The 40,429-nt window shown below is 45.5% G+C and carries 43 protein-coding genes; 17 read left to right on the top strand and 26 right to left on the bottom strand.

All coding sequences use genetic code 11. The annotated features are described in order from the left end of the window. Window positions 1–4 precede the first annotated feature (4 nt). From JWV37_RS09695 to trpB, 7 genes are all read right to left on the bottom strand, one after another. Window positions 5–733 carry a prepilin-type N-terminal cleavage/methylation domain-containing protein gene (locus JWV37_RS09695; protein ID WP_369407675.1) on the bottom strand — a complete coding sequence of 243 codons (729 nt, stop codon included), beginning with the start codon at window positions 731–733 and terminating at the stop codon, window positions 5–7. Next, the gene (locus tag JWV37_RS09690) at window positions 730–1,941 is read right to left on the bottom strand and encodes a glycosyltransferase family 39 protein (protein ID WP_205459599.1); all 1,212 of its coding nucleotides are present in this window, start codon (window positions 1,939–1,941) and stop codon (window positions 730–732) included. Before JWV37_RS09690 ends, JWV37_RS09695 begins: the two co-directional genes overlap by 4 nt. Further along, the gene (locus JWV37_RS09685; protein ID WP_205459598.1) at window positions 1,938–2,507 is read right to left on the bottom strand and encodes an aminodeoxychorismate/anthranilate synthase component II; all 570 of its coding nucleotides are present in this window, start codon (window positions 2,505–2,507) and stop codon (window positions 1,938–1,940) included. Before JWV37_RS09685 ends, JWV37_RS09690 begins: the two co-directional genes overlap by 4 nt. A gap of 140 nt (window positions 2,508–2,647) precedes the next feature. Continuing rightward, a complete protein-coding gene (locus JWV37_RS09680) occupies window positions 2,648–3,100 on the bottom strand; it encodes a phosphoribosyltransferase (protein ID WP_205459597.1) in 453 nt (150 codons plus the stop codon). Window positions 3,101–3,116: 16 nt separating this feature from the next. Then, on the bottom strand, window positions 3,117–4,397 hold the full coding sequence (locus tag JWV37_RS09675; RefSeq protein WP_205459596.1) for an NCS2 family permease: 1,281 nt from the start codon (window positions 4,395–4,397) through the stop codon (window positions 3,117–3,119). A gap of 26 nt (window positions 4,398–4,423) precedes the next feature. Beyond that, window positions 4,424–5,491 carry an aminofutalosine synthase MqnE gene (gene mqnE / locus JWV37_RS09670; RefSeq protein ID WP_205459595.1) on the bottom strand — a complete coding sequence of 356 codons (1,068 nt, stop codon included), beginning with the start codon at window positions 5,489–5,491 and terminating at the stop codon, window positions 4,424–4,426. A 98-nt stretch (window positions 5,492–5,589) separates the two neighbouring features. Further along, window positions 5,590–6,801 (bottom strand): tryptophan synthase subunit beta, encoded by a 1,212-nt coding sequence (gene trpB, locus JWV37_RS09665; protein WP_205459594.1) that lies wholly within the window; start codon window positions 6,799–6,801, stop codon window positions 5,590–5,592. Window positions 6,802–6,902: 101 nt separating this feature from the next. On the opposite strand from trpB, the gene JWV37_RS09660 reads away from it, so the two are divergent. Then, window positions 6,903–9,431: a [protein-PII] uridylyltransferase family protein gene (locus tag JWV37_RS09660; protein ID WP_205459593.1), complete on the top strand. Its 2,529-nt coding sequence runs from the start codon at window positions 6,903–6,905 to the stop codon at window positions 9,429–9,431. Window positions 9,432–9,434: 3 nt separating this feature from the next. Further along, a complete protein-coding gene (glmS, locus tag JWV37_RS09655; RefSeq protein WP_205459592.1) occupies window positions 9,435–11,246 on the top strand; it encodes a glutamine--fructose-6-phosphate transaminase (isomerizing) in 1,812 nt (603 codons plus the stop codon). Here glmS and JWV37_RS09650 read toward each other — a convergent pair. Next, window positions 11,233–11,796: a DJ-1/PfpI family protein gene (locus JWV37_RS09650; protein ID WP_205459591.1), complete on the bottom strand. Its 564-nt coding sequence runs from the start codon at window positions 11,794–11,796 to the stop codon at window positions 11,233–11,235. The genes glmS and JWV37_RS09650 overlap by 14 nt on opposite strands. 1 nt (window position 11,797) lies before the next feature. After that, on the bottom strand, window positions 11,798–12,976 hold the full coding sequence (locus JWV37_RS09645; protein WP_205459590.1) for a murein transglycosylase domain-containing protein: 1,179 nt from the start codon (window positions 12,974–12,976) through the stop codon (window positions 11,798–11,800). 88 nt (window positions 12,977–13,064) lie between these two features. Here JWV37_RS09645 and JWV37_RS09640 point away from each other — a divergent pair, with 88 nt between their 5' ends. After that, complete coding sequence (locus JWV37_RS09640) at window positions 13,065–13,442, top strand: HIT family protein (protein ID WP_205459589.1); 378 nt, start codon at window positions 13,065–13,067, stop codon at window positions 13,440–13,442. Window positions 13,443–13,501: 59 nt separating this feature from the next. Beyond that, window positions 13,502–14,821, top strand: coding sequence for an MFS transporter (locus JWV37_RS09635; RefSeq protein WP_205459588.1), 1,320 nt, complete (start codon window positions 13,502–13,504; stop codon window positions 14,819–14,821). Here the strand turns inward: JWV37_RS09635 and JWV37_RS09630 are convergent. Then, window positions 14,778–16,373, bottom strand: a complete 1,596-nt coding sequence (locus JWV37_RS09630) for an ABC-F family ATP-binding cassette domain-containing protein (RefSeq protein WP_205459587.1) — start codon at window positions 16,371–16,373, stop codon at window positions 14,778–14,780. The two genes, JWV37_RS09635 and JWV37_RS09630, sit on opposite strands and share 44 nt — an antisense overlap. A 176-nt stretch (window positions 16,374–16,549) precedes the next feature. On the opposite strand from JWV37_RS09630, the gene JWV37_RS09625 reads away from it, so the two are divergent. Further along, on the top strand, window positions 16,550–17,740 hold the full coding sequence (locus JWV37_RS09625; protein ID WP_205459586.1) for a GGDEF domain-containing protein: 1,191 nt from the start codon (window positions 16,550–16,552) through the stop codon (window positions 17,738–17,740). 68 nt (window positions 17,741–17,808) lie between these two features. Beyond that, window positions 17,809–18,027 (top strand): hypothetical protein, encoded by a 219-nt coding sequence (locus JWV37_RS09620; RefSeq protein WP_205459585.1) that lies wholly within the window; start codon window positions 17,809–17,811, stop codon window positions 18,025–18,027. Between the two features lie 27 nt (window positions 18,028–18,054). Here the strand turns inward: JWV37_RS09620 and JWV37_RS09615 are convergent, their stop codons facing one another. The 7 genes from JWV37_RS09615 to JWV37_RS09585 all read right to left on the bottom strand — a co-directional run bounded on the left by JWV37_RS09615 (window position 18,055) and on the right by JWV37_RS09585 (window position 23,190). After that, window positions 18,055–19,266 (bottom strand): tetrahydrodipicolinate N-succinyltransferase N-terminal domain-containing protein, encoded by a 1,212-nt coding sequence (locus tag JWV37_RS09615; RefSeq protein WP_205459584.1) that lies wholly within the window; start codon window positions 19,264–19,266, stop codon window positions 18,055–18,057. 119 nt (window positions 19,267–19,385) lie between these two features. Beyond that, window positions 19,386–19,871, bottom strand: a complete 486-nt coding sequence (locus tag JWV37_RS09610; RefSeq protein WP_205459583.1) for a hypothetical protein — start codon at window positions 19,869–19,871, stop codon at window positions 19,386–19,388. 52 nt (window positions 19,872–19,923) lie between these two features. Beyond that, the gene (locus tag JWV37_RS09605; protein WP_205459582.1) at window positions 19,924–20,301 is read right to left on the bottom strand and encodes a hypothetical protein; all 378 of its coding nucleotides are present in this window, start codon (window positions 20,299–20,301) and stop codon (window positions 19,924–19,926) included. 44 nt (window positions 20,302–20,345) lie between these two features. Continuing rightward, the gene (locus tag JWV37_RS09600) at window positions 20,346–21,521 is read right to left on the bottom strand and encodes a PD-(D/E)XK nuclease family protein (RefSeq protein WP_205459581.1); all 1,176 of its coding nucleotides are present in this window, start codon (window positions 21,519–21,521) and stop codon (window positions 20,346–20,348) included. After that, a complete protein-coding gene (locus JWV37_RS09595; RefSeq protein WP_205459580.1) occupies window positions 21,518–22,087 on the bottom strand; it encodes a leucine-rich repeat domain-containing protein in 570 nt (189 codons plus the stop codon). Before JWV37_RS09595 ends, JWV37_RS09600 begins: the two co-directional genes overlap by 4 nt. Then, window positions 22,074–22,547: a hypothetical protein gene (locus JWV37_RS09590; protein ID WP_205459579.1), complete on the bottom strand. Its 474-nt coding sequence runs from the start codon at window positions 22,545–22,547 to the stop codon at window positions 22,074–22,076. Before JWV37_RS09590 ends, JWV37_RS09595 begins: the two co-directional genes overlap by 14 nt. Window positions 22,548–22,572: 25 nt before the next feature. After that, the gene (locus JWV37_RS09585) at window positions 22,573–23,190 is read right to left on the bottom strand and encodes a hypothetical protein (RefSeq protein ID WP_205459578.1); all 618 of its coding nucleotides are present in this window, start codon (window positions 23,188–23,190) and stop codon (window positions 22,573–22,575) included. Between the two features lie 173 nt (window positions 23,191–23,363). On the opposite strand from JWV37_RS09585, the gene JWV37_RS09580 reads away from it, so the two are divergent. Continuing rightward, a complete protein-coding gene (locus JWV37_RS09580; RefSeq protein WP_205459577.1) occupies window positions 23,364–24,860 on the top strand; it encodes a DUF2779 domain-containing protein in 1,497 nt (498 codons plus the stop codon). Continuing rightward, window positions 24,860–25,813 (top strand): helix-turn-helix transcriptional regulator, encoded by a 954-nt coding sequence (locus JWV37_RS09575; protein ID WP_205459576.1) that lies wholly within the window; start codon window positions 24,860–24,862, stop codon window positions 25,811–25,813. The genes JWV37_RS09580 and JWV37_RS09575 overlap by 1 nt, the downstream gene beginning before the upstream one ends. Before the next feature lie 81 nt (window positions 25,814–25,894). Here JWV37_RS09575 and JWV37_RS09570 read toward each other — a convergent pair whose 3' ends face one another. The 3 genes from JWV37_RS09570 to JWV37_RS09560 all read right to left on the bottom strand — a co-directional run bounded on the left by JWV37_RS09570 (window position 25,895) and on the right by JWV37_RS09560 (window position 29,002). Further along, window positions 25,895–27,013: an Mrp/NBP35 family ATP-binding protein gene (locus JWV37_RS09570; RefSeq protein ID WP_205459575.1), complete on the bottom strand. Its 1,119-nt coding sequence runs from the start codon at window positions 27,011–27,013 to the stop codon at window positions 25,895–25,897. Between the two features lie 165 nt (window positions 27,014–27,178). Next, window positions 27,179–27,898: an Aq_1264-related membrane protein gene (locus JWV37_RS09565; RefSeq protein ID WP_205459574.1), complete on the bottom strand. Its 720-nt coding sequence runs from the start codon at window positions 27,896–27,898 to the stop codon at window positions 27,179–27,181. Between the two features lie 60 nt (window positions 27,899–27,958). Next, window positions 27,959–29,002: an ethylbenzene dehydrogenase-related protein gene (locus JWV37_RS09560; protein ID WP_205459573.1), complete on the bottom strand. Its 1,044-nt coding sequence runs from the start codon at window positions 29,000–29,002 to the stop codon at window positions 27,959–27,961. Between the two features lie 116 nt (window positions 29,003–29,118). On the opposite strand from JWV37_RS09560, the gene JWV37_RS09555 reads away from it, so the two are divergent. The 7 genes from JWV37_RS09555 to JWV37_RS09525 all read left to right on the top strand — a co-directional run bounded on the left by JWV37_RS09555 (window position 29,119) and on the right by JWV37_RS09525 (window position 35,606). Then, a complete protein-coding gene (locus JWV37_RS09555; RefSeq protein WP_205459572.1) occupies window positions 29,119–29,790 on the top strand; it encodes a response regulator transcription factor in 672 nt (223 codons plus the stop codon). Between the two features lie 9 nt (window positions 29,791–29,799). Then, window positions 29,800–31,230 carry a sensor histidine kinase gene (locus JWV37_RS09550; protein ID WP_205459571.1) on the top strand — a complete coding sequence of 477 codons (1,431 nt, stop codon included), beginning with the start codon at window positions 29,800–29,802 and terminating at the stop codon, window positions 31,228–31,230. Window positions 31,231–31,297: 67 nt separating this feature from the next. Beyond that, window positions 31,298–32,419, top strand: coding sequence for a bifunctional 2-C-methyl-D-erythritol 4-phosphate cytidylyltransferase/2-C-methyl-D-erythritol 2,4-cyclodiphosphate synthase (locus JWV37_RS09545; RefSeq protein WP_205459600.1), 1,122 nt, complete (start codon window positions 31,298–31,300; stop codon window positions 32,417–32,419). Beyond that, entirely contained in the window at window positions 32,416–33,303 is an 888-nt protein-coding gene (locus tag JWV37_RS09540) for a response regulator (RefSeq protein WP_205459570.1), read from the top strand. The genes JWV37_RS09545 and JWV37_RS09540 overlap by 4 nt, the downstream gene beginning before the upstream one ends. Continuing rightward, window positions 33,281–34,474 carry a sulfate adenylyltransferase gene (locus tag JWV37_RS09535; RefSeq protein ID WP_205459569.1) on the top strand — a complete coding sequence of 398 codons (1,194 nt, stop codon included), beginning with the start codon at window positions 33,281–33,283 and terminating at the stop codon, window positions 34,472–34,474. Before JWV37_RS09540 ends, JWV37_RS09535 begins: the two co-directional genes overlap by 23 nt. Window positions 34,475–34,482: 8 nt before the next feature. Next, window positions 34,483–34,944 (top strand): phosphatidylglycerophosphatase A family protein, encoded by a 462-nt coding sequence (locus tag JWV37_RS09530; protein WP_205459568.1) that lies wholly within the window; start codon window positions 34,483–34,485, stop codon window positions 34,942–34,944. A gap of 83 nt (window positions 34,945–35,027) precedes the next feature. Next, the gene (locus JWV37_RS09525; protein WP_205459567.1) at window positions 35,028–35,606 is read left to right on the top strand and encodes a YceI family protein; all 579 of its coding nucleotides are present in this window, start codon (window positions 35,028–35,030) and stop codon (window positions 35,604–35,606) included. On the opposite strand, the gene JWV37_RS09520 is transcribed toward JWV37_RS09525, so the two are convergent. Beyond that, window positions 35,601–36,188, bottom strand: coding sequence for an IMPACT family protein (locus JWV37_RS09520; RefSeq protein ID WP_205459566.1), 588 nt, complete (start codon window positions 36,186–36,188; stop codon window positions 35,601–35,603). The two genes, JWV37_RS09525 and JWV37_RS09520, sit on opposite strands and share 6 nt — an antisense overlap. A gap of 72 nt (window positions 36,189–36,260) precedes the next feature. Between JWV37_RS09520 and JWV37_RS09515 the strand changes: the two genes are divergently transcribed. Further along, entirely contained in the window at window positions 36,261–36,803 is a 543-nt protein-coding gene (locus tag JWV37_RS09515) for a GNAT family N-acetyltransferase (protein WP_205459565.1), read from the top strand. Window positions 36,804–36,860: 57 nt separating this feature from the next. Further along, the gene (locus JWV37_RS09510) at window positions 36,861–37,061 is read left to right on the top strand and encodes a hypothetical protein (protein WP_205459564.1); all 201 of its coding nucleotides are present in this window, start codon (window positions 36,861–36,863) and stop codon (window positions 37,059–37,061) included. Window positions 37,062–37,076: 15 nt separating this feature from the next. On the opposite strand, the gene JWV37_RS09505 is transcribed toward JWV37_RS09510, so the two are convergent. From JWV37_RS09505 to JWV37_RS09485, 5 genes are all read right to left on the bottom strand, one after another. Next, on the bottom strand, window positions 37,077–37,835 hold the full coding sequence (locus JWV37_RS09505) for a hypothetical protein (protein WP_205459563.1): 759 nt from the start codon (window positions 37,833–37,835) through the stop codon (window positions 37,077–37,079). Window positions 37,836–37,844: 9 nt separating this feature from the next. Further along, window positions 37,845–38,855 carry a helix-turn-helix transcriptional regulator gene (locus tag JWV37_RS09500; RefSeq protein ID WP_205459562.1) on the bottom strand — a complete coding sequence of 337 codons (1,011 nt, stop codon included), beginning with the start codon at window positions 38,853–38,855 and terminating at the stop codon, window positions 37,845–37,847. Then, a complete protein-coding gene (csx20, locus tag JWV37_RS09495) occupies window positions 38,852–39,235 on the bottom strand; it encodes a CRISPR-associated protein Csx20 (protein WP_205459561.1) in 384 nt (127 codons plus the stop codon). Before csx20 ends, JWV37_RS09500 begins: the two co-directional genes overlap by 4 nt. A gap of 36 nt (window positions 39,236–39,271) precedes the next feature. After that, window positions 39,272–40,030 carry a hypothetical protein gene (locus JWV37_RS09490; RefSeq protein ID WP_205459560.1) on the bottom strand — a complete coding sequence of 253 codons (759 nt, stop codon included), beginning with the start codon at window positions 40,028–40,030 and terminating at the stop codon, window positions 39,272–39,274. 123 nt (window positions 40,031–40,153) lie between these two features. Next, window positions 40,154–40,429 (bottom strand): hypothetical protein (locus JWV37_RS09485; RefSeq protein WP_205459559.1); only part of this gene is annotated, 276 nt, incomplete at its 5' end.

Raw genomic sequence — 40,429 nt, 5'->3', positions numbered from 1 at the left:
GAAATCAAAGAATATGAACAAAACCTGTTTCTGGCTCAATGGCAATGGTAATGGAGTCTGTTTCATTACTAAGGATTATTCGGCATTGTTGGGTCAAAAGCTTATGCCAACCTGGCGAAGCAAGCTCATAAGGAAGTGTGTTAGCAAAGGAATTCGAGGGTCTTCCCAAGGAGTCAAAACTAATATATTGAATATTGGATCGACAGCCTCCACTAAAGATTATACTTGTAATACCATACTCTTCGCGAAGTCTGAGTTGAGGCATAGACTGAGCATTCACACCATTATCACTGTTATCAACACACAGGGTGTTATTATACCCACCAGACAAAAATTGGCTTGGATTTTCTGGATTTCTTGCCATTTCGGTCAAATTTGGATTTCTCGTATAACTGGGTTTGTCAGAAAAAATAACGTATGCCCATACGCCCTCAAATTCCTTCTCGTCTTTATCTCTATCCTTAGGACAAGCTGTATTGGTGAAGGAAAGGTTTTCATAAAATCGGATTGTCCAACTCCCTTTAAACCACTCCAGATCACCAGGGTCAAACTTATCGTCTTGCATGGCTAAATGCTGCGTATAGCGGATGTGACTCACCACTTGATCAGCAGCTGTGCGAAGGTTGTTGTCGCTCATCCGCGGAAGAGCGACAACGGAGATGATGCCGATCACAACAATCACAAACACTAACTCTAGCATGGTAAAGGCAGGGGTTCTTGGTAGCTTTTTCACGGGATAGCCCTGTCGGGATTTTTAGGGAAAATGCGATAATGCGCTATTTTTTTTCCAGCATAACTGAGCAAAAAATCATTTTGATTTGTTTTTTCACTATTGGCGACTTCTTGTAGCAGCAGTGTTTTGCTGCTTTGAACACCATAAAACTGAAGCCTGAGTTGAAGTTTTGCATCATTGGCATCAACAGCATCAATACTTTCGTCATGGAGCCATTGTGCCAATTCTTTAGCAACGTGGTAATTGTAAACAAAATGTTTATCTGATTCTTTCACAAGGTGATAGAGTGGCTTATTAAAAATAGTCATAACAAAGTTGATACTCAGCGCAAACATGACAACCATTGCCAAGGAGGCATGCCAGCACCGGTGTCTTGGTAGGCGCACTCTGAAGCTATTGAAAAAAACGCGCACCACTAAAGGCACGGCAATCACAGCAAAGGGAATAAAATCTTCCAACATCAACTGCTGACGCAAGGAGAGCAAAAATGAAAACGCAAAGGCTACAAAAGTAATGTACCAGAGTATCTCTTTTTTCTCTTTAATGGCAATACGGTAAATTGCATACATGTAATACAAAAAAAAGAGCGGTGAAAACGCCGCTGCATAAACCCCAAAGGTGTCTAAAAAGTATCCTTTAGGTTTTCCGCCTGTATCAAAACCGTAAAAAGACATAGAAAGTCCAAATAAAATCAAAGCAATCACAAACAGCGAACGGTCTTTTACTGCTATCCCATAGAAAAAGAGTGCAAGATAAAAAATAGCAAAAGAGTTATCGACCGCCAAAGACAAGCAAAGCACAACCAGTGAAACTATGCGGTAGTTGTTTTGGTGAAGCCAGACAAACAAAAGGGTGAGCAAAATAGTCAAAGATGCCTCATTGACCAACAATGCTGCCGCACTAATGCCAGGGAGCATAAGGTAAATAAGCACGCTAAAAAGTCGGTCGATTTTTCGCTTTAAAAGTGGCTTGGCTATCTTGTAGAGCAAAAGAGTGGAGAGAAGATGAATAAACACAAAAGGGAGCCGCAATGCCCAGTCGTTTTGCCCAAAAAGTGCAGAAGAAAAGCGCACAAGATGGTGCAACACTCCCTCAGTCTGAAAAAAAACCACTGCTTCGTGGTAACTAATAGAGAGTTGACTAATACCATAAAGTAAAAACAGAGTATGTATTCCAAAAAGGAGCCCGAGAGCCCGTGTTTCACTCATTGCTTTAAAAAATTCCTCAGAATATCATAACCATGTTCGCTCAAAATAGACTCGGGGTGAAATTGCACGCCATAGACTGGCATCCCTTTGACTTCAAGCGCCATGATTTCGCCATCATCTGCACTGTATGCCGTTGGCGTGATGCATTCAGGTAAGTTCTCTTGATTAACCACTAAAGAGTGATAGCGTGTAGTAATAAAAGCTTCAGGGATGCCTTCAAACAAACACGTAGGGGCATGTTGCTTTATCCGCGACGTTTTGCCATGCATCATATTTTTGGCGCGAATCACTTCACCGCCAAAGGCTTGTGCGATGGCCTGGTGCCCCAAACAAATCCCAAGAATGGGTACTTTTCCCGCAAAATGTTTAATTACATCCAAACTCACTCCTGCTTCGTTGGGTGTGGCTGGACCGGGAGAGATGATGATTTTTTCAGGATTTAGCGCTTCTATCTCTTGCAACGTTAGCTCATCGTTGCGAATCACTTTCAGTGTTGCACCGAGCTCTAGGCAATACTGCACAATGTTGTAAGTGAAGCTGTCATAGTTATCAATCATTAAAACCATACTTGGTGTTCCTTTGGGTTCAAACTTACTGCATTATACCTTTTTTCACTCCTTGGCGTAGTCTAAAAACAAGCCATTTTAAGCCAAGCGCGCCAAGAGGCAAAACAAGCAGTAATCAACATGTGCAAAGCACCCTATCTTTAGGCTCCGCCGTCGATTTCAAAATCCCAGAAAAACTTAATCCACTGCGTCGCTTCGCGTGCTGCAAAATCAGGTCGAAGCAAAGCTTTTTCCTTGTAAAAAACAGCGGCAACTTTGAGCTCTATATGGGGGTATTTTTCAAGCAAAACCCGCTTAATCTCAATCATCGTCTCACCGCTGTCGATGATATCATCTACCACAAGCACCCGCGTGACCTTGGAAAGATTGGGGACATTGAACACCTCAATGGTGTCAAGTTTTCGGGTCTCTTCATAGTGGATCGAGTTAATCGCGTACAAATCGCGCATCTCCAAAGCTTCAGCCAAAAAATGCCCCAACGTCATCCCACCTCTAGCAATAGCCACAATCGCCTCAGGCGCAAAAGAGGCTTTCACCTCTTTTGCCAACACATTCACATCGACACAAAATTCTTCGTAACTGTAAAATTGCACAAGGGTTCCTTAGTTCTTAATGAAATAAAAAGGCGAGCACACTGATGAGTGCTAACGTGATGATGCCCGGATTAATCACCGAATACTCTCGCTGAATGAGTTTAATAAGCACAAAAGAGATAAACCCGAACGCCAAGCCATTGGTAATAGAAAAAGTCAAAGGCATCATGATGACAATTAAAAAGGTTGCGCACGAGGTGGCAAGGTCTTTAAAGTCGATGTTGGCAAGCTCACTAAACATGAGCACCCCAACCATCACAAGCACGGGGTAAATGGCATTGGGCGGGATAGCTTTAAACAACGGTAGCATAAAGAGAGTAAAAATAAAAAACAGGCCCGTAAACACCGCTGTCAAGCCCGTGCGACCGCCCTCTTCTACTCCACTCGCACTTTCAATAAAGCTCGTCGTCGTAGAAACCCCAAGCAAAGTCCCTACCACCGTAGCACCCGCGTCTGCTTCGAGGGTTTTTTGCAACTCTTTACCATCTTCTTTAAAAATCCCTGCGCGGTACCCCACACCCGCAAGGGTACCAAGGGAATCAAACATATCCGTAATCAAAAAGGTGATAATCACAGGCAAAAGCGCGAGACTAAGGGCTGAGAGGATATCAAGTTCAAACATAATCGGCGCGATGGAAGCGGGCATAGAAAACACCTCTGTAGGATACGCCGCAAGTCCGCTCACCCATGCTACTACGGAAGCAACAAGCACAGCAATGATAAAGGCACCTTTTACTTTCCATGCGTAAAAAGCAAAAATAAGCACGAGGCCCAAGACACCTAAAAGGACATTGGGGTCTTTAAAATCGCCAAGGCCTACAATCACCGCAGGATTTGCAACCACCATACCCATCTGTTTTAAGCCAATAAATGCGATGAACGCGCCAATCCCCGCACTAATAGCGCGGCGCAAGTCTTTAGGCACACTCTCCATAATCCACACCCGAAAGCGCGTCAAAGAAAGGGCGAGAAAAATAATACCTGAGAGAAAGACAACCCCAAGTGCCGTTTGCCACGGGATTTGCATGCCTAACACCAAACCAAAAGTGAAGTACGCATTGAGCCCCATGCCCACACTCATGGCGATGGGTGTATTAGCCCAAACACCATTAAGAATAGTGGCAAAAATAGTGATGAGCGCTGTTGCAGTGATGAGCGCATCCATGGGCATGCCTGCATTACTCATAATGATGGCATTGACTGGGACGATGTAGAGCATCGTCAAAAAAGTGGTAAACCCTGCCATTGCTTCCGTTTTGACGGTAGTGCCATGGCTTTGTAACTTAAAAAAATCCACGCGGACTCCTTGATGTGTTTTGATTTTTACATGTAACGTTTGATTTCATTATAAAGACTGTCGCGCTCAACAGGCACAAACCCGCTGGTATGGATAAGATCCACAAAGTCTTTCAGGCGCATTCCTGAGGCACTTGCGGCTCCAGCGGCGGATTGAATAGACTCTTTTTCGATAGTGCCGTCCAAATCGTCCGCACCGAATTCTTGAGCGACAAGGGCAAGGTTGATAGTAGAAGTGACCCAATAGGCTTTAATGTGCGGCAAATTATCCAACATCAAACGGCTAATGGCCATGGTTTTTAAAATCTCTTGAGAACCTAAAAATTCGGTGACATTGAGGTAGTTGTTGCCTCGCTGGTAGACAAGGGGGATAAATGCGTTAAAACCGCCCGTTTTGTCCTGAAGTTCCCGCAACCGCACCATGTGGTCGATGCGGTGTGCCCTGGTTTCTACGTGTCCAAAAAGCATGGTGGCGTTAGACATGCGGCCCCGTTCGTGCCATTTTTGATGGATTTCTAGCCATCCCTGAGAGCTGACTTTTCCCTTACAAATACGCGCGCGCACCTCTTCGTCAAAGACTTCTGCGCCACCTCCAGGCATGGAATCCACACCATTTTCTAGCATAATATCCAGCAACGCGTCGTAGCTAAGCCCATAGGTTCGCGCCAAATAATCGACTTCTGCGGCGGTCATAGCCTTTACATGTAAAGAAGGAAATGTTTGTTTGATTTTTTTGAAAATATCCATGTACCATGCAAGTCCTGCATCAGGATGGTGCGCAGAGACGATGTGGACTTCTTTGGCGCCATTGGCAACCGAGCCCTCTACGGCACTCAGGATTTCTTCGTGGGTCATGGTGTAAGGGTTGGGGTTTTTGCGGTTCGCGCTAAAGGCACAAAATTTGCACACATCGGCGCAAATGTTGGTGGGGTTGATGTGGCGGTTGATGTTGAAAAAAACCTGATTTCCAAAGCGCGCGCGTCTGGCGCGGTTAGCGTAGTGACCTAAGGTAAAAAGATCCAAATCATACAGCGCTTCGCCCTCGCTTTGGCTTAGCCTACGGCCTGATTCAAGCGCATCCAAAAGGTGTGTCATGGTTATCCCTGTGGTGAAAAAGGATAGTGTACCCAAAAAGAAATTATGCCGCTCTTAGAAAAACAGGGTTAAGCAAAAACACTTAACCCTGCATACCTTTACATGTAAGCTTCTGGCGGGTAGTTTTCGGTGACAAAATCGATGTCTTTATCGCCACGCCCACTCAAGTTTACCAAGATAGACTCAAAGGGTTTTTCTTTGGCTAGCCTCATGGCAAAAGCCACCGCATGGGCACTCTCAAGGGCGGGAATGATGCCCTCAAACCGTGAAAGCATGTAAAAAGCACGAATGGTCTCTTCATCATTAGCCGTGGCAATCTTGGTGCGCCCGATGGAGCTTAGGTAGGCATGTTCTGGCCCCACCGAAGGATAATCCAACCCACTGGCAATCGAATACACCGCCGCAGGCTCACCCGCATCGTCTTTAAGCATGATGGAATTAAACCCGTGCAACACGCCTTCGCTGCCGTAGGTCAAGCTTGCCGCATGTTCGCCCAGCTTCGCGCCTCTTCCCATGGGTTCCACCGCGTAAATCTCACACGGGTCATCGATAAACGCGCTAAAAAGGCCCATGGCGTTACTGCCCCCGCCCACGCACGCAACGAGGTTGTCTGGCAAGTTGCCCGTCATTTCTTGAAACTGCTCCCTAGCCTCAATGCCTACCACGCTTTGAAAATCCCGCACCATACGTGGAAAGGGGTGTGGCCCTACTACTGAACCGATAGCATAGATGCTGTTTTCGGGGTCCTTTAAGTACGCTTCAAAGGCCGAATCCACCGCTTCTTTAAGGGTGCGTTGCCCAAAAGAAACGGGCACAACTTTAGCGCCAAGGGTGCGCATGCGAATGACATTGGGGTGCTCTTTGGCGATGTCCACTTCGCCCATATGAATCTCGCACTCTAGCCCAAAATAGGCCGCCGCAGTCGCTAGCGCCACACCATGCTGTCCTGCACCCGTTTCGGCGATGAGCTTTTTCTTACCCAGATACGACGCTAAAAGTGCCTCGCCCATACAGTGGTTGAGCTTGTGGGCACCTGTGTGGTTTAAGTCTTCACGCTTGAGGTAAATGCGCGCGCCACCCACGTGCTCTGTTAAACGCTTAGCATAATACACCGGCGTGGGGCGTCCTTGAAAATGCTTGCGAATGTCACGAAGTTTCATGATAAAATCATGGGAATTGCCGATGGTTAAGTACGCTTGTTCTATTTTTTCAAATTGTTCAATAAGTTGAGGCGGCAAAAATGCCCCGCCAAATTTGCCAAAATACCCTTTACTATCAGGAAATCGTTGCGTATATGCCTTTTCTCTCATGCCCATCCTTTGAAATTGTAGTGGAGTGATTATAAACTAGCACCCTTAAAGGTAGGTGATTATTGTATCATTCTAAGATGATTTGACCCAAGGAATGTGCTATGGAACTCGAACACCACATCGAAACACTCATTGACCAAGGTGCGAGTGATTTTGAAATCTCTAAACTCATCAAGCACCATATCAAGACCTATCTTGGCTCCTTGGACGCTCTTTTTGAACAAACTCAGGGCAAGGATTTTTTAGTCAAACACACCAAGTCCATTGATGCTTTCATGAAGGTTATCTACAAAGTCACCTTGCGCCAATTTTTTGGCAATTACATGCCCCTGCACAACACCATTCCCATTACTCTTGTGGCCATGGGAAGCTACGGTCGTGAAGAGTTGTGTGTCTATTCGGATATTGATTTGATGATTGTCTACAAGGAGGTCAAGGGCTACAACATCGAACCCATCATCACCGCCATGCTCTACCTTGCATGGGATGCAGGCATGAAACTAGGACACCGCACCCACAAAGCAGAAGAGCTACTAGAGGCTAGCAAGGAAGATTTAACTATCAAAACCGCCATGCTTGAATCACGTTTTTTATGTGGGTCAAAATTTTTGTGGATGGAAACCGAGCGAGAACTTTTTCGCATTCGCCGTCATGAAATGCGCGCCTACATCGAAGAAAAAATCACCGCGTACCGCGCCAGAGGCGAGCAATACCCCCTCACCATGGAACCCAACATCAAACAAGGCGTAGGAGGTCTTCGGGATGCCAACACGCTCTTTTGGATTGCCCAGTGTTTACATGGGGTCACCAAGCTCAAAGATTTAGTGCCACGGTTTTTAAGCGAAGAGGAGTTTAGGGATTTGCGCATGGCCCAAGAGTTTTTGTTTCGGTTACGCTCTGCCTTGCATTTGTGTGCGGGCAAAAAACAAGACACCCTCAACCTTGAACTTATTCCCAACGTCGCCCAAAAACTTGGGTTTGTGGACAAACGGCTCCAAAACGCCCAAATGAGCCTTGCTAAAAAAACCCTAGAAAGCCTGTGGACATTAAAAATCACAACCCAAATCTACATCAAGCGCCTAAGCGCTCCTTTGTTTTGCGATGCTTCCTCTTTTACACCCTTGCGACAAGCACGGTTTAAAAAAGGGCTTTACATGGCAGAGGGGACATTGTATGCTTCTTTTCATAAAAAACCCGATTCTCTTAAAACTGTTTTAGAAACTTTTCTGGCGCTTGAAGATGTACCTTTGCAGTTTGATATTGGCTTCATCCACTACCTACGTCAAACACCGTCAAAGCCTCACAATCCTTCGGTGCTCTATGGGTTATTTAAGCGTCTTTTCTACCGCCAACACCTCAACCAGTTTCTTTATGCCCTCTACAAAGCTAGCCTGCTTCAACACCTCATCAGGCCCATGCGCCATGCCATCAATCTTCCTCAGTTTGATGGCTATCACATCTACCCTGTAGACATTCATTCTTTAAAATGCTTATGGCATCTAGAGCGCATTCAAGACCCTTTTATTCAGGCGTTATTTGATGATTTATGCGGAGATGGAAAGGCCTTATTGCGTCTTGTGGTTTTATTCCACGACCTTGGCAAGGGACGAAAAGGAGACCACAGCGAGATTGGCGCGAAATTATTTAGGCCTTACGCACAAAAACTTGGCTTTAAAGAAGAGAGTATTACCATGGGTGTTTTACTCATTCGCTACCACACACACATGTCCAACGTTGCCAACCGCGAAGATATTTACAGCGAAAAAGTAATCCTCTCTTTTGTTTCCACTTTGGGCGACCCAAAAGCATTACGCCTTCTTTATATTTTAACCTATTGTGACATCAACGGGGTGAGTCCTACGGCCTACTCCACTTTTACAGCAAGGCTTTTGCGTGAACTGTTTGACTTAGCGCTGGAGGCTTTTTCAAAAGATACACTTATTGATGAGGCTTCAAGACGCCGAAAAAGAGAGAAAATTCTTACCAAAACACCTGCTTTTATTGCTTTACCCAAAGCAACACAGCGCAAAATCCTTGGCATTCCTTCTACTTTTTTCTTTCTCAAACACAAATCCCAAGAGATTGTCTCTATCTCTTCTTGGGCACTTGAGACCAAAGATTACGATGCGCACATCTCAAACCACCAGCATCTTAGCCTCTCTTTGGTGCGCTCGCGGCCTTTTAATTTGGGGTATTTTTTAAGTAAAGTCGCCTACCTTGACCTTGCACATATGGAGATTTTTAAACTTTTTGATGGAAAAAAATACTTTAAAATGGAGTTTAACGAAACCGCTCAAGACACAGAATATATTTTCAAACTCATTGATGAATCTTTTGACATGAGTAAAAAAGCAACCCTTAAACGTCCTATTATTCTTAAAAATGAGCTCACGTTTGACTGCGACCACTCCAACACCTATGCCCAACTCTCCCTCAAAGCCAAGGACCAACAAGGACTCATGGCTTACATCATCTCCATCTTTGATGAGTTTGGACTAGACATCTCAAGTGCCAAAATTCAAACCATCAAACATCGCGCGCGCAACCTCTTTTTAATTGAAAAACAGGGCAAGTTGTGCGACAATAAAGAAAAAATACTCGCATTGCTTTGTGCAAAAAAGGAAGGATAATTTATGTGCGGTATCGTTGGCTACATTGGAACTCGCGAAAAAAAATCACTCTTACTAGACGGTCTTAAAGAGCTCGAATACCGAGGTTATGACTCTGCGGGCATCGCCCTTTTAACCCAAGGTAAAATCTCTGCTTACAAAGCCACAGGCAAGCTTGAAAACCTCGCTCTAAAAACTGATTGCGTCACCTCAGAAGGCTTTGGGATTGGCATCGGGCATACCCGCTGGGCCACCCACGGCAAACCCACCGAAATCAATGCCCACCCCCACTGGGGCCAACACGCCTTTGTGGTACACAACGGTATCATTGAAAATTACCGCGAAATCAAAGACGCGTTGCAAAAAGAGGGGATTCATTTCCTAAGCCAAACCGACACAGAAGTCATCGTCCACCTGTTTGAATCCAACATCACCAAGCACGCTGACCTCTTTAGTGCCTTTGAAGCCACCGTCGAGGCGTTGCATGGGGCTTATGCTATTTTACTCATCACCACGTTAGCGCCTGAGACGATTTTTTATGCTAAAAATGCCGTGCCTCTCATCCTTGCCAAAAACCCTAAAGGGGAGCTTTTCTTTGGCTCTTCTGACGCGCCTCTTATTGGCTTGGCCACCGAAGCGGTATATCTTGAAGATGGCGAGTATGGCGCTCTCTCTCCCAAAGAAATCACCCTTTTTAAAAACCGCCAAGCTCGCCCTTTGCAGTTTGTCTCCTTGCCACAAGACAAGGCCTATGCCCAAAAAGAGGGGTATCGCTTCTTTATGGAAAAAGAGATTTACGAGCAAGCCAGAGTCATCAGCGAAACCCTTATGGGGAGAATTTCTGCAGATTCCATCGTGCTAGATGAGCTCTCTCCTGAACTTTTAGAGGGTATCAACACCATCAAAATCTGCGCGTGCGGCACCAGTTACCACTCTGGACTGGTGGCAAGTTACCTTTTTGAACGCCTTGCCAAGGTGCGCGCCAATGTGGAAATCGCCAGTGAATTTCGCTACAAAGAACCTCTGCTCACACCCGACACGCTCTTTGTGGTCATTAGCCAAAGCGGTGAAACCGCCGACACCCTAGAGGCGCTCAAAATCGCCAAAGCCGCAGGGCTTAAAACCCTTGCTATTTGCAACGTAGACAACTCTTCCATCGTTCGCCTAGCCGATGCGACGCTGTTAACGCGCGCAGGGATTGAAAAAGGCGTGGCCAGCACCAAAGCCTTTGCTACACAAGTAGCAACGCTGTGGATGGTGGCTTTACATATAGGGGCGCTTAAAGGAACTATCGACCAGCAAACCCTTGCTTCTGAGATTCACACCCTCTTGCGCACCCCCAATGCTTTACATGTAAAGGATGGCTTGCATGAAAAAATCCATCGCCTTTCCAAGCGCTACTTGCACGGACACGGGTTCTTTTTTATCGGGCGGGATATTTTCTATCCTTTAGCCCTTGAAGGAGCGCTCAAACTCAAAGAGATTAGCTACATGCACGCCGAGGGGTATCCTGCGGGAGAGATGAAGCACGGCCCCATCGCACTGGCGGATAGCGGTCTTTTTACCATTGCCTTGATGCCTCAAACCTTGTTGTATGAAAAAACCAAAAGTAACGTAGAAGAGTTAAGTGCCCGCGATGCGACCATTTTAGCCATCAGTCCTAAGCCTTTTGATTTGGCGGATGATTTTATTCAAACGGGCGACCACGCCCACCCTATGAGTGAGTTTTTCGAGATGATGCTCATCACACAGCTTTTGGCTCTTGAAGTTGCGGTGCGCCTTGGCAACGACGTGGACATGCCGCGCAACCTCGCCAAAAGTGTTACGGTCGAGTAAAGGGGTATTCCATCCCCTTTGCCACGGCTTCGCCAGCTCCTGCGAGCCGTTCGCACAGGTGAAGTCCTAGGTCGATAGACGCACTCACCCCCCTAGAGGTAATCACCTCGCCCGCATCCACTACGCGTTCGTTTTCAACCACTTCTTTGCAATAGGGCGTCAACACATCAAAAGCGTTGCTGTGCGTGGTGGCGCGTTTGTCTTTTAAAAATCCTGCCGCACCCAAAAGCAATGCCCCTGTACACACCCCTGCCTTAAGAGGCGCAAACCGCGCACTTTTTATCCACGCCAAGAAAATCTCATCGCGCATCAATGTGCGCGTCCCGATGCCCCCAGGCACAACAACCACATCGTACCCATCCAGCGAACTTTGCACCGTGTCGGCCTTCAGCGTGAGGCCGTGGATGTCGCGCACCTCATCTTTGAGCGCACACGTGTTACATGTAAGGGTTTCTACAAACCCCAAGGTTTTAAGACGCATGAGCGCGTCATAAGCACCAAAAAAATCCAACATATTCATTCTGTCAAAGGCTACAAACGCAATACGCATCTTACAATCCTACAAATTCTTTTTTATATTCCAATACTTTACGCAAGTATTCGCGGGTCTCTTCAAAAGCCACCTCTTCGCGCAAGACTCTATATACGCCTGAGGGCGCGGTGGCATTGATGCGCGCCTTAGCGCGGTCTCTATCAGTGTGAAAAGCCCTAAGTACCGTTCCTGCTCCGCCATTGTACGCACTAATCACAGTGTATTCATGGGACAAAGGATGGTCAATGCCTGTGAGGTAGCGGGTGCGCAAAATGTGCAGATAAGTCGTGCCCATTTCAATGTTGTTTTTCGCATCGTACAAGTACTCTCGCGTGGGCGCCCACTCTTTACCCGTGAGGTGTTTGTAGGCATCGCGACCTGCGGTTTGAGACATGATTTGCATGAGCCCCACCGCCCCGCTTCGGCTAATGGCATACTGGTTAAAGTTACTCTCTGTGCGGATGATGGCATACACCAAGGCAGGACTTAAGTTGTAGCGACTCGCGTAAGTTTTAACCAAAGGAGCAAATTTACTTACCCGCACCGAAGTGTGGTTTTTCACCATCGGAATGGTCACATAGTTTACATGTAAGCGGGCGTTATTGCGGGTAATGGTGCGGGTTTTAAGCTCACGAGAGAGCAAAATATCGGCATAGCGTTTGGCGCGCCACTCCCAACGGATGGGTTTGCTTTGGTCATCCAGCACTTCGTTATACAAGTAGGGTGTTGCCCCCACTTCGATGGCTCTTGTGTCAAACAAATCTACTTGACGGGGGTCTTCGGGCATCAATAGCGCCATTACAATGGCTTCGCGCAAGTGGGCTTTGGGGTCCTCTTTTGTGACTGTTTCTACCGTCACCTCGCCCTTGTCAAAGTCTACTAGCACCCGGCTTTGGAACTCTTGGAGGTACTTGACGGTTTTGGTTTGCGAACTTTCTTCCACATTGCCCTCGCCCCACTCTTTGGCCACTTGCCCAAAAAGGGCCACGAACAAATCGCGCACATTTAAGTCAAGATTTTTAACATCTCGAACAAGTTGCTCGGGATTGGCGGCATAATGCACGCTTTTGGTGCGCGCCAAGGATTTCACTGCGGTGCTTGGGTCTTTAGAAAGAGCCACTTGGGCGATGTTGACATAATCCCCACGCGAACATCCTGCCAAGACCACTGCTACCACTACCACCCAAAACCGTCTCATCACTGTGCTCCTTTATGAAAAAGTATTCTACACATTAGCGCCTGAAAGGCGAATTTGGTTAGTATTGCATTTATTTTCAAGGACATCCATGTCGCTACTTTTTTCTGCCGAGCACTACTATGTTGAACTCCACGAAAGCGAGATTCCGTGGGTTAAAATCTTTAGCGCGCATCCCTACAAAGAACTCACCGATTGCGACCCCCAAACCAAGGCCGCCTTGTTTACATGTATGGAAACCTGCGAGCGTGTGTTGCGAGCGTATTATGCTCCTGAGAAAATCAACATCGCCATTTTTGGCAACTACCTTCCCCATCTGCACATTCACGTCATGGCACGCTTTAAGGAAGATGCCTATTTTCCCGAACCCATGTGGGGCGTCAAACAGCGCGAAGGCGTCTTGGAATTGCCTCCCATTGAGGGGTTTGTGGTAACTTTAAAAAAAGCGCTAAACAACCTTTACATGTAAAGGTTGATTTTTTCTAAAATTCCTATTACAATCCCCACAATTCATCCAAAAGGCACTTTATGCGCTCTATCGTTTTTCCTATCTCTTCACTGTTTTTTGCCATTGCGCTGATGTGCGTTGGGTACGGGTTGCTCATGAGTCTTGTGGGGATTCGACTCCAAGAGTTTGGCAACTCTGATTTTGTCACAGGGCTTGTGAATGCGAGCTTTTTCTTTGGCGCCATTCTCTCTTCGCTAAGTGCGCTCAAAGTCATTTCAAGTGTAGGGCATATTCGTAGCTTCGGGGTATTTGCCGCACTTCTTACCTTTGCTTCTTTGGGCCACATTCTCACCCAAAACCCACTGATTTGGGCACTTTTTCGTGCACTTGCGGGCTACTCTTTCTACAGCATGTTGCTCATCATTGAAAGCTGGATCAACGAAAAAACAGGTAGCGGGGATCGCAGCAAAGTGCTTTCTATCTACACGGTTGTTTTTTACCTCGCCACCTCAAGCGGGCAACTTATGCTTCAAGTGGAGGATGCGACAGGTTTATTGCTTTTTGTGTTGGCTTCTATGTTTATTGTTCTTTCGCTCATCCCTATTGCCATGACAAAAATTCAAGAGCCACATCTTCACAAAGTCGATCGCATGAGCGTGCCGCAACTTTATGGCATAGCAAAACTCGCACTCGTGGCAAGTTTTGCTGGAGGAATTTTAGTGGGTGGTTTTTTCACTATGGCGCCAGTTTATGCCAAAAACATGGGCCTTTCCAATGCCTCTATTTCGATGTTTATGAGTATTGCGCTGTTGGGTGCTTTGCTATCTCAGTGGCCCATTGGCTGGATTTCTGACCGCCTTGGACGAAAAATAGCCATTTTGGGCGTAGGATTCATGAGCCTAGTGGCTTCGCTTTTATTGTGGATATTTGATGGACAGTTGCTTTTCTTGGGGGCGTTTTTATTGGGTATTTCCATTTTTGCCATTTACCCCCTAAGCCTTGCCCGCGCCAATGACACCACCGACGTGGAAGTAAGTGCCGTAGAAATCAGCCGCACCCTACTAATGACCTATGGCATTGGTTCTTTTTTGGCACCTGTGCTCATTGGTGCGAGTATGAATTTTTTGGGAAATGGGGGCATGTTTTTACTCTTTAGTGGCGTCTCTCTTGCCTTATGCGGCTACACTCTCTTGCGAGACAAAGTTCCCTTTGAAGAGCGCAGTATCTACGTTCCTGTGCCTTCTGCTTCAGGGGACATCTTGCCTGAGTTTGACCCCAGACAAGACGAAGAGTGGGTACAAGAACAAAAAGAACACATCGCCGAGGAGTCTTGGAACTCCCTTGGCAATGAAGAGTCTACTGACCGTGAAACTCCCGATAACTCTCATAATCCCCTCTAAAATCCTCCAACACACCGTGCTCGTCGATGCGTAAAATGCGGTTAGCAAAGGCGTCGATGAGTTCGCGGTCATGGGTCACGCACAGCACGTTTCCATCGAAGCGGTAAAGGGCTTCACCCAGAGCGATGATGGCCTCAAGGTCAAGGTGGTTGTTGGGCTCATCCAACAGCACAAAATTCCCTTTTTGAAGCATGATTTTAGAAAGCATGATGCGGTGTTTTTCTCCACCACTGAGGTTTGAAACGCCTTTTTTTTGCTCTTCGCCAGAAAACAGCATCCGCCCAAGGCATTTGCGGATTTCATCGAGGTCTTGTTTTTTATCAAACTGCTGCAACCACTCAAACAGAGGCAAATCCCCTGTGATAAGCTCGGTGGTATTTTGTGGAAAATAGGTCGGCTCCATCGTCGCACCCCAAAAAATCTCTCCGCCATCGGGCTTAATCTGGTCCATAATAATCTGACACAACGTAGTTTTTCCCGCGCCATTTGGCCCAATAAGGGCGATTTTATCGCCTTTTTCTACTTTGAATTCTAGGTTTTCAAACACTTTATGGTCTCCGTAAACCTTGCCAACCTTGCGCACTTCTAGGATTTCGTTGCCGATGTCGCGGTTGCGCTTGAACAAGATGCTCGGATCGCGTCTGGTGGAAACTTTGAGGTCAGAAACATCAAGCTTTTCTAGTTGTTTCTGGCGGCTTGTGGCCTGTTTTGCCTTGGAGGCGTTAGCAGAGAAGCGGCGGATAAAGTTTTCAAGCTCTTCTTTTTCTTTGAGTTTTTTACTGCGGTCTGCTTCTTGCTGTTTTTGAATCAATGTCGAAGCGATGTACCAATCATCATAGGTGCCTGAAAACTCACGGATTTTACGAAAATCTACGTCTAAGATATGCGTACACACGGCATTTAAAAAGTGGCGGTCGTGCGAGATGACCACCAAAGTTCCCTCGTGGCGCTTAAGTTGTTCTTCAAGCCACGAGATGGCTTCTAGGTCAAGGTTATTGGTAGGCTCGTCCAAAAACAATACATCAGGGCGAGGGAAAAGCACTTGGGCGAGGAGGATTTTGAATTTATCTGCGCCAGTGAGGGTGCTCATTTTCTCTTCGTGAATAGAAGCAGGAAAGCCCAAGGATTCCAAGATTTTTTCAATTTGCACATCGCTCTCATAGGTCGGGTCCTCTTCGGCGCAGACAATCTCAAGCTCTGCTAAGCGGTCGTTGACCTTTTCATCTTCAAAATCACCCGTTTCGTAAAGTTTTTCTTTCTCTTTTTGTGCGTCAAAGAGACGTTTGTTGCCATAAAGCACGGCATCTTTGAGGGAAAACTCTTCGTACGCGTATTGGTTTTGGCTTAGCACGCCCACGCGCAAGCCACTGTCCACGCTCACATGCCCGCTAGAGGGTTCAAGTTGGTGGGCCAAGATTTTCATAAACGTACTTTTGCCTGCGCCATTGGCACCAATGAGCCCGTAACGTTTACCCCCATCAAGGGTGAGCGAAATGTCCTCAAACAAAAGCTGTGCGCCAAAGCGCATGGTGATATTGCGTACATTAACCATATTTGTTTCCTTTGCTCAACTGCTCCGTATACGTCTTGTGTTATTTGTCTTGAAAATACCACAGATGAAAAATCTTTATGAAAAAAAGAAGGCACCAAGCAGTTTAAATTTTTGCGCATTTTAACATAATCTTTCGTCTTCTCTTGCTATAATTTGCCAAAAATCAAAAGGACCCCATGCCTTCCTTGTTGACCTTGCCACTTTTTGCACTCTCATTATGCCTCTTGCTCTTTTTTGGCCAGCCTTTTTTTCTTTGGTTTGATGGACTTTTAGAGGGGCAACTTAGTGTACTGGCCATGCTATTGCCTCTACTTAGCCTCTTTTTTAGCCTTCACTTTGGACGGGCAAAACCTATGCTTTTGTCGTTTTTGCTGTTTTGTGGACAAGGGGCAATCTTGTTCTATGAACCCTTGGGGCTTACCAAAGAAGCAGCCATTCAAACTTTTTTTCTTTTATTGCCTGTGGCGTTTTTGCTTCTTGGGCTCATGAGCGAAAAGGGTGTCTTTGGCAAACCTTCCCTCCCGCGCTATGGCGTCACTTTAGCCTTATGCCTTGTTGGATACTTTCTAGCACGTAGCAACACCCTTGGTATCACCATTGCTACACCCATTTTCAAGACCCCCTTACCCTTTGAGCCTTTGTCACAGATTGCTTTGGTGCTTTATGGGGTTGGGGTTGTTTTTTTACTACTGTATGGCTTGCTCGAATCCAAACAAGCTGAAAAATCCCTTGCGTGGGCCTTGGTGGTGGGTGGGCTTCCCGCCCTTGGTGCCTCGTCGCTTCCTGCGCTGTATTTGGGTGGAGCGAGCCTTATTTTTTTGGTAGCACTCAGCAATGATGCGTACCGCATGGCTTTTATTGACACTCTCACAGGCATTCCTTCGCGCCGGGCTATGGAAGAGTATTTTGAACGGCTTTCGCCTCCTTTTACCATTGCTATGACCGACATTGACCATTTTAAAAATTTTAATGACACCTATGGACACGATGTGGGTGATGACGTATTGCGAAAGGTTGCCACGACACTTAAAGGGGTCAAGGGGGGCGGCAAAGCTTTTCGGTATGGAGGAGAGGAGTTTGCTCTTGTCTTTGCAGGAAAGCAAGTCAAGGAGTGTAAGCTTTATCTGGAAGAAGTGCGTGAAGCTATTGCCAATCAGGGGTTTCAGATTCGTGGTAATGACCGCGCGCCCAAAAAATCTCCCGCCAAATCCGGCACCACTGTTTCGCTAACCATTAGCATCGGTGCTTGTGACCATTCTTGGGGAAAAGACATCCCCGCTATTGTCAAAAAGGCGGACACCCTTTTGTACCAAGCAAAAAAAGCAGGAAGAAACTGCGTCAAACTAGCTTCCACAAAGGCTTCTTGAACATTAAAACGTCACTTTTTTGATGAATAATGCGCTATAATGGAAAATCTTAAATACAAAGGTTTCTTGTGGCTGAAACTCTTAAATGTAGCATCGCTCAATGCAAGCAACGTGCAAGTGAAGTAGAAAAAATGAACTTTGACGAACTTAGGGCCATGAACGCAAAATGTGAAGCCTGCGGCAACTGGCTTTTAAAAGAGACGGAAGTTGCTAACCAAACTTACCACAAAGTCTCTAACCTTTGGGCCGTAAAGTACAATCAAAACCTCATGAAAAAACGAATGTAAGCGGCGTCAAACCGCTTACATGTAAAGCTAGTGAAGTTCGCTGTTTAGCACAACTTCGCGCTGAGAACGAAACACCTTCAAAGCGCCTGTGATGCTGTCTTGACGAAAGTGAAGGCCGTGAAAACCTGCCAAATCTAATCCCTTAAACACATATGTTTCTTCACCCAAAACATACTCAAATTCGGGGTTTACTTCTTTGATTTTTTCCATTTGGGCTGATGAAATGCTCACTTTTGTACCCTCTAAAATCGCGATACCTGCATCCACGATACACCCATCTCCCAGCGGAATACCCGTAACAGAGTTGGCGCCAAGCAAGGTGTTTTTGCCAATACTAACGGGATTACCGTTGGTGCCGCTCAAAACACCCAAAATGCTAGCACCGCCGCCCACGTCGCTTCCCGCACCCACAATCGCCGAAGAGCTAATGCGCCCCTCAACCATCACGGGGCCTGTGGTTCCTGCGTTGAAGTTAATATAGCTTGCTCCTGGCATCACCGTGGTACCTGCGGCCAGTTGCGCGCCCATGCGAACTTTGCTCGCGTCTAAAATCCGCGTGTTGTCTGCAGGAATGACATGTTGTAAAAAGCGCGGGAATTTGTCCACTCCTTCAATCACAGGGAAGGTGCCATCGAGCTTCATTTCAATCTCATTTTCACGCAACCATGCAAGCTCGATGGGCACATTCATGGACCATGCGACGTTTTCAAGTACCCCAAACGCGCCACTTAGGTTCAAAGAACGCAAAGGCGCTTTACCTGTTGAGAGCGCATAGAGCTTGAGGTAGACCGCTTCTACGCTTTTTGGTGCCGCATCTTCAAACAAGAAAACCAAGCGGAAATCTTTTTCAAGACCCTCGTTTTGAGCAATGAAATCAAGGTGCTGAATGACTTGTACGTTTTTATGCGCATCTCCCATGGCTTCTTCTAAAAATGGCTCAAACGCCGCCATGGCATTTTTAACAAACTTCTTTTTTACGTCGCACACGAACTCACTACCTGAAAAATCTACCTCAATACCCGCTTCGTCAAGTGCAGCGACAAATACAGCCGCACTGCCAAAGTTTTCATTCCAGTTGACCACAGGAAAGCTTGCTTGAAGGATTTTTGAAGGGGTAAGTTGTCCGCGATCGACTCTGGCAACTCCAAAACCGATAGGGTCTTTATAGCCAGACTTGGCCTTTGTTTTTTCCACCAATTTGGCGAACGCCTCTTTTGTTTCAATCCCTTTAATGGCCATAGTATGTCCTTTATATGTTGTTCTAAAATGGGGTGATTGTACCTAAAAGTTGATGTTAGGAGGATTAAAAGGAAGGGTTGGATAGTGAGCATAACCATAAAATGTAATCTTTGTTTCTCTTAAATGGTCGCTTTAGTGTCTTTGTTTTCATACTGATAATACACATGTAAATCACCCCAAATACGCCCGATACGCAACAAATCCTCCCACCCTAGGTGCGTGTGGTCGTACAGGTGATGAAACCACCAACAGTGATGCTCTCCACGCATGGGGTGCTTCCAGGCAGAAAACTCATTGTGGTTGCCACTCCACCGCCACGCGCTTTCTACATCCTCATCGGCGATGCCTTTGAGGTATTCGTTGTGAACGACAAGCAGATTGTCACTCTCTTCGTCATAGGCGGAGTCAGACGCTTTGAGATAAAACGCAATATGCGCCTCCATTTCATAATCAACCAGCCAGTCTTTCTCATCTGCTACGCGCTTTTGAAGCTGAGTATCAAGCGCCATGGCTTCTTTGAGGATTTTGTGTTGAAAGAGTGCGATGCGCGCATTGAGTGCGCGCATCGCTTCTAGGTTTTCGGGAGTGAAAAAAGTTTTGTTCATTATGTGTCCTAGCCTAGTCTACCAACAAATGTCCATGTTTGCGGCTTAATCCCTATCTGCACTTATACCAAAGCTTGACGCTTCCCGCAGGGGTTGCACTTTCAATAAAGGCATTTGGCACATCTTCCCCTCCTTCATTAGTAGTGTCAAAGCCCAGCATGTCGGCTCCCTCATGTGTCATATAAAGGTCAAATCCAAAATGATCCGTGTCAAAATACTTTAGTTCAATTTCAACCCCATCAATCACCACTTTCGCCCTAATCTTTCCTACCTGCATGCTTGCCTTAGCTGACTCTCCCATGCTGAGTACCTGACGCTCCGTGAGCGGTATCACCATGCCATGATGTGTGACGTTACATGTAAAGGTTGTGGCCGTGTTGGCAACTGCTATGTTAGCCATCAAGATAAGAATCGTGAAGCTATTTTTCATGGCTTGGTTCCCCTTCTGGTGATGATTTTTATATTAGGGCGTTTTCAAGCGCCCAAGATTTCGTCCACAGTTTTTTCAAACTCTTTGATTTTTCCTCGTATTAATGCAATAACTTTATTTATCTCTTTTTGAAGTTCTTCCTCATCCATGTTGATTACATCTTCTTCGTTAATCTTTAAAATTTCTGTAGCCTTGGCTCTTTTCTTGTTTAAAATATTTTCATTTAGTAGTGCTTTGTAAAGACTGGCAAGCTTTTCGTTGGTAGCTCTTGAATCGCTAGGATGGTAATAGCCAAACCAAAGAGATTTGGGGTGTTTTTCTAGATGAGCATCAACAGCCCAATTTTCTGTACTCCATTTTTTTCCATGAACATGCTGGTAAATCTTGTCGGTTGCGACAGTTTCAATAGCATGATATTCTTCATGATAAAATTTGAACTCTTTTTCAACCATCTCATACAGCTTGTCAAGGTTTGTCGTTCGGTACTCCATTAGAATGTCAAGCGCTTCTGTGTTTTTGGCCCATACTTTTTTACACAACTCTTCTAGTGCCTTATCTTCCATAATTTTTCTCCTTTTTAGTAAATCCACATAGCTCGACAACACAAGTTCAGCTTTTAAGTTGATACTCTGAGTTCCAAGAAGGTGTTCAACTGTTTGCCCAACCATGTCGTGACTTGCGCACATCCACTGCTCATTGCCATTGGATGGCAAAGATGAATCAAGCGTAAGATAGACAAAATAACACGCATAACCACTGTACTTTCGCCTCACAATGTCAGTGTATTTGTTTAATTGTCCTCCATCTTCACCCTGCGTTCTCTCCTTGGCGTATACTTTATTTTCAATGACAACAACAACCTTGTTTGCTTCATCCACAACCAGCAGGTCAATATTATCTTGTTCACAAAGCACGGTAATATTGCGCTTGTTTTCAGGCAAATAGAGGTAATGCTTTAGAGATTCTAGGGTTTCGCCTTCATCGTTTGCATCAACCACTCTTTTAAGGAACCCTTCCAAGATAGCGTAGTCTAAGCCGTGCTCATTGTCCCCAAACATCCACGCTAAAAGCTTGGAGTGTTTGATTTCTTGCGTTCCCATGCCTGTGATTTCCAAGACATTAAAGTCCATCACACACTCAGATATTTGTGCTAAAAGCTCCTGAACTTCGTCGTTAAAGACAAAGTCTTTGAGAACTTGCACCTTGTTTTCTTCACTCACTGTACATCTCCTTCTGATGGGCCAAACACATCGCACCCATTTGTTTTTAGCTCTTCTATCCATTCTTGTTGAGCGGACGAGAGCACGAGCCTTGGATTGCCATCAAGTTCTAAAGTAGAAAGGTTTTTGAGCTTGATGATTTCTTTGGGCAAAGCACGCAAATCATTTCCAAAGAGAAATAGACTTTCCAAACTGGTAAGCTCGCCTATCTCTTTTGGCAAAGCGCTTAGTGCGTTTACATTAAGGTCTAGGTATCTAAGCTTTGTCAGTTGACCGATTTCTGGCGGTATCGAGCTTATCATATTCTTTTTCAAATTCAAGAGTTCTAAATTTTTGCAATTCATGAGTTGGACAGGAATGCAAGTAAGACGGTTGCTGAAAACATTGAATTTCTTTAGATTTGTCAGACAACCAAGAGATGTGGGCAATTCCGTCAAGTTTTTCCTAAAAAGCTTCAAAATGGTTAGGGAGTAAAGCACTTCCATGTCTCTTGGAAGGCACTTGTAAGGGAGTTGGTTTGCGTCTGCCCATGCGCACAGTGCCTGTATCTCGTCATCGCGTTGCATTGAGCTTTTCCTCCTGACATGTTTGCGACAGTGTAGGAAAGATTTTCGACAGCTTTATGTCTGGTTTGGTTCTTGTGCTACTGCCTACAAAGATTGAGAGTGTTGCTTTGTTTGGTTTCATTGCATGGGTCGTATAGGTGCAAAAACAAATAGGCATAGTTTCATCAAGTAGCCCATGGAGACAATTCATAGTTTCTAAAATATTGTCCATGGGCCAGTTTTGGTGGATTTTAAATTTCACAATAATGCCTTGAGCGTGTGGCAGTTTACCGATGTTTTGTAGCATCTTTTTTTGTTTTTTTATGCTTGCATTGTGGATTTTAAAAACAAAGAGGATGCGCGCATTTTTCAGCACCGTGGCAATATCAGCCTTGTCAACACGAATGTCTTTCTTGTGAAGTGTTGACTTTTTCCTGATTTTTGTCAAAGCCACTTTATAGGGCATGGTTTTAATTTTCATCGGCCTTTTCCTTGTTTTTTGATTTTTACAACACCATCTCTAGTGTGTAATTTTTCACCATATAGCGTTTGAGTCTTTCTAGCTCTATATCCAAAAGCTTTTTTATGTTTCTAAGGTGATTTTGTAAAGCAACCCTTGATTTGCCATCTGCAAGGTTTAGCATACTTGGATTTGCCATGTCAAAATTTTGGTTATCGTGAATTTTGGGGTTTAATATAAGTGAGGTGAGCATGAAGTCACAAGGGTCTATATACCCTACATTGTACCGCTCTTTAACGAAAAAATAAAAATACATCATGTTGTATTTTTTACCTACAAGGGAATGGTTGCTACAAGAGGGGTCTTTCAAAGAAAGGAGTGTTAGTTCTTGGAGATAGTCTTTGATGAGAACATTCAATGCTTCCAGTTCACCATTAAATAGGTGTTTCCAGTCAAACATTGCTCCCGAAAGAGAAGAGTTTGTTGAAATCTCGTGAGCTAAATCTATGTTTAGATGATACTCTGCGATAAAATTGGCCTTGCCTGTAAGCAGAGTCAGTTTTCGGTAAACATTGTGGCAAATTTTTGGGTTACTTAATGCTTTGTTTTCTGGTTCAAATATATCAAACACAAAACGTGTAATCTCCCTGATGTCTTCTAGCATACCAGCTCCTTTGGATATGGTTTTGCTAGTTTACAAGGACATAAGGACAGCTTTATGTCTGGTTTTGTAAATATGCTCAATTCTTCCCATCCAGACACAAAGCTGTCGTTTTCTCTGGCTATACTGCCTTTTTCACCCAACTATTTCAGTATAATCGCCCCCAAAGGAGCCTCATGCATCTGTCCAAGTCCCTCTACACGCGCGGTTTGCAGTGTGTCAAATCCCTTTGGCTTAAAAAGCACGCGCCCTCTGTGCTCACGCCTCCAGATGCGGCTGTGCAAGCTATTTTTGACACAGGTAATGCGGTTGGAGAGTTAGCCTGTGCACTTTTTCCTAATGGTGTCACCATTCCCTATGAAGGCACCACCTTTGAAGATAAAATCATCCTCACTCAAGACTACATCAACGCAGGGCAAAAACATATTTACGAGGCGACGTTTAAGTATGAGGGCATTTTGGTCATGGTCGATATTTTGTGTATCGAAGACAACACGGTTATCATCAACGAAGTCAAAAGCTCCACGCAAGTCAAAGACGTGTACCTAGACGACGCCTCCGTCCAGTACTACGTTTTAAATGGCCTTGGTTATGATGTGAGGCGCGTGAACATCATCCACATCAACAACCAATACGAACGCGCAGACACCCTTGATATTGCTAGCCTTTTCACCATCACCGACGTGACCCATGCCGTGCTAGAAAAACAAAGCGATATCCCTTTACATGTAGAGAGGTTTCGTGAGCATTTAGAGGACAAAGAAAACGAACCACCCGTTGATATTGGCAAACACTGCACCGAACCATATGCGTGTGATGGATTTGGGTATTGTTGGTATAAACAGCGACAAATTCCCCCTTATAGTGTTTTTAATATCTCAAGATTGCGCCTAGATAAAAAACTCGCCCTTTACAAAAGCGGTATTGTGAAGCTGGAAGATATAAGCAATCTCGCTCCTTATTCGTTGGCCCAACAAATCCAAATCCAAGCCCATCTTTCCCAAAAACCCATCATCGACACAGATGCTATCAAAGCGTTTTTGCAAACACTACGCTATCCCATTTACCATTTAGACTTTGAAACCTTTCAGCAGGCAATTCCGCAGTGGAGGGGCATCAGGCCTTTTATGCAAATCCCGTTTCAGTACTCCATCCATGTTGATTATGGCGATGGCAAGGTGGAACACAAAGAATTTTTAGCCTGTGAGGGCGAAGACCCAAGGGAGGCGTTAGCGACCCAGTTGGCGCAAGACATTCCCTTAGACGCGGATATTTTGGCGTACAACATGGGCTTTGAAAAAGGGGTCATCAAAGCCCTTGCCCAAAGCTTCCCATCCCTTGCTCCAAAACTCATGGCCTTGCACGATAACATCAAAGACCTCATGAGCCCCTTTCAAAACAAGCACTACTACCACCCCAAAATGCAAGGAAGCTACTCTATCAAATCCGTCCTCCCCGCCCTCGTGCCTGAAATGGAAAATGCTTATAAAGAATTAAACCTAGTCCACCATGGCGGGGAAGCCATGCAAGCCTTTGGCGCACTTTCGACAATCGACGAACTTACCAAAGAGGCTTACAGAAATGCTTTGCTTGCGTACTGCAAACTAGACACATTGGCCATGGTGAAAGTATTGGAAAAACTCAAAGAACTAGCCCCGCCAAAGGAAGCCTAATGTCTTATAAACACGACTACGATAAAACCCTCACGCGCCTTTTGGAAATCTTGCGACGCTTGTACGAGGGGGAAACCTTACATGTAAACGAACTTGCAGAAGAGTTTAACACCAGTACGCGCACCATTCAACGCGATTTCAACGAACGGCTCATTCGCTTTCCCATCCAAAAATCAGGGCGTGGCTGGCAAATGCAAGAGGGATTTTGCCTCACCAAAACCACCAACCTCCAAGACCAACTCGTCCTTGATATGCTCGAAAAGATGAGCGAAAACCTAGGTTCAGGCTTTTCGCTTCGCGCCAAGCACTTACTCTCAAAAATCAAAAACCAAGACCTAAGCCCCATCTACGCAAGGCTCAACATCGAAGACATCAGCGACTGGATGGAGCAGATTTACACCCTTGAAGCGGCCATTGTAAAAAACCGCATCGTGAGGTTTGCCTACCACAAAGAAAGCAAGGATTTCCAGACAGAAATCAAGCCTTTGAAGATTGTTAACTTTGATGGGTACTGGTACGTAGTCGGCCTAGAAAGTCGCACCAATGTGTTTAAAAAATACCACCTCAAAAGCATGCGCAACCTCCAAGTTCAAGAAAAGACCTTTACACACGACAAAGCGCTCGATGAAAAACTCGACAACGCGATTAATATTTGGTTTAGTGCAAACAAAGAGGCTTTTGAAGTGGTCTTACATGTAGACGCAGTGGTCGCTAAATATTTTCTACGCAAACCCCTCTCCAAGTCCCAACGCACCCTAGAAGCACGAGAAGACGGAAGCTTACTCCTTTCCTTTCGCATCACCCACGAAATGGAAATACTCCCGACCATCATGGCGTTTTTGCCCCACATCCAAGTACACCACCCCGCAAGCCTTCGCGAAGCTATTGCAACAAGGCTTCGAAACTACCTAAATAACCGTGCACTCAAAGATGATGTTTTTTTACTGGAATAAAAGAAAGAGTTAAGAGGAAAATAAAAAAGCGTTACATGTAAAGGCTTTACATGTAACGCTAAATGTGCGCTAGCCTAGCGCCTAATGTTTAGCAGAACACGCACTCACGCCAGCAGGCGTGGTGGGTTGGATGGCTTCGTTGGAAGCGCCACCCTCTTCGTTTACTTTTTCGATAGTCGCCCACAATTTGCGCGCCGCTTCGTGGTAGCGTTTGGCGGTTTCAGAGCTTGGGGCGTAGAACGTGACAGGCTTGCCCGCGTCTCCGCCTTCACGCACGGCGGGTTCGATGGGTACTTCTGCTAGCACGACGGTGTTAAATTCTGTCGCTAAAGGCTGAGTAGTTCCTTTGCCAAAGATGTCGTACTCTTTGCCACTTTCTGGACAGATAAAACCGCTCATGTTTTCCACAATCCCCGCGATAGGAATGTGGAGTTTTTGGAACATGTCGAGGCTTCGCACGGTGTCATCAAGGGCTACTTGTTGTGGCGTCGTGACACACACACCCACGGTGACAGGCACGCTTTGCGCGAGTGTTAATTGCGCGTCACCCGTTCCTGGAGGCATGTCGATGAAGAGCACATCCAAGTCACTCCACAAAATGTCGCCAAGGAGTTGTTCGATGGCTTTCATGACCATGGCGCCACGCCAGATGAGCGATTGCCCCTCTTCCATGAGCGACCCCATGCTCATCATCTCGATGCCGTGGGTTTGGATGGGCTTGACTTTTTGCCCGACAATCTCAGGATGCGTGCCTACAACGCCAAGCATCCGAGGAATGTTTGGCCCGTAAATGTCCGCATCCAACAAGCCGACCTTTTTACCTTGGGCCGCCATAGCAAGAGCAAGGTTCACCGTGGTGGTAGACTTGCCCACACCGCCTTTGCCGGAGCTGACCATAACAAAGTTTCTCACGTGTGGGGCGATGTTTTTACCTGACTGGGAGTTGCTTTTTTGGGCTGGGGGCTTAGGCTGTTTGATGGTCACGTCCACGCGCGCCGCACCCGCTTTGGTCAAACAGGCAGTAATAGCACCGCGAAGTTCTTCGGCCACCTCAGGGCTTGCTGAGACAATCTCTACATTAAGTAGCACATTTTCACCGCTCACTTCTACGTCTTTGACAAAGCCAAAGGCGACGATGTCTTTTTCAAATCCTGGGTATTTGACCCCTTTAAGGGCTTCTAAAACTAATTCTTTTGTCAATGCTTTCTCCTAAAACAGTGCTTACCTTCTCAGATAGCGTCGTAATTGATTTTTGGAATATAGCACTTTGATGTTAAAAGGAGGCTTAAGATATAGGAGTTTTTTAGTCTTATATTGCAGATGTTACATGTAAGGACTATTGCCTTACATGTAACATTAAAAAATCTATTCTTTAAGTGGTCGTGGAAGTTTCCACATGTCTAACAAAATCAACGCAGACATAAGGAGAATCGACCCCACCATCACACTGCCAAAACCATAAATAGCATAAGCAAGTGCGGGAATTTCTTTGATGAACCACCACGAGAAAATATCAATAAATCCGGCCGAAAATGACAACACAATCAACGCCGAACGCACCCACTCTTTGTACGTCGTATACGCAAACAACAGGGTCACAAAAATCAAAAACGACGCGATACCATACATGTGAATATGCGCTTGCTTAGACATTTGCTTCCACGAATACCCCGCCTCTGTGTACAAAACGATGTCTTCGTACGTCTCAAAAGGCATGGAACGAATCGCGCGGGTCATAGTCGAAGTGCGCGAGTGGCAATTGCGACAGTCGTAGCGGATGATGGTTTCAACGTCTTTATACAAAGGATGCTCTTGTTTTGCCCCCTCGCTCACCCATTGCTCCACCACCTCAATGTCTTCTAGTGCGCTCACAAACTCTTTCATACTTCCGTGCATGGAACCTACTAGCATGGAAGTGCCATATTTTTTACTAATCTGCCCCACCGTGGGGATTTTCAGGCCCGATTTTTCCCCCGTGAGAGCAAGTCCCAATAAAATCACCGAAGAGACCGTTGCCACAATCACAAAGCCCAAAAACAAGGTGATGGCCATTTTTGCTTGAATATTAAGGTGTTGAATGTTCACATATTTTCCTTTTTATACTTTTTGCCATGCCCTTGGGGCTTCCAAGGGCACTTTGTGCCTCTACTTAAAGGTTAAAGAAATGGAGCCCTCATGGTACACGTGGTTGATTTGAGAATTGTCAAACACAGCCACGGCAAAAGGATAGGCTTTGCCAAGGTCGCTAAACTGCACATCTTGTTCTGCGGATTTTGGATGCTTGGTTACAAGGGCGCGTTTCATCACGTATGTCCAAACGCCATTTTCCCATGTTGAGTTGATGCTAATATCCCCACGAGACCCCTCAAACGGGCTGACGACCATCGCAGGGATTCTGTCGCCTGCTTTAAAAGTGTCTACAAAAGGAGCTTTGTCTGCATCATGAATCCAAAATAAATCTGGCTGTGCCTTGGAGCTAATATACATAGGAGCAGTTTTTTCTTTGTTGATGTTATCCTTATAGCCTCCGCCTGTTCGCTCATCACCGTTTCTTCCCCAATTTCGATTGACAGATGGGTCTGCAACATGGTTCACAAACTGGTCATCCACTTGCCCGACAGAATCCGTTCGCACGCCCTTTGAATGCCACATATCGATGAGTTGTCCTTCCGCGCGTGTAAATTTTCGTCCTGCTGTTTTGCCAGCATCCACGCCGTTGATTTTGCCATTTTCTGCCATGTGGCAAGCAACAGCACATCCTCTTCGCTCAAACCCACGTGCGCTGATGTCCCAATACATGGCGACTCTGTCTTCATAATAGGTATTTTCTTTTCCAAACTGGTCTGGGTTTTTGAGTTGCTTCCATGTGCCATCGGGTTGTTTTTCCCAAGGATAACGCTCAAGGCTTTTTGTAGGGTCAGCATACTCGATTTTAAAGTAGACATACTCACTATCATACACGGACTGCATCTTTACGGTGGTGTTTTTAATACCTGTGTATTTTTCGCTCTGATAGGGAAGCTGGTCTACAACAATCTGAATAGGTTTAGCGCTTGCCCAAGCTGCGTCACCTGCGTCTAGCGAAGCAACGCCTTTCACCTTAGCGCTCTCCAACGTCAGCCCAGTGCCCCCATACAGCGCAGAACCCGCAAGCAAAGCACTTGCCAACACGCATGAAATCTTTTTCATGAAAACTCCTTAAGTAAAATGTAACTGCATTGTAATGGAGGGATATTTCGTCAGCATTAACGTTTTGTTAATTTTTCTTAATCTTTCCATAAGGGCATTGAAGTAGAATCACTTCCATGAAACTTTTACTCATCGAAGATGACATCAAAATCCTCTCTTTCGTCAAAAAAGGCCTCGAAGAGGAAGGGTTTTTGGTGGACACGGCACAAGATGGCTCTAGCGGATTTTACCTAGCAAGTGAATTTCCCTACGACGCACTCGTTGTTGATTGGATGCTTCCTGGCATTCAAGGAGACCAACTCTGCATGCGTTTACGTGCTAAAAAAATCACCACACCGGTGCTCATGCTCACAGCTAAAAACACCCTTGAAGAGAAAGTCCACGGACTAAATTGTGGCGCGGATGACTACTTGTGCAAACCCTTTGAGTTTGCAGAACTTGTTGCCAGACTCAACGCCCTTTTGCGTCGCACTTCTTACCATTTTGACGAAACTATCACATTAGATACCCTAAAGATTACAGTTCCCAAACGCCATGTGTCTCGTTCAAATCGCCTCATTAACCTCACCAGCAAAGAGTTTGATATGCTCATGCTACTACTACTCAACAAGGGAAGTGTTTTAACCCACACCCAACTGCAAGAAAAAATCTGGGGCATCAGTGAATCTACCTCTAGCAACGTCATCAACGTTTTCATTCACCATTTGCGCCAAAAAATAGACACCGAGGGGGAGAAAAAACTCATCAAAACCGTGCGAGGCTCAGGGTACAAAATCGATGATACTTAGGCGCATTTCATGGAAATAATCCTCTTTATTTACGGTCTTGCTTTTTTTGTGCTTGGCATTCTTGCTTTTTTTGTCAAGACCAAACAAAGCCAAATCTTTTTTGCTAAAAAAATCTGGCTCTTGGGAGCATTTGGCATCTCCCACGCTTTAGTCGAGTGGGTGTTTCTCTACAGTTATGTCAAGCCTCAACTGCACGATGTGCTCATCGCTTTTAAATCCTTTTTTCTTGTCATTTCCTATTTCTTTTTATTTGAATTTTCCCGTTTTATCATCCGCGAAAGCTTTAAACATAAACAGCACCCTCTTCATTTTCTCTTCTATCTTTACGATAGTCGCATTATTTATCCCATCAGCATCACTAATTTTTTCATTCTCGTCATGCTCGACCCTTCGTACGATGGGATTATTTCCGCCGTGCGCTATACCTATGGATTTTTTGGTTCTCTTTTTTTGGGCATTGGGCTTTATTTTTACGGAGAATCCCTCAAAAAGACCCCTTACGCAGAAAAGCTCAAACTCTATTTTAAAATCCCAGGGGTCGCTTTTATTTTTTACGCTTTTATAGCCATTATTGCCGTTTATCCCACAAATTACTTTCCTGGAAACACCTTCAATGCTGCGTGGTTTTTAGAGACATTTGGCTTTCCTGTGCAGTTTTTCAGGGCATTTTGTGCCATCATCATAACCGCATGTTCGGTAAAAGCGTTGCAAATCTTTAACGAAGAAGTGGATTTAAAGCTCACCCATTCGCTAAGTCAAATCAAACGTTTTTCTTCTGATGTTTCCCATGAACTCAAAACCCCGTTGACATCCATAAAAGGCGAACTAGAAATAGCTTTAAAAAAAAACCGCACGGCGCAAGAGTATCAAAACACCCTCTCTTCTGCCCTTGAAGGCGTCAATACCCTTCAATCCATCGTCAAAAATCTTTTAATGCTCGCCTACATGGAGAAGAAATCCCTTGCCAAGCACTTCACCCGCAATCAAGCTGATGATATTGTCCTAAAGTGCATTGAAGAGCTGTGGCCTGTTGCTTCCAAAAAACAGATTGACTTACATGTAAACGACCTTGAAAATACACCTGTTTTATGCGACGAGTTACTGCTACAACAAGTGTTTTTTAACCTTATCGAAAACGCCATCAAATACAGCCCCAAAGACACCACTATCACCCTAAGCCTCACGCGCACACCAACCCATGCTAAGCTTGTTGTAAGTGACAACGGCCCTGGTGTTTCTGAAGATAAAATAGCACACCTTTTTGATAGGTTTTACCGGTGCGATGAGGCAAGGTCGCGCAACGTTCAAGGCTATGGTCTTGGGCTGTCCATTGCCAAACAAATCATTCTTGCACACACTGGAACCATCACAGCACACAACCATGCTACGAGCGGATTGGTTGTCGTGGTAACACTTCCCCTTGCCACTAACAAAAATTAAAAAGAGAAAAACAAGTTTCTACAATGTATACTTTCGTAACACTCTAACAGTGAAAAAAGGACAAAATGTGCCTGATTTGTCGTTAGTAATGCTCGGAGCGGGAAGCTCTATGCGCTTTGGCCTTCCAGTAAAAAAACAGTGGTTACGTGTCGGTTGCGACCCGTTGTGGCTTGTGGCTACCAAACGCCTTGTAGCAATGCATCCCTTTGCCAAGGTTATCATTGTTGCACCCAAAGCAGAGCTTGCCTATATGCGCCACTTTGGGGATTTTACCTTTTGCGAAGGAGGCGACACCCGCCAAGAATCTCTCAAAGCCGCGCTTTTACATGTAAACACGCCTCACGTCATGGTTAGCGACATCGCAAGGGCTTGCGTTCCCCAAGAAGTCATCGCGCGTCTGCTTGGAAGTGCAGGATGTGCTGATGTGATTGTGCCTGCTTGCAAGGTGACTGATACCGCTTTTTTTCAAGATGACCCCATTAATCGTGAGGAAGTTAGGCTTATCCAAACCCCCCAACTCTCCCACACCCAAGCCCTCAAAAATGCCCTAAAGACAGATGTTTGCTTTACCGACGATAGCAGTGCCATTAAGGCAAATGGCGGCACAGCGTGGTATGTTGAGGGCGATGAGCGCGCCCACAAGCTCACCTTTGCAGGCGATTTGGCCAAACTCTCTTGTCTTGATGCGCCCTCCCCTTTTATGTTCACGGGCAACGGGTTTGACGTACATGCTTTTAGTGACGTTGGGCCGATGATGCTTGGGGGCGTAGAAGTCTCCCAAACCCAAGGCTTCAAAGCCCACTCTGATGGCGACGTGGCCCTACACGCCCTCACAGACGCGATTTTAGGCGCGGCGTGCGCAGGGGACATTGGGGAGTTTTTTCCCGACACGGACCCCGCGTACAAAGGGGCAGATTCGGGTGTTTTGCTGGGCAAAGTGGTGGAATTTGTCAAAAGCGTGGGTTTTGAGATGGTGCATTGCGACATCACCATCATCGCCCAAACCCCAAAACTTGGTGCCTTCAAAGATGCAATGCGCCGACGTATTGCATCTTTAGTAGGGCTTTCACCTTCGCAAATTAATGTTAAAGCTACCACCACGGAACACCTCGGATTCGTGGGGCGCAACGAAGGGGTTGCTGTGCAGGCAAGCGCTACATTAAAATTTTATGATTGGACACGCGCATGAAGATCTTAATCGTTGAAAATGAAATCTATCTGGCTCAAAGCATTGCCTCACGGCTGAATGACCTTGGCTATACATGTGACAATGCTGCCACCATCAAAGAGGCGCTACGAGACGAACACTACGACGCAATCCTCCTCTCCACCAACATTTCGGGGCAGAATTTTTACCCTGTTATCGAAAAGCATAAATCCTCCATCATTATCCTAATGATTTCTTACATCAGTAACGACACGGTCTCCAACCCCATTAAGGCAGGGGCAAAGGATTACATCCAAAAGCCTTTCATGATCGAGGAGCTCATCCGCAAACTCCAGCACCTCAGAGAATTTGATGCGCTCACTCAAGAAAATGCGACGTACAAGTCTTATCTAGAGCATCTTTTTGAAAATCTACATACCAAAAAAATTGACCGACGCACCGCTTTTCCTGTGCTCATTAAAACAGATTATCAAAAAGACGCCGACGCCTTGGTGTTTGAATTTGCCAAAGCTATCAAAGAACCTTTTGCTTTTATTTCGCTCTCTCAGCCTGGTGCTATTGAGCGCATCATCAAAGCTCCACGCGGACAGCTACTCTACCTCATCAACCTCCAAGCCATCAAAAAAAGTGAAAAAAGCAAGATTTTCAACCTCGTTGAAAACAGACGTGCCATTCTCTCCTCCACTGACACCAATGAAGAAGACCTTACAGAGACCATTGTGCTCCAATCAGAGCTCAAGATTTTCGACCATGGCGATATTTTGTGCATCGATGATTATGTTAAATATGTTATAACAACTTTTCAGGCTAAGTTTCCTGACACAGAACTTTCTAAAAAACTAGGCATTAGCCGCAAAAGCTTATGGGAAAAGAGGAAAAAGTATGGTATCGCCAAGAAAAAATAAACAGCTGTTTATCGACAAAGAGGCACTGGCCACACTCGCCCTTGCCAAAGAGGGCATTTTGGGAAAAGTCACCAAGCTTATGAACAAAGAAGAAGCCGTAAGCACCAACGAAACAGGGTATTACAAGGGTTCTCCTATGCCTTTTTCGTTTATTATGGCACCCAACGGACGGCGTAACCAAGAGGTCATCACTAGTTGCAAGACAGGCGAAATACTAGACCTCATTGTCGGGCGAGAAAAAAAAGGTGAGGTTGTCGTAGAAGACTACTTTGAAATTGACAAAGTTAAGCGCATCACCAACATCTTTGGCACCTATGACCCGAGTGACCATGAAACACAAGTGCTTCTTAAGCGCCTGGGAAAGCTTGCCATTAGCGGGGAATTTACCCTCGATTTTGATGAAGTCAAAGAGTCTAAAGAGCGCATCAGACAAGCCAAAGAGGAGCTGGGTGCTAAAAAAATCACTGCACTCATGATGACAGCGCGCCCTTTTCATCGCGCCCACGAGCGCTTGCTGCGTATGGCACTTGAAAAGGCTGATTTATTAGTCATTTTTCTTCTTAAACCCAACAAAATCGACCCTTTTTCTTTTGAACTGCGCTTGAAAAGCTTGCAGTATTTTGTAGACAATTACCTGCCTAAAAACCGTGTACTCATCGTTCCCTTTGAAAACACCTACATTTTTGCAGGGCACAACAACCCTGTACTTGAGAGTATCGCGGCGTATAACTTTGGGTGCACCAAGCTTGTCATCGGACAAAACCACAGCGGAATTGGGATGTATTTTGACAAAAACCAACCCCACTCTAGTTTGGACCGCTACAAAAAAGACTTGCCCCTTGAAGTGGTGATTCTCTCAGAATTTGTCTACTGCAACATCTGCAAGACACTCGTGAGCACCAAAACCTGCCCACACGGCCAACACCACCACATCAAATACCACTCCGAATCCCTTAAAGCCCTCCTTACTGCGGGGATTTTACCCCCTGCGGTACTCATGCGTAAAGACATCTCTGCTATCTTGCTTAGTGAGCTTTTTCCTAACCGTTTTGAAAATATTCAGCGCATTTACGACGACATTTTCCCTAACGCCGGGCTATTGGAAAGCCACGATGAAAAAGACTTCTACTTAGAACTGATGAAACTTTACCAAACCACTTCACTTGTTTAAGGACTGTTATGCGTGAGCTTTTTTTAACATTTTTCTACTCGGGGCGCTTTCCTAAAGCCCCTGGCACAGTTGGCACCTTGGCGGGCGCGGCTGTTGCTGTGCCCATCGTCCAATACCTCAGCCTTGAAACGCTATTTTTAGGTGCTTTGCTTTTGGCTATCATTGGCATCAAACAAATCGATGCTTACGAAGCAGCAGGTGGGCCGCATGACGATAAATCCATTGTTATTGATGAAGTTGTTGGCGTGTGGATAGCGCTAAGCATTAGCTCAGGAACCTTAGCCCAGTGGGTATTTAGCATCGTGCTGTTTCGAGTTTTTGACATTTGGAAACCCTCTGTCATCGGGCGCATTGACAAACACGTCAAAGGTGGCTTGGGTGTCATGGGGGACGATGTGATTGCTGGTGTAATTGCAGGGCTTTGCAGTAGTATGCTCTTTGGAGTGATGCTTAAATTTGGGCTAGCTTAACTGATTAAACTACGCAGTTTGTCATAATACGCATTAAGTTGAGCAGGATTATAATTGATAAATTTTATTAAAAAGGATTGATTATGAAAAAATTTATCGTTTCCTTGCTCTTCTTGGCTCTTTTTCTTACTGGTGCTTCGGCTAAAGACTACGTTCTTGATGGCGCCCACTCAAGCGTTGAGTTTTCTGTTAAACATTTGATGATTTCTAGTGTTAAAGGTAACTTTGATAGCTACAAAGCGACATTCGCCTTTGACCCTGCCACAAAGACCTTTTCTGAACTCAAAGCCACCGTCGACACAACAAGTGTCAATACTGCCAATCAAAAGCGGGATGACCACTTGCGTAGCCCTGATTTTTTTGACGCGGCTAACCACCCTACCCTCACCTTTGTCATGAAAAGCTACGTTGCCAACGGTGACGTTGGCGTAATGAAAGGCGACTTGACCATCCGCGGCATTACGCGATCCGTGGAACTCAAGACCACCATCAACGGCATTATTGCAGACATGCAGGGCAAAGAGCGTGTCGGCTTCACCCTTGAGGGTAAAGTAGACCGCAAAGACTTTGGACTCACATGGAATCGTGCCCTAGAAGCGGGTGGTGTTGTCGTAGGGGATGAGGTGAAAATTACCGTCGAAGTACAAATGGTCGCCTCATAACCATACCAATCCTTCTTGCTCAAAAGCGCAGGTAAAGCTCACAAAAGCTTCTTCTTGCGCTTTTGTGAGTGCTAGCGTCCACGTCGCCCCTGTAGCGTCAAACACCCGCTCTTTTGTGCCACACCCTTCTTTTTCTACCCAATACTCCACCCGTTGCACTAAAGCATAAGGCACGTAAAAACGCACGTCGCGCTTGGGCGCAAAAGGGACAAGTGCCGCAACGTCGATGGCCGCGTTGGTTGCTCCTGCATAAGCGCGCACCAAGCCTCCAGGGCCTAGTTTAATGCCTCCAAAATAGCGCACCACAAGCACGGCCGCGTCGATGAGTTGGGCGCCGCGCAAGGCATTAAGCGCAGGAGGGCCAGAGGTGCCTTTGGGCTCACCATCGTCCGTTTGGTTTTCAACAATCTGACCGTAGGCGTTTAACGCACGGTACGCCCAGACGATGTGGCGGGCTTTTGGGTGGTCGGATTTGAGCTTTTCACGCCACATTTCAAAGTCTGCAAAAGGTACAAGGTACGCGTGAAAGGTGGATTTTTTAATCTCAAGGGTCGCATTGGCGACTTCGGTCAGGGTTTGCATGGCAAAAGTGTAGCAAAAATGCCTTTACATGTAAGGAAAAATCGCCTATAATCGCCCAAAAATGGAGGCAAAATGATACGACAAGCGCGCCACGAAGACACAAAAGCGTTGGCACCCCTTTTGTATTTGGCCATGGGAGAGATTGCCCATGGGTTGGCAGGAGAGAGCTCTTATGAGAAAACCCTAGCGGTGCTTGCGCGCTACATGGGGATGAGCGCATGTCGGCTGAGCACTGAAAACATCTGGGTGTATGAAGAAGGGGGCGAAGTGGCAGGGGCGATGGTCCTTTACGCTGGAGCGGAGGCGTGCGCATTGGACGTGCCCATTTTGCATTTTTTGGGGCGAGAGGTGCCTTTTGAACAAGAGTGTCCGCCCAATGGCTGGTACCTTGACGCCATTGCCACCGCCGAGGCTTTTCGCGGGCGCGGCATCGCCAAGGGACTCATCGAAGAGGGTAAAGTGCTAGGAAGAGCGCGCGGGCACGACAAATTTTGGCTCGTGGCCGATGCCAAACAGCTCGCACTTGCAGCATTTTACAGCGCACTTGGGTTTAGTGTCTATGAAGAACGTAGCCTTTTGGAACATCCGTATCTCCTGATGGGATGCGACCTCTAGCGGGCTTTACATGTAATAAAAAATCATCTATAATCACCCAAAACACAGGAGCGGGCCATGGAAAAAAAGAGTAATCCGATGCATTTTTTCTTAGATTTTGCCATCATCATAGGCGTGGCTTTTTTGCTCTATGTAGTCCTTAGCTTATTTGGCGCACCCTTGTGGCTCACACTGGGAATTCTAGTAACATGGGGCGCCATCACCGGCTACAAACCCTCCTTATTCCGCAAACCGTTTGGGTTTTTGTATAGGGAGTAGTTCTATTTTTAGACATCACCCCTCCTTGTAGCACATGTCATATACCTTAGCCTTGCCATCGCCATCGACATATTGCATCTGTCTATCCATCGGCAATGCAAAAATAGCCCCTGCGATAGAAACGATTTTTGAACCTCCTGTCACATCAATAACAACATCCCTGGGGCGAATCTTCATCTCTTTTTCTATCTTCAAAAAAGTCTTTTCAAGCAAAGCGTAAATCATTTCCGCATCGCTAAAGTCGCCCCCGTGCTCCTCTAAAAATACAATCTTTTCCACAAGTTTTGGCATATAGTGCCTCACTTCTTTCAAGAAATCATCCCTCTCCTTAATACTCTTTTCTGAAGCAACGACCAACACTCTTTCAAGACTCTCCCTGTGCGCCCATAGTGCACATAAGGGCATTTTCCTATTTGAAACGACCTCAAAAACAGAGTTCCTCAGGCCTTCTTCTCCTTTTTTATCGCTCAAAAACAGCACCAGTCCTTTTGCCCCTTTGGCTTCTTGCGTATCTACCCCCAAAGGGCTTCTTGCTTTTCTGGCCGCCTCATTAATTACCTCACGTATCCATAATCCAATCCCAAGGCTAACGCCTATTTGCATCATGCCGACCCACGTTTTTTGTTGCACGAAAAGATTAATAATTCCATCAGGCAACCAAGCGATAAAAAAAACCACCGCCAACACGAATAAAAAATTCTTAAAACTAAGTTGTTTTGTACCAAAAAGCGCGCCCACAATACCGTGAGCATCCCGCACAAATCTTGCTTTCATTCTCCTCCTTTACTCTTTATGCGCCCTAAGGGCGGCTTGTAAGTTTTCAACCAATGCTTTTTTAAGCCCAGATGGTTCTAACACCACAATATCAGGTAACCACCTCCTGATAAATGGCAATATCTCCATATCTTGCGTGTAGTCCACCCTAAACTCCACACTCCCATCTCCATGCTCTTGGATGAATTGCTGAGAGACAAAAAATTGCTTCATGCCCTCTTTAAAATACCTTGCAATCCCTGGAGTAGCCTTCAAGATAGCTGTTTTTCGAGCTACTCCATGCAAGGTAAAGGGGTTTTGAATCGTTTCAAAAAATCCATGATATTTGTGCAAAATATGCAAGGGGTATGCGTTGCGTTTTTGCGCATACTGCACCTCTTTGATAAACGCAACGCGCAACATGCGTAGCTCCTCTTGCTCTGTCTCAACCGCTACATACCAATTGTTTTCAGAGAATATAAGTTTTAGGCATTTGGCATTTTCTAGCACCTCTTCTTGGCTATACATGTAAATGATTTTGCGATATTCCCGCTCTTTTACTGCCGTTTTTAATTTAGTAAAACAATTATTTAGCACAGGGTCACCGACATTTTCAAAGGGGTTAGAGCGAAACAAAAACAACTCCTTATCCTGAGCCACCATCTTTTCAACTTTTTCTCTCACTGCTTTTTTCTCTTCACGCAGTAGAGATGGGTCGTTTTCTAAAATAAGAGGCAAAATCCAGCTTAACTCATTTGACTCCTCCATCAAAAACTTCACAACCTTTGGCAAATCTTCTTTTTCTTTGATGCGTCGATACACACCCACTAGTCTACCCTCTCGCAACATCCGTTTTTTCTCAACCAAAATAACCTCACCATAAAGCGTGTGTATTTCATTGAGATATCGCCGCAATGTCCGCACATCCACATCTAGTTCTTTGGCAAGACCATCTTTTTGCGGGTAAAGCTCCTCTCCGTCGTAAAGTTTCTTAAAAAGTCTAAACAGATGGCCGACTTTTGTACTCGCAGGACTACTCATGTTGTCTCCTCGTATTTTCTAAAACGTCCATGGGAGAAAATGCGTTCAATCTTCACCTGCCCATTCTCTATCACCTCCCTAGAGTGGCGCGCGGTAGTTGCGTACAACGGCACTATTCCTCGCTTTAGGGCAAATCGCACAAGAGCATAGGTTGCTCCAAAATCACCTTGAACAAGCAGAAGGTCGCCCTTTTTTCCCTGCTCCTCAAGGGCCTGTTGATACTTTTCCACATAAGACAAAACAGACTCAGCACCCGAGGGTATGCTTTTCCACATCTGGTCAGAAAGATTCACAAAGGACGTAGCGCCCCACTTCTCCTTGGCTTCTCTTTCTTGCTCTGGCAATAAAAGGTGATTGAGTAAGATAAAAAATTGTCGCACTAGCACTCCTTTTTCAATAAGTATAGCACACGAATGTCATTTATTGTCATTTATATAAGGCCCAAGCTCTCGATATTTTTGCTCGATTTTTTCATCCACCCAACCTAAAAGAGAAAAATTATAGTCCATGCGCACGGGAGTGTCTTTAGGCATCTTGCAGTACTCATATATAAGCTTTAAGGCATTTTGCGCACGCACAGGGTCTTCTTGCGATAAGAGCAAATAAAGACTTTTGACATGCCTATCAATCTCTCCTTTAAGCCGCATGCCATACAAGGAGAGCATCCCATACTCCTTATGCAAAGCTTTCAAAGAAAAAACAAGTTCTTCCTTATTAGCAAAAAAACGCTTTCTTGCTTCTTTGCTATCAAAAAACCCCAACACAAGTCCAATGCCAATAAACATCAAAAAAACAAACCCGCCAAGAGAAAAAATCTTTAAGGCAAAAGAAGGGCGCTCTAAAAGTTCTTTAAAGGCATCTATATTGTACCCTAGCACCCAAAACACCCCCAACCCCATCATGGGCTTGAAAATAGCATATTCTGGGGGAGTTCTTCGTTTGCTCATTTGATACATACTATTGGCATCTGCAGCTATTTTATCAAATACTTCTGGGTCAATACTATAGATGCTTTGGGTTTCGTAAAGCTTACGGAACTGCTCTTTGACTTTCTCTTCAAATCTTTGCCGCTCTTGCGCTTGGGCACGCAATTGGCTCTCTCTGGCATTTGATTCCATGTCATTGCGAGCGCCCACAACCTCTACCCATGTCAAAAACTGAAACAACCCAGACATTGTGATTCCTTTTTATTTTTTGACAGTATAGTTTAACATAATGACAAATAGTGTCATTATGTTAAACGAAAAAAATTAAATGTCAAACAAAATACGCCAGAGCAAAATCACTCTGGCATAAGATTATTTACACTCAGGCTCGTGCGTCTCGATGCCATCTGTGCGCCAAAGCTCTTGGGCCATAAGTTCCTCTTTTACCCTAGCTGCATCATAGGTCACAAGCTCACTTGGCTGCACATCAAACGCGACGATAATAGCTCTAGCCGCTTGATTTTTGCGGTCCCACCCGCAGTACATTTTACCCACCACAAAAGGATTGGGATCGATTGGCGCACATGTGTCTATGTACTCCTTGGTAGTGTTCATGAGGCTCCCCGCGTGGTTGTTGAGGTCTTTGTC

This window comes from Sulfurospirillum tamanense, from assembly GCF_016937535.1.
Classification (GTDB): domain Bacteria; phylum Campylobacterota; class Campylobacteria; order Campylobacterales; family Campylobacteraceae; genus Sulfurospirillum_B; species Sulfurospirillum_B tamanense.
The sequence above is the reverse complement of the archived record's forward strand: the minus strand, read 5'-3'. Positions and strand labels throughout refer to the sequence as shown.

What these genes read in the sequence shown, in the direction of transcription:
- JWV37_RS09550 (WP_205459571.1), top strand. Translation starts at nt 29,800, where the DNA reads ATGGAAATAATCCTCTTTATTTACGGTCTTGCTTTTTTTGTGCTTGGC.
- JWV37_RS09645 (WP_205459590.1), bottom strand. Translation starts at nt 12,976, where the DNA reads ATGAGACGGTTTTGGGTGGTAGTGGTAGCAGTGGTCTTGGCAGGATGT.
- JWV37_RS09605 (WP_205459582.1), bottom strand. Translation starts at nt 20,301, where the DNA reads ATGAAAAATAGCTTCACGATTCTTATCTTGATGGCTAACATAGCAGTT.
- JWV37_RS09510 (WP_205459564.1), top strand. Translation starts at nt 36,861, where the DNA reads ATGGAAAAAAAGAGTAATCCGATGCATTTTTTCTTAGATTTTGCCATC.
- JWV37_RS09690 (WP_205459599.1), bottom strand. Translation starts at nt 1,941, where the DNA reads ATGAGTGAAACACGGGCTCTCGGGCTCCTTTTTGGAATACATACTCTG.
- JWV37_RS09585 (WP_205459578.1), bottom strand. Translation starts at nt 23,190, where the DNA reads ATGCTAGAAGACATCAGGGAGATTACACGTTTTGTGTTTGATATATTT.
- mqnE (WP_205459595.1), bottom strand. Translation starts at nt 5,491, where the DNA reads ATGACACACCTTTTGGATGCGCTTGAATCAGGCCGTAGGCTAAGCCAA.
- JWV37_RS09505 (WP_205459563.1), bottom strand. Translation starts at nt 37,835, where the DNA reads ATGAAAGCAAGATTTGTGCGGGATGCTCACGGTATTGTGGGCGCGCTT.
- JWV37_RS09615 (WP_205459584.1), bottom strand. Translation starts at nt 19,266, where the DNA reads ATGGCCATTAAAGGGATTGAAACAAAAGAGGCGTTCGCCAAATTGGTG.
- JWV37_RS09500 (WP_205459562.1), bottom strand. Translation starts at nt 38,855, where the DNA reads ATGAGTAGTCCTGCGAGTACAAAAGTCGGCCATCTGTTTAGACTTTTT.
- JWV37_RS09530 (WP_205459568.1), top strand. Translation starts at nt 34,483, where the DNA reads ATGCGTGAGCTTTTTTTAACATTTTTCTACTCGGGGCGCTTTCCTAAA.
- JWV37_RS09490 (WP_205459560.1), bottom strand. Translation starts at nt 40,030, where the DNA reads ATGTCTGGGTTGTTTCAGTTTTTGACATGGGTAGAGGTTGTGGGCGCT.
- JWV37_RS09640 (WP_205459589.1), top strand. Translation starts at nt 13,065, where the DNA reads ATGTCGCTACTTTTTTCTGCCGAGCACTACTATGTTGAACTCCACGAA.
- JWV37_RS09580 (WP_205459577.1), top strand. Translation starts at nt 23,364, where the DNA reads ATGCATCTGTCCAAGTCCCTCTACACGCGCGGTTTGCAGTGTGTCAAA.
- JWV37_RS09635 (WP_205459588.1), top strand. Translation starts at nt 13,502, where the DNA reads ATGCGCTCTATCGTTTTTCCTATCTCTTCACTGTTTTTTGCCATTGCG.
- JWV37_RS09540 (WP_205459570.1), top strand. Translation starts at nt 32,416, where the DNA reads ATGAAGATCTTAATCGTTGAAAATGAAATCTATCTGGCTCAAAGCATT.
- JWV37_RS09630 (WP_205459587.1), bottom strand. Translation starts at nt 16,373, where the DNA reads ATGGTTAATGTACGCAATATCACCATGCGCTTTGGCGCACAGCTTTTG.
- JWV37_RS09535 (WP_205459569.1), top strand. Translation starts at nt 33,281, where the DNA reads ATGGTATCGCCAAGAAAAAATAAACAGCTGTTTATCGACAAAGAGGCA.
- JWV37_RS09595 (WP_205459580.1), bottom strand. Translation starts at nt 22,087, where the DNA reads ATGCAACGCGATGACGAGATACAGGCACTGTGCGCATGGGCAGACGCA.
- JWV37_RS09555 (WP_205459572.1), top strand. Translation starts at nt 29,119, where the DNA reads ATGAAACTTTTACTCATCGAAGATGACATCAAAATCCTCTCTTTCGTC.
- JWV37_RS09590 (WP_205459579.1), bottom strand. Translation starts at nt 22,547, where the DNA reads ATGAAAATTAAAACCATGCCCTATAAAGTGGCTTTGACAAAAATCAGG.
- JWV37_RS09525 (WP_205459567.1), top strand. Translation starts at nt 35,028, where the DNA reads ATGAAAAAATTTATCGTTTCCTTGCTCTTCTTGGCTCTTTTTCTTACT.
- JWV37_RS09575 (WP_205459576.1), top strand. Translation starts at nt 24,860, where the DNA reads ATGTCTTATAAACACGACTACGATAAAACCCTCACGCGCCTTTTGGAA.
- JWV37_RS09515 (WP_205459565.1), top strand. Translation starts at nt 36,261, where the DNA reads ATGATACGACAAGCGCGCCACGAAGACACAAAAGCGTTGGCACCCCTT.
- JWV37_RS09520 (WP_205459566.1), bottom strand. Translation starts at nt 36,188, where the DNA reads ATGCAAACCCTGACCGAAGTCGCCAATGCGACCCTTGAGATTAAAAAA.
- JWV37_RS09625 (WP_205459586.1), top strand. Translation starts at nt 16,550, where the DNA reads ATGCCTTCCTTGTTGACCTTGCCACTTTTTGCACTCTCATTATGCCTC.
- JWV37_RS09650 (WP_205459591.1), bottom strand. Translation starts at nt 11,796, where the DNA reads ATGCGTATTGCGTTTGTAGCCTTTGACAGAATGAATATGTTGGATTTT.
- JWV37_RS09610 (WP_205459583.1), bottom strand. Translation starts at nt 19,871, where the DNA reads ATGAACAAAACTTTTTTCACTCCCGAAAACCTAGAAGCGATGCGCGCA.
- glmS (WP_205459592.1), top strand. Translation starts at nt 9,435, where the DNA reads ATGTGCGGTATCGTTGGCTACATTGGAACTCGCGAAAAAAAATCACTC.
- JWV37_RS09560 (WP_205459573.1), bottom strand. Translation starts at nt 29,002, where the DNA reads ATGAAAAAGATTTCATGCGTGTTGGCAAGTGCTTTGCTTGCGGGTTCT.
- JWV37_RS09660 (WP_205459593.1), top strand. Translation starts at nt 6,903, where the DNA reads ATGGAACTCGAACACCACATCGAAACACTCATTGACCAAGGTGCGAGT.
- JWV37_RS09685 (WP_205459598.1), bottom strand. Translation starts at nt 2,507, where the DNA reads ATGGTTTTAATGATTGATAACTATGACAGCTTCACTTACAACATTGTG.
- trpB (WP_205459594.1), bottom strand. Translation starts at nt 6,801, where the DNA reads ATGAGAGAAAAGGCATATACGCAACGATTTCCTGATAGTAAAGGGTAT.